General features: G+C 71.1%; 32 protein-coding genes. 25 read left to right on the plus strand and 7 right to left on the minus strand.

What is annotated here, in order from left to right; translation table 11 throughout:
• Positions 1-140 precede the first annotated feature (140 nt).
• The 13 genes from AB0L56_RS22595 (at position 141) to AB0L56_RS22655 (ending at position 14,184) form a co-directional block, all read left to right on the plus strand.
• Entirely contained in the window at positions 141-1,661 is a 1,521-nt protein-coding gene (locus AB0L56_RS22595; RefSeq protein WP_365425710.1) for a UDP-N-acetylmuramoyl-L-alanyl-D-glutamate--2,6-diaminopimelate ligase, read from the plus strand.
• A gap of 4 nt (positions 1,662-1,665) precedes the next feature.
• The gene (gene murF, locus AB0L56_RS22600; protein ID WP_361029873.1) at positions 1,666-3,081 is read left to right on the plus strand and encodes a UDP-N-acetylmuramoyl-tripeptide--D-alanyl-D-alanine ligase; all 1,416 of its coding nucleotides are present in this window, start codon (positions 1,666-1,668) and stop codon (positions 3,079-3,081) included.
• Complete coding sequence (gene mraY / locus AB0L56_RS22605; protein ID WP_361029876.1) at positions 3,078-4,151, plus strand: phospho-N-acetylmuramoyl-pentapeptide-transferase; 1,074 nt, start codon at positions 3,078-3,080, stop codon at positions 4,149-4,151. The genes murF and mraY overlap by 4 nt, the downstream gene beginning before the upstream one ends.
• Positions 4,133-5,551 carry a UDP-N-acetylmuramoyl-L-alanine--D-glutamate ligase gene (murD, locus tag AB0L56_RS22610; protein WP_365425713.1) on the plus strand — a complete coding sequence of 473 codons (1,419 nt, stop codon included), beginning with the start codon at positions 4,133-4,135 and terminating at the stop codon, positions 5,549-5,551. Before mraY ends, murD begins: the two co-directional genes overlap by 19 nt.
• Before the next feature lie 87 nt (positions 5,552-5,638).
• Positions 5,639-6,991: a putative lipid II flippase FtsW gene (gene ftsW, locus AB0L56_RS22615; protein ID WP_365425715.1), complete on the plus strand. Its 1,353-nt coding sequence runs from the start codon at positions 5,639-5,641 to the stop codon at positions 6,989-6,991.
• Between the two features lie 6 nt (positions 6,992-6,997).
• Complete coding sequence (gene murG / locus AB0L56_RS22620) at positions 6,998-8,092, plus strand: undecaprenyldiphospho-muramoylpentapeptide beta-N-acetylglucosaminyltransferase (protein WP_361029885.1); 1,095 nt, start codon at positions 6,998-7,000, stop codon at positions 8,090-8,092.
• 25 nt (positions 8,093-8,117) lie between these two features.
• Positions 8,118-8,912 carry an FtsQ-type POTRA domain-containing protein gene (locus AB0L56_RS22625; protein WP_365425718.1) on the plus strand — a complete coding sequence of 265 codons (795 nt, stop codon included), beginning with the start codon at positions 8,118-8,120 and terminating at the stop codon, positions 8,910-8,912.
• A 287-nt stretch (positions 8,913-9,199) separates the two neighbouring features.
• Positions 9,200-10,396: a cell division protein FtsZ gene (ftsZ, locus tag AB0L56_RS22630; protein ID WP_365425720.1), complete on the plus strand. Its 1,197-nt coding sequence runs from the start codon at positions 9,200-9,202 to the stop codon at positions 10,394-10,396.
• The gene (gene pgeF, locus AB0L56_RS22635) at positions 10,393-11,121 is read left to right on the plus strand and encodes a peptidoglycan editing factor PgeF (RefSeq protein WP_365425722.1); all 729 of its coding nucleotides are present in this window, start codon (positions 10,393-10,395) and stop codon (positions 11,119-11,121) included. Before ftsZ ends, pgeF begins: the two co-directional genes overlap by 4 nt.
• A gap of 6 nt (positions 11,122-11,127) precedes the next feature.
• A complete protein-coding gene (locus AB0L56_RS22640; protein WP_365425724.1) occupies positions 11,128-11,847 on the plus strand; it encodes a YggS family pyridoxal phosphate-dependent enzyme in 720 nt (239 codons plus the stop codon).
• A gap of 129 nt (positions 11,848-11,976) precedes the next feature.
• Positions 11,977-12,618: a cell division protein SepF gene (gene sepF / locus AB0L56_RS22645; protein ID WP_361029900.1), complete on the plus strand. Its 642-nt coding sequence runs from the start codon at positions 11,977-11,979 to the stop codon at positions 12,616-12,618.
• 50 nt (positions 12,619-12,668) lie between these two features.
• Positions 12,669-12,959 (plus strand): YggT family protein, encoded by a 291-nt coding sequence (locus tag AB0L56_RS22650; protein ID WP_004932337.1) that lies wholly within the window; start codon positions 12,669-12,671, stop codon positions 12,957-12,959.
• A 52-nt stretch (positions 12,960-13,011) separates the two neighbouring features.
• On the plus strand, positions 13,012-14,184 hold the full coding sequence (locus AB0L56_RS22655) for a DivIVA domain-containing protein (RefSeq protein WP_361029904.1): 1,173 nt from the start codon (positions 13,012-13,014) through the stop codon (positions 14,182-14,184).
• Between the two features lie 222 nt (positions 14,185-14,406).
• Here the strand turns inward: AB0L56_RS22655 and ileS are convergent, their stop codons facing one another.
• Entirely contained in the window at positions 14,407-17,550 is a 3,144-nt protein-coding gene (ileS, locus tag AB0L56_RS22660; protein ID WP_365425727.1) for an isoleucine--tRNA ligase, read from the minus strand.
• A 1,142-nt stretch (positions 17,551-18,692) separates the two neighbouring features.
• On the opposite strand from ileS, the gene AB0L56_RS22665 reads away from it, so the two are divergent.
• The 6 genes from AB0L56_RS22665 to AB0L56_RS22690 all read left to right on the plus strand — a co-directional run bounded on the left by AB0L56_RS22665 (position 18,693) and on the right by AB0L56_RS22690 (position 24,605).
• Complete coding sequence (locus AB0L56_RS22665) at positions 18,693-19,994, plus strand: TraR/DksA family transcriptional regulator (RefSeq protein WP_365425729.1); 1,302 nt, start codon at positions 18,693-18,695, stop codon at positions 19,992-19,994.
• 65 nt (positions 19,995-20,059) lie between these two features.
• On the plus strand, positions 20,060-20,671 hold the full coding sequence (gene lspA, locus AB0L56_RS22670) for a signal peptidase II (RefSeq protein ID WP_361029913.1): 612 nt from the start codon (positions 20,060-20,062) through the stop codon (positions 20,669-20,671).
• Positions 20,672-20,714: 43 nt separating this feature from the next.
• Complete coding sequence (locus AB0L56_RS22675) at positions 20,715-21,659, plus strand: RluA family pseudouridine synthase (protein WP_365425731.1); 945 nt, start codon at positions 20,715-20,717, stop codon at positions 21,657-21,659.
• 14 nt (positions 21,660-21,673) lie between these two features.
• Positions 21,674-22,141: a GNAT family N-acetyltransferase gene (locus tag AB0L56_RS22680; RefSeq protein ID WP_365425761.1), complete on the plus strand. Its 468-nt coding sequence runs from the start codon at positions 21,674-21,676 to the stop codon at positions 22,139-22,141.
• A gap of 81 nt (positions 22,142-22,222) precedes the next feature.
• Positions 22,223-23,815 (plus strand): Na+/H+ antiporter, encoded by a 1,593-nt coding sequence (locus AB0L56_RS22685; RefSeq protein ID WP_365425763.1) that lies wholly within the window; start codon positions 22,223-22,225, stop codon positions 23,813-23,815.
• 49 nt (positions 23,816-23,864) lie between these two features.
• On the plus strand, positions 23,865-24,605 hold the full coding sequence (locus tag AB0L56_RS22690; protein ID WP_365425733.1) for an SDR family oxidoreductase: 741 nt from the start codon (positions 23,865-23,867) through the stop codon (positions 24,603-24,605).
• Here AB0L56_RS22690 and AB0L56_RS22695 read toward each other — a convergent pair.
• Positions 24,599-25,726: a mechanosensitive ion channel domain-containing protein gene (locus tag AB0L56_RS22695; protein WP_365425735.1), complete on the minus strand. Its 1,128-nt coding sequence runs from the start codon at positions 25,724-25,726 to the stop codon at positions 24,599-24,601. The two genes, AB0L56_RS22690 and AB0L56_RS22695, sit on opposite strands and share 7 nt — an antisense overlap.
• 108 nt (positions 25,727-25,834) lie before the next feature.
• Here AB0L56_RS22695 and AB0L56_RS22700 point away from each other — a divergent pair, with 108 nt between their 5' ends.
• Positions 25,835-26,410, plus strand: coding sequence for a dienelactone hydrolase family protein (locus AB0L56_RS22700; RefSeq protein ID WP_365425737.1), 576 nt, complete (start codon positions 25,835-25,837; stop codon positions 26,408-26,410).
• 10 nt (positions 26,411-26,420) lie between these two features.
• On the opposite strand, the gene AB0L56_RS22705 is transcribed toward AB0L56_RS22700, so the two are convergent.
• The 4 genes from AB0L56_RS22705 to AB0L56_RS22720 all read right to left on the minus strand — a co-directional run bounded on the left by AB0L56_RS22705 (position 26,421) and on the right by AB0L56_RS22720 (position 31,214).
• Positions 26,421-28,103, minus strand: a complete 1,683-nt coding sequence (locus AB0L56_RS22705; protein ID WP_365425739.1) for an alkaline phosphatase D family protein — start codon at positions 28,101-28,103, stop codon at positions 26,421-26,423.
• A gap of 90 nt (positions 28,104-28,193) precedes the next feature.
• Positions 28,194-29,006 carry a DsbA family protein gene (locus AB0L56_RS22710; RefSeq protein WP_365425741.1) on the minus strand — a complete coding sequence of 271 codons (813 nt, stop codon included), beginning with the start codon at positions 29,004-29,006 and terminating at the stop codon, positions 28,194-28,196.
• A gap of 88 nt (positions 29,007-29,094) precedes the next feature.
• Positions 29,095-29,811: a hypothetical protein gene (locus AB0L56_RS22715; protein ID WP_365425743.1), complete on the minus strand. Its 717-nt coding sequence runs from the start codon at positions 29,809-29,811 to the stop codon at positions 29,095-29,097.
• A gap of 77 nt (positions 29,812-29,888) precedes the next feature.
• On the minus strand, positions 29,889-31,214 hold the full coding sequence (locus tag AB0L56_RS22720) for a DUF2252 domain-containing protein (RefSeq protein ID WP_365425745.1): 1,326 nt from the start codon (positions 31,212-31,214) through the stop codon (positions 29,889-29,891).
• A gap of 204 nt (positions 31,215-31,418) precedes the next feature.
• On the opposite strand from AB0L56_RS22720, the gene dnaE reads away from it, so the two are divergent.
• Positions 31,419-34,958: a DNA polymerase III subunit alpha gene (gene dnaE, locus AB0L56_RS22725; protein WP_365425747.1), complete on the plus strand. Its 3,540-nt coding sequence runs from the start codon at positions 31,419-31,421 to the stop codon at positions 34,956-34,958.
• Between the two features lie 109 nt (positions 34,959-35,067).
• Here dnaE and AB0L56_RS22730 read toward each other — a convergent pair whose 3' ends face one another.
• On the minus strand, positions 35,068-35,235 hold the full coding sequence (locus tag AB0L56_RS22730; RefSeq protein ID WP_361029943.1) for a hypothetical protein: 168 nt from the start codon (positions 35,233-35,235) through the stop codon (positions 35,068-35,070).
• Positions 35,236-35,455: 220 nt separating this feature from the next.
• Here AB0L56_RS22730 and AB0L56_RS22735 point away from each other — a divergent pair, with 220 nt between their 5' ends.
• The 4 genes from AB0L56_RS22735 to AB0L56_RS22750 all read left to right on the plus strand — a co-directional run bounded on the left by AB0L56_RS22735 (position 35,456) and on the right by AB0L56_RS22750 (position 40,178).
• Positions 35,456-36,661, plus strand: a complete 1,206-nt coding sequence (locus AB0L56_RS22735) for an NYN domain-containing protein (RefSeq protein ID WP_365425749.1) — start codon at positions 35,456-35,458, stop codon at positions 36,659-36,661.
• Positions 36,662-37,550: 889 nt separating this feature from the next.
• Positions 37,551-38,525 (plus strand): ABC transporter ATP-binding protein, encoded by a 975-nt coding sequence (locus AB0L56_RS22740; RefSeq protein WP_365425765.1) that lies wholly within the window; start codon positions 37,551-37,553, stop codon positions 38,523-38,525.
• An 86-nt stretch (positions 38,526-38,611) separates the two neighbouring features.
• Positions 38,612-39,433, plus strand: coding sequence for an ABC transporter permease (locus AB0L56_RS22745; protein WP_365425751.1), 822 nt, complete (start codon positions 38,612-38,614; stop codon positions 39,431-39,433).
• Between the two features lie 34 nt (positions 39,434-39,467).
• Positions 39,468-40,178 carry an AAA family ATPase gene (locus AB0L56_RS22750; RefSeq protein WP_365425753.1) on the plus strand — a complete coding sequence of 237 codons (711 nt, stop codon included), beginning with the start codon at positions 39,468-39,470 and terminating at the stop codon, positions 40,176-40,178.
• Positions 40,179-40,538: the final 360 nt, after the last annotated feature.

A 40,538-nucleotide genomic window follows, 5' to 3' on the forward strand; every position in this document is an offset into this window, starting at 1 on the left:
ACCTCGTGACAACGATCACCCCCGATCCCGGGAACCACAGCTCCTCCGGCACCTCGCTTGGCTCACCCGCCGGTGAGCCCGGTACGCTCACCGCCGTGCCACACGCTGATCAGTCCCAATCCACCCAGAAGGGCCACCCCGTGACATATCCGGGACCGCCCCGGCCGGTTCAGGTCTCCGCCACACCCCTGGCGGAACTCGCCGGTCAGCTGGGCACCCCCGCGCCGGACCGGACCGCCGAGGTCACGGGCATCACCCATGACTCGCGCGCCGTCCGCCCCGGAGACCTGTACGCGGCTCTGCCCGGCGCCCGCGCCCACGGTGCCGACTTCGTCACTCAGGCCGCCGGCCTCGGCGCGGTCGCCGTGCTGACCGACCCGTCCGGCGTCGAGCGCGTCGCCCGGACCGGACTGCCGGCGCTGGTGGTGGACGACCCCCGCGCGCGCATGGGCGAGCTGGCCGCCACCATCTACGGCCACCCGGGCCGCGATCTGCTCCAGATCGGCATCACCGGCACCTCCGGCAAGACCACCACCGCCTATCTGGTCGAGGGCGGCCTGAGAACCGTCCGGAGCACCGGTCTGATCGGCACCGTGGAGATGCGCATCGGCGACGAGCGCATCAAATCCGAGCGCACCACGCCCGAGGCCACCGACCTTCAGGCGCTGTTCGCCGTCATGCGCGAGCGCGGCACCGACGCGGTCGCCATGGAGGTCTCCAGCCACGCCCTGGTCCTTGGGCGGGTCGACGGCTGTGTCTTCGACATCGCCGTCTTCACCAACCTCAGCCCGGAGCACATGGAGTTCCACTCCGGGATGGAGGACTACTTCCAGGCCAAGGCGCAGCTGTTCACACCCGCCCGCAGCAGGCTCGGTGTGGTCAACGTGGACGACGAGTACGGCCGCCGCCTCGCCAAGGAGGCCGGCGTCCCGGTCGTCACCTACTCCGCCGAGGGCCACCCCGACGCCGACTGGCGGGCCGAGGACGTCGAGGTCGGCCCCATGGACTCGACGTTCACCGTGGTCGGTCCCAAGGAGGAGCGGATCACCGCCCGCTCGCCGCTGCCGGGCCCCTTCAACGTCGCCAACACCCTCGCCGCGATCGTCGCCCTCGCCGTCGCCGGCCTCGACCCGCAGAACGCCGCCGACGGCGTCGCCGCCGTACCCGGCGTGCCGGGCCGGCTGGAGCGCGTGGACGCCGGACAGCCCTATCTCGCGGTCGTCGACTACGCCCACAAGACCGACGCGGTGGAATCGGTGCTGCGCGCCCTGCGCAAGGTCACCGAGGGCCGGGTGCACGTCGTGCTCGGCTGCGGTGGCGACCGCGACACGACCAAGCGGGAGCCCATGGGTGCCGCCGTCGCGCGGCTCGCCGACACCGCCGTACTGACCTCCGACAACCCCCGCTCCGAGGACCCGCTGGCGATCCTCGCCACCATGCTCCAGGGCGCGGCCTCCGTGCCCGCCCACGAGCGCGGCGAGGTGCAGGTCTTCGAGGACCGGGCCGCCGCGATCGCCGCCGCCGTCGCCCGGGCCGAGCCCGGCGACACCGTGCTGGTCGCGGGCAAGGGCCACGAGCAGGGGCAGGACATCGCCGGGGTGGTGCGTCCCTTCGACGACCGCCAGGTGCTTCGCGAAGCCATCAAGAAGACCCAGGGATGAACTTGTGATCGCCCTCTCCCTCGCCGAGATCGCAGAAGTCGTCGGCGGGCAGACGCACGACATACCGGACCCGTCCGTGCGGGTCACCGGGCCAGTGGTCCGGGACTCGCGGGAGGCGGGTCCCGGCAGCCTGTTCGTCGCCTTCGTCGGCGAGCGCGTGGACGGACACGACTACGCGGCCGCGGTCGTCGAGGCGGGAGCGGCCGCCGTGCTGGCCTCCCGCCCCGTCGGCGTGCCCGCGATCGTCGTCGACGACGTCCAGGCCGCCCTCGGGGCCCTCGCCCGGCATGTCGTCGGCCGGCTCGGAGCCACCCTCGTCGCGCTGACCGGATCGGCCGGCAAGACCAGTACCAAGGACCTCATCGCCCAGGTGCTGGGGAGCAAGGCGCCGACCGTCTTCACCCCCGGCTCCCTCAACAACGAGATCGGGCTGCCGCTCACCGCGCTGACCGCCACGGAGGAGACGAAGTTCCTCGTGCTGGAGATGGGAGCGCGCGGAATCGGCCATATCCGGTACCTCACCGGTCTGACCCCGCCCAGGGTCGGCCTGGTTCTGAACGTCGGCTCCGCCCACATCGGGGAGTTCGGTGGCCGTGAGCAGATCGCCGAGGCCAAGGGCGAACTGGTCGAGGCCCTGCCCCGGGCCGAGGAGGGGGGCACCGCGATCCTCAACGCGGACGACCCTCTCGTCAGGGCCATGGCCGCCCGTACGAAGGCGAAGGTGATCCTTTTCGGAGAGTCCGACGAAGCGGACGTTCGGGCGGAGAACGTGCGACTCACGGACACCGGACAGCCCTCCTTCAGACTTCACACACCCTCCGGTGCATCCGATGTGACCATGCGCCTGTACGGTGAGCATCACGTGTCGAACGCGCTCGCCGCGGCCGCCGTCGCCCACGAGTTGGGCATGTCCGCAGACGAGATCGCCCGTGCGCTCTCCGAGGCGGGCTCCCTCTCCCGCTGGCGGATGGAGGTCACCGAGCGCCCGGACGGCGTGACGGTCGTCAACGACGCCTACAACGCGAACCCCGAGTCCATGAAGGCAGCGCTCCGCGCGCTGGCGGCCATGGGCAAAGGGCGGCGTACGTGGGCGGTGCTCGGCAAGATGGCCGAGCTCGGGGACGAGGCGCTCGCCGAGCACGACGCGGTCGGACGGCTCGCCGTCCGGCTCAACGTCAGCAAGCTCGTCGCGGTCGGGGGCAGGGAAGCCGCCTGGCTGCAACTGGGCGCATATAACGAGGGTTCGTGGGGTGAGGAGTCGGTGCACGTGTCCGACGCACAGGCGGCGGTCGACCTGTTGCGCAGCCAATTGCGCCCAGGAGACGTCGTTCTCGTGAAGGCGTCCCGTTCGGTCGGGCTCGAGAGCGTGGCGCAGGCGCTGCTCGAGACCGGTGCCGAGGGTGAGGTCGCAGCCCGATGATGAAGCAGATCCTGTTCGCAGGAGTCATTGGCCTCTTCCTGACGCTGGTCGGCACCCCGCTGCTGATCAAGCTGCTCGCGCGCAAGGGGTACGGGCAGTACATCCGTGACGACGGCCCGCGCGAGCACGCCAGCAAGCGCGGTACGCCGACGATGGGCGGTATCGCCTTCATCCTGGCGACGGTCGCCGCCTACTTCCTGTCGAAGCTGATCACCGGCAAGCCGCCGACCTACTCCGGTGTGCTGGTGCTCGGCCTGATGGTCGGCATGGGTCTGGTCGGCTTCCTCGACGACTACATCAAGATCGTCAAGCGGCGTTCGCTGGGTCTGCGGGCCAAGGCGAAGATGGCCGGACAGCTTCTCGGCGGTATCGCGTTCGCGGTGCTCTCGCTGCAGTTCGCGGACGCCCGCGGCAACACCCCGGCCTCCACCAAGCTGTCGTTCATCACGGACTTCGGCTGGACCATCGGCCCCGTGCTGTTCGTGGTCTGGGCGCTGTTCATGATCCTCGCGATGTCGAACGGCGTGAACCTCACCGACGGTCTCGACGGCCTCGCCACCGGTGCCTCCGTCCTGGTCTTCGGCGCCTATACGTTCATCGGCGTCTGGCAGTACCAGGAGTCCTGCGCCAACGCGCAGACCCTGACCAACCCGGGTGCCTGCTACGAGGTCCGCGACCCGCTCGACCTGGCGGTGGTCTCCGCGGCGCTGATGGGTGCCTGCCTGGGCTTCCTGTGGTGGAACACCTCCCCGGCCAAGATCTTCATGGGCGACACCGGTTCGCTGGCGCTCGGCGGTGTGCTCGCGGGTCTCGCGATCTGCTCCCGCACCGAGCTGCTGCTGGCGATCCTGGGCGGTCTGTTCGTCCTCATCACCATGTCGGTGGTCATCCAGGTCGGTTCGTTCCGGCTCACCGGGAAGCGGGTCTTCCGGATGGCGCCGCTCCAGCACCACTTCGAACTCAAGGGCTGGTCCGAAGTCCTTGTGGTGGTCCGCTTCTGGATCATCCAGGGCATCTGTGTGATCGTCGGACTGGGCCTCTTCTATGCGGGATGGGCAGCGGACAAGTGACCGACTGGCAGGGCAAGAACGTCACCGTCGCCGGACTCGGCGTCTCCGGCGTCCCGGCGGCCAAGGTGCTGCACGGGCTCGGCGCGAAGGTCACCGTCGTCAACGACGGCGACGACGCACGCGCGCGGGAGCAGGCGGCGGAACTGGAGGCGCTCGGTGTGACCGTGCGCCTCGGTGACGGCGCCACCCTGCCCGACGGCACCGAACTGATCGTCACCGCCCCGGGATGGAAGCCGGACAAGCCGCTCTTCGCGGCGGCGGACGCGGCCGGGGTGCCGGTGTGGGGCGACGTCGAACTCGCCTGGCGGCTCAGGAAGCCCGGCGCGGCGCCCTGGCTCGCGGTCACCGGCACCAACGGCAAGACCACCACCGTCCAGATGCTCGCCTCCATCCTGAGCGCGGCCGGCCTGCGCACCGCGGCCGTCGGCAACATCGGCGTCTCCCTCCTCGACGCCGTGCTCGGCGAGGAGGAGTACGACGTGCTCGCCGTGGAGCTGTCCAGCTACCAGCTCCACTGGGCGCCGTCCCTGCGCGCCCACTCCGCGGCCGTGCTCAACCTCGCGCCCGACCATCTGGACTGGCACGGCTCCATGGAGGCGTACGCCAAGGACAAGGGCCGCGTCTACGAGGGCAATCGGGTCGCCTGCGTCTACAACGTGGCCGACAAGGCCACCGAGGACCTGGTCCGTGAGGCCGATGTCGAGGAGGGCTGCCGCGCCGTCGGCTTCACCCTGGGCACCCCCGGCCCCTCCCAACTCGGAGTCGTGGAGAACCTTCTGGTCGACCGGGCCTTCGTCGAGAACCGGCACAAGAACGCCCAGGAGCTCGCCGAGGTCTCCGACGTCAGGCCGCCGGCCCCGCACAACATCGCCAACGCCCTTGCGGCCGCCGCTCTGGCGCGCGCGTACGGGGTGCCCGCGAGCGCCGTACGGGAAGGGCTGCGGGCCTTCACCCCGGACGCCCACCGCATCGCGCACGTCGCCGACCTGGACGGCGTCGCCTATGTCGACGACTCCAAGGCGACCAACACACACGCCGCCGGGGCCTCGTTGGCCGCGTACGAGTCGATCGTGTGGATCGCCGGCGGCCTTGCCAAGGGCGCCAGCTTCGACGAGCTGGTCGCGGACTCGGCCAAGCGGCTGCGCGGTGCCGTGCTGATCGGCAGGGACCGGGCCCTGATCCGCGAAGCCCTGGCGCGACACGCCCCGGAAGTACCCGTCGTCGACCTCGACCGGACCGACACTGGGGCGATGCTCCAGGCTGTCCAGGAGGCGAAGCGGCTCGCACGGCCCGGCGACACGGTACTGCTGGCCCCCGCCTGCGCCTCGATGGACATGTTCGCCAACTACAACAAGCGCGGTGACGCGTTCGCACAGGCGGTGCGCGAGCTCGGCGCCTGACCCCCGGCCCGCCTGGCGCCGGGCGATCTTGGGAGGGACGCGTGGGACCGTCCAGAGCCTGTAGTCCAGCGATGGGCGGAGGACCGGATGCCCGGTAGCCGTACCGGCCGCCCGCCCGTACAGCGGGCCGCCCGGGCGCCCGCCGTCCCAGGCCCGCCGCCCGACAACCCCCTGCGTACCCTGGTCACCAGGGCGCGCAGGGCCTGGGACCGTCCGCTGACCGCCTACTACGTGATCCTCGGCGGCAGCCTGCTGATCACCGTGCTGGGTCTGGTGATGGTCTACTCGGCCTCCCAGATCACGGCGCTGCAGATGTCGCTGCCGGGCTCGTACTTCTTCCGCAAGCAGCTCGTGGCGGCCGGAATCGGCGCCGTACTGCTGCTGGTGGCCTCCCGGATGCCGGTGAAGCTGCACCGTGCGCTGGCCTACCCCATCCTCGCGGGCGCCGTCTTCCTGATGGCCCTGGTGCAGGTGCCGGGGATAGGAGTCGCGGTCAACGGCAACCGGAACTGGATCGCCCTCGGCAGCTCCTTCCAGCTGCAGCCCAGTGAGTTCGGCAAGCTCGCGCTGGTGCTGTGGGGCGCCGATCTGCTGGCCCGCAAGCAGGACAAGCGGCTGCTGATCCAGTGGAAGCACATGCTGGTGCCGCTGGTGCCGGCCGCCTTCATGCTGCTCGGGCTGATCATGCTGGGCGGCGACATGGGGACGGCGATCATCCTCACCGCGGTCCTGTTCGGCCTGCTCTGGCTGGCGGGAGCACCCACCCGGCTGTTCGTCGGCGTGCTGTCCGTCGCCGCGCTGCTCGGCGCGATCCTCATCCGCACCAGCCCCAACCGCATGGCCCGGCTCGCCTGTCTCGGCGCCACCGAGCCGCAGTCGGGTCCGGTGGACTGCTGGCAGGCCGTGCACGGGATCTACGCCCTCGCCTCCGGCGGCATCTTCGGTTCCGGACTCGGTGCGAGCGTGGAGAAATGGGGCCAACTGCCCGAAGCGCACACGGACTTCATCTTCGCCATCACCGGTGAGGAACTGGGCCTGGCGGGGACGCTGTCGGTACTCGCCCTGTTCGCGGCTCTAGGCTATGCGGGTATCCGCGTGGCCGGACGCACGGAGGACCCCTTCGTGAGGTATGCCGCGGGAGGCGTGACCACCTGGATCATGGCCCAGGCCGTGATCAACATCGGTGCGGTGCTCGGTCTGCTGCCGATCGCCGGTGTCCCGCTCCCGCTGTTCTCCTACGGAGGGTCGGCCCTGCTGCCGACCATGTTCGCCATCGGGCTGCTGATCGCCTTCGCGCGTGAGGACCCCGCTGCGCGGATGGCGCTTGCGATGCGGCAACCCCGCTTTGGTAGAAAGCGGATCGGGGGTTCTCAGCGGCCCCGGAGATGGAACACGATGCGACGGCGCGCCCCGAGGGCGCGTTCGTCCGGAGAGCGGTGAATTTCGGTGCATGTCGTACTCGCCGGCGGAGGAACCGCGGGCCACATCGAGCCCGCGCTCGCCCTCGCGGACGCCCTGCGCAGGCAGGATCCGACCGTGGGCATCACGGCCCTGGGCACGGAGCGCGGCCTCGAGACCCGTCTCGTACCCGAGCGCGGGTACGAGCTGGCGCTGATCCCCGCCGTACCGCTGCCACGCAAGCCCACCCCCGAGCTGATCACCGTCCCGGGCCGGCTGCGCGGCACCATCAAGGCGACCGAGCAGATCCTGGAGCGCACCAAGGCGGACGCCGTGGTCGGCTTCGGCGGCTATGTGGCCCTGCCCGGCTATCTCGCGGCCAAGCGCCTCGGTGTGCCGATCGTCGTCCACGAGGCCAACGCCCGCCCCGGCCTGGCCAACAAGATCGGCTCCCGGTACGCCGCCCAGGTCGCCGTCTCCACGCCCGACAGCAAGCTGCGCAACGCCCGCTACATCGGCATCCCGCTGCGCCGCTCCGTCGCCACCCTGGACCGGGCGGCCGTGCGCCCCGAGGCCCGCGCGGCGTTCGGGCTCGACCCCAACCTCCCGACGCTGCTGGTCTCCGGCGGCTCGCAGGGCGCCCGCCGGCTCAACGAGGTGGTGCAGCAGGTCGCTCCGTGGCTTCAGCAGGCCGGAATCCAGATCCTGCACGCGGTCGGCCCGAAGAACGAACTGCCGCAGGTCCAGCAGATGCCCGGGATGCCCCCGTATATCCCGGTAAGTTACCTGGACCGGATGGATCTCGCGTACGCCGCTGCCGACCTGATGCTCTGCCGCGCGGGCGCGATGACCGTCGCCGAACTCTCCGCCGTCGGGCTCCCGGCCGCCTATGTGCCGCTGCCCATCGGCAACGGCGAACAGCGGCTCAACGCCCAGCCGGTGGTCAAGGCCGGCGGCGGACTGCTGGTCGACGACGCGGAACTGACGCCGGAGTGGGTGCAGCAGAACGTGCTGCCGGTGCTCGCCGACCCGCACCGGCTGTACGAGATGTCCCGCGCCGCCGCCGAGTTCGGCCGCCGGGACGCCGACGACCTGCTCGTCGGCATGGTGTACGAGGCGATCGCCGCCCGTGCACACCGTTAGACGCGTACGACGGAAGGCAGGGAGCGTGGCCGGATCGACCACCGCGGAGCGCGGTGAACGCGAGCGGGAGTCGTCCGGCCCGCCGCCCGTCAGGCGGTTCGGGCGACGGCGCCTTCGTCTGATCATCGCATCGGCCGTTGTCCTGATGTTCGTCGGCAGCGGGGCGTTCTGGCTGCTCTACGGGTCCGACCTGGTCCGTGTGGAGCGGGTCTCCGTGTCCGGCACCGGGGTTCTGACACCGGCCCAGGTGCGCGAAGCCGCCGACGTTCCCCTCGGGGAACAGCTGATCTCCGTCGACACCGAGGCGATCGAGGCCCGGCTCGCAAAGGCATTGCCCCGGATTGACACGGTGGACGTGATCCGTTCCTGGCCGCACGAAATCACGCTGAAAGTAACCGAACGTACCCCCGTTCTTCTCATCCACCAAGCGGGGAAGTTCATCGAAGTGGACGACGAAGGCGTCCGGTTCGCCACGGTTTCCAAGGCTCCCGAAGGCGTGGCCCGGCTGAAGTTGGAGGCGTCCGCCAGCGGTTCCACGGCGGCGAGTCTGCGCCGCTTCGGCGAGGGCCGGCTGACGCGGGAGGCGGTGCGGGTGGCCGGCGCCCTTCCGGACTCCGTGGCACGGGCGACGCGGAGCGTCAAGGTCCGTTCCTACGACGACATCTCGCTGGAACTGGCGGACGGCCGTACGGTCGACTGGGGAAGCAGTGAGAAGAACGCCGAGAAGGGCCGTACTCTCACCGCGCTGATGAAAGCGGAGCCCCGCGCGCGGCACTTCGACGTCAGCGTTCCCACCGCTCCGGCGTCATCAGGGAGTTGACGGGTATCAGTGCAGGCCAGCACCCTGGTTGGGCAGCGCTACGGCTGATCACATAGGGTGAAAAGAAAAACGGGAGGTTCGGCGTGTTCGTTGAACGCGCGCCACTTGTCGACTTAGTGTCCTGTTCAGAAGACTCCAGGGAACAGACACACTGGTAACCCTAAACTTCAACGTTAGGGTTCGGGTCGGCGATACGGACCGTCCCATTCGGCATCAGTCGTCGGACCGCGGCGCAGCAGTGCTGCGGCGATCCGGCGACACGTAACTCGAGGCGAGAGGCCTTCGACGTGGCAGCACCGCAGAACTACCTCGCAGTCATCAAAGTCATCGGTGTCGGCGGCGGTGGTGTCAATGCCATCAACCGGATGATCGAGGTCGGTCTCAAGGGCGTCGAGTTCATCGCCATCAACACCGACGCGCAAGCTCTGTTGATGAGCGACGCCGACGTCAAGCTGGACGTCGGCCGTGAACTCACCCGCGGACTCGGCGCCGGAGCCAACCCGGCCGTCGGACGCAAGGCCGCCGAGGACCACCGCGAGGAGATCGAGGAGGTCCTCAAGGGAGCCGACATGGTCTTCGTGACGGCCGGTGAGGGCGGCGGCACCGGCACCGGCGGCGCGCCCGTCGTGGCCAACATCGCCCGCTCGCTCGGCGCCCTGACCATCGGCGTGGTCACGCGCCCGTTCACCTTCGAGGGGCGGCGCCGCGCCAACCAGGCCGAGGACGGGATCGCCGAGCTGCGCGAAGAGGTCGACACCCTCATCGTGATCCCGAACGACCGGCTGCTGTCCATCTCCGACCGTCAGGTGTCGGTTCTCGACGCCTTCAAGTCGGCGGACCAGGTACTGCTCTCCGGTGTTCAGGGCATCACCGACCTCATCACCACCCCTGGCCTCATCAACCTCGACTTCGCCGACGTCAAGTCGGTCATGTCCGAGGCCGGTTCCGCCCTGATGGGCATCGGCTCGGCCCGGGGTGACGACCGCGCGGTGGCCGCCGCCGAGATGGCCATCTCCTCGCCGCTGCTGGAAGCCTCCATCGACGGCGCCCGCGGCGTGCTGCTCTCCATCTCGGGCGGCAGCGACCTCGGTCTCTTCGAGATCAACGAGGCCGCCCAGCTGGTCAGCGAGGCCGCCCACCCCGAAGCCAACATCATCTTCGGTGCGGTGATCGACGACGCGCTCGGCGACGAGGTCCGGGTCACCGTGATCGCGGCCGGATTCGACGGCGGCCAGCCGCCCGCCAAGCGGGACAACGTGCTCGGTTCGTCCTCGGCCAAGCGCGAGGAGCCGGCCCCGGCCCGGCAGCAGCCCGAGAGCCGTCCGTCCTTCGGCTCGCTCGGCAGCGTCACGCCGAAGGAGGACCCGGAGCCGGTGGCACCGGAGCCGGTGCACGACATCCCGGTCGCCCAGCCCCCGGTCCCGCCGTCGCGGAGCTACGACAGCGCGGCCGAGGAACTGGACGTGCCGGACTTCCTGAAGTGATAGGACGGCGCGAGAGCGTGAGCGGCGCGCACTTCGCCTTCACCGACCGGTGGGGCGGGGTGAGCGCCGCTCCGTATGAGGAGCTCAATCTCGGCGGAGCCGTCGGCGACGACCCCGGCGCCGTGCGCACCAACCGTGAACTGACCGCCAAGTCCCTCGGCGTGGACCCGGCCCGCGTGGTCTGGATGAACCAGGTGCACGGGGCCGACGCCGTCGTCGTCGACGAACCCTGGGGGGACCGCCCGGTCCCGGAGGTCGACGCGATCGTCACCGCGCGGCGCGGGCTCGCCCTCGCGGTGCTGACTGCCGACTGCGTGCCGGTGCTGCTCGCCGACCCTGCGGCCGGAGTGGTGGCCGCCGCCCATGCGGGCCGGCCCGGGCTGGTCGCCGGGGTGGTTCCCGTGGCGGTACGGGCCATGACCGGACTCGGCGCCGACCCGGCTCGGATCGTCGTCCGCACCGGACCCGCCGTGTGCGGCCGGTGCTACGAGGTTCCCGGGGCGATGCGTGCCGAGGTGGCCGCCGTCGAACCGGCGGCGCACGCCGAAACGAGCTGGGGTACGCCGGCGGTCGACGTGGCCGCGGGTGTGCACGCCCAGCTCGAACGGCTGGGGGTGCGCGACCGGGAGCAGTCGCCGGTGTGCACGCTGGAGTCGGCGGACCACTTCTCGTACCGCCGCGACCGCACCACGGGGCGGCTCGCGGGTTATGTATGGCTGGACTGATGGGACATGACGGACCGTAAGGGCGAACTCGCCTCGAACCTGGCGAGAGTGGAGGAGCGGATCACCGCAGCGTGCGCCGCCGCCGGACGGGCGCGCGACGAGGTGACCCTCATCGTGGTCACCAAGACGTATCCCGCCGCGGATGTGCGGATCCTGTCGGAACTCGGTGTGCGTCATGTGGCCGAGAACCGCGACCAGGAAGCCGCCCCCAAGGCGGCGGAATGTGCGAATCTCCCCCTTACCTGGCACTTCGTCGGTCAGCTTCAGACCAACAAGGTGCGTTCGGTGCTCGGTTATGCCGATGTGGTGCAGTCCGTCGACCGTTCCCGGCTGGTGACGGCCCTCTCCAAGGAGGCTGTGCGGGCCGGCCGCGAGATCGGCTGTCTGATCCAGGTGGCGTTCGACGCCGGGGTGAACGGGCGGGGCGAGCGCGGAGGCGTCGCGCCCGGCGGAGTCGAGGAGTTGGCCGGACTGATCGCCGGGGCAGATGGGCTGCGGCTGGACGGGCTCATGACCGTCGCCCCGCTCACCGGGGAGTACGCAGGACGGGAACGGGCGGCGTTCGAGCGGTTGATGGATTTGTCGACCGACCTGCGCCGGACCCATCCGGCTGCGAACATGGTCTCGGCAGGAATGAGTGCGGATCTCGAACAGGCCGTGGCCGCCGGGGCGACACATGTGCGCGTCGGCAGTGCGGTACTCGGAGTCCGCCCCAGGCTCGGGTAACGTCGCCAAGAAGTCGGACCACAGCAGAAAATATGGTCAGTTCCGCCGAACAGCGGGCGTAAAGACCTAGTGGATCGCGGGCACTTGGCGGTCGTCAGCGGATCCACCACAGAGCGGAGGACTCGGAGCATGGCCGGCGCGATGCGCAAGATGGCGGTCTACCTCGGCCTCGTGGAGGACGATGGGTACGACGGCCGCGGATTCGACCCAGACGACGACTTTGAACCCGAACTCGACCCCGAGCCCGAGCGGGACCACCGGCGGCACGAGCCGCCGCACCAGTCACATGGCTCACATCAGCCCCAAAGGGACGAAGAGGTGCGAGTCGTACATCCTCCCGTCCCGCGCGAACCGGTCGCCCGAGCCGCTTCGCTCGCCGCGGAATCGCCACGCCCGGCGCGGATCGCGCCCGTGGCATCCATCACACAAGAACGCGCCAGCCTGGAGAAGAACGCACCGGTGATCATGCCCAAGGTCGTGTCGGAACGAGAGCCTTACCGGATCACCACCCTTCACCCCCGGACCTACAACGAGGCCCGTACCATCGGGGAACACTTCCGTGAAGGCACTCCGGTGATCATGAATCTGACTGAGATGGATGACACAGACGCGAAGCGACTTGTCGACTTTGCGGCCGGTTTGGTGTTTGGTCTTCACGGCAGCATCGAGCGGGTGACGCAGAAGGTGTTCCTGTTGTCGCCTGCTAACGTCGATGTCACGGCGGAGGACAAGGCTCGCATCGCAGAGGGCGGGTTCTTCAACCAGAGCTGAGACACAAGGACCGGACCGAACAGTGCACAGGGGAGAGGGAAAAACAGACCATGAGCGTGTTCGCGCAGGTGATCTACATCGCGCTGATGGTGTTCCTCATCGTGCTGATCTTCCGTTTGGTCATGGACTACGTGTTCCAGTTCGCCCGCTCATGGCAACCCGGCAAGGCGATGGTGGTCGTCCTGGAGGCCACCTACACTGTCACCGATCCACCGCTGAAGCTTCTGCGGCGGTTCATCCCGCCGCTGCGTCTCGGGGGCGTGGCGCTAGACCTGTCCTTCTTCGTCCTGATGATCATCGTCTACATCCTGATCTCGATCGTGGGCAATCTCGCGAGGTGACTGTGGACGATACGGTCTTGCCGACTGCCGATGACTACGTTGAGGTGAAGAGATGCCGTTGACCCCCGAGGACGTGCGGAACAAGCAGTTCACGACCGTCCGCCTCCGAGAAGGCTATGACGAGGACGAGGTCGATGCCTTCCTCGATGAGGTCGAAGCCGAACTGACGCGCCTGCTCCGCGAGAACGAGGACCTGCGCGCCAAGCTGGCCGCGGCCACGCGCGCTGCGGCCCAGAACCAGCAGAACATGCGCAAGCCTCCCGAGCCACAGGACCAGCAGCAACAGCAGGGGCCGCCACCGGGCATGCCCCAGCAGGGGATGCCCCAGCAGGGCATGCGAGGTCCCGGCGCTCCTGTGCCCGCCGGTATATCGGGCCCGCCGCAGCAGCAGATGGGTGGCCCCATGGGTGGTCCGCCCCAGCTGCCGAGCGGTGCTCCTCAGCTGCCCGCCGGCCCCGGCGGACAGGGCGGCCCGCAGGGTCCCGGCCCCATGGGCCAGGGTCCCGGGCCGATGGGCCAGGGCGGCCCGATGCAGGGGCAGATGGGCCCTGGTGGCCCGATGGGCGGTCCCATGGGCGGCCCCGGTCTTCCCGGTCAGGGTGGCCCCGGCGGCGACAGCGCCGCGCGGGTGCTGTCGCTGGCCCAGCAGACCGCCGACCAGGCGATCGCGGAGGCCCGTTCCGAGGCCAACAAGATCGTGGGCGAGGCGCGTTCGCGTGCCGAGGGTCTCGAGCGGGACGCCCGTGCCAAGGCCGATGCCCTGGAGCGGGACGCGCAGGAGAAGCACCGTGTCGCGATGGGCTCCCTGGAGTCCGCCCGCGCCACGCTGGAGCGCAAGGTCGAGGACCTGCGCGGCTTCGAGCGCGAGTACCGCACGCGGCTGAAGTCCTACCTGGAGTCGCAGCTGCGTCAGCTGGAGACCCAGGCGGACGACTCGCTCGCCCCGCCGCGCCAGCCCGCCAGTGCCGCGCCGTCGCTGCCGCCGTCCCCGGCGCCCTCGATGGCTCCGGCCGGTGCCGGTGCGCCGTCCTACGGCGGCAACCAGCCGATGGGCGGCGGCCCCGGTGGCCCGGGCGGTCCGTCCGGTCCGTCGTACGGCGGTCAGCAGCAGATGCAGCCGGCCATGACGCAGCCCATGGCGCCGGTGCGTCCGCAGGGCCCGTCGCCGATGGGTCAGGCGCCCTCGCCGATGCGCGGCTTCCTGATCGACGAGGACGACAACTGACGGCCCCTGTGGCCATGAGTACGGCGTAGCAGTCGGCAGCGTTCAGGGCGGGGCCCCGGGTACACCAACCCGGGGCCCCGCCCTTTCGCTACGCGTGTTCACGGGGTTTGCGCCGTTTGTTCGGACCTGGGTGCGGTGTCCGACGCACGCAATGCCGAAGGCCCGGGCCCACCAAGATTTTTCTCGGTGGGCCCGGGCCTTCGGGCAGGCGCTCCCCGGGTGTTACGCCTTGCGCAGGCGGAACGTCAGGGACAGCCCCTCGTCGGTGAACGGCGTGCCGTATGTGTCGTCCGCCTCACCACGGTCGAAGTCCGTGGCGAGCACCTCGTCGGCGATCAGCTCCGCGTGCTCCGTCAGCGCGGAGACCGTCGCGGGGTCGGTGGCCGTCCAGCGCAGGGCGATCCGGTCGGCCACGTCGAAGCCGCTGTTCTTGCGGGCCTCCTGGATCAGCCGGATCGCGTCACGGGCGAGGCCCGCCCGGCGCAGCTCCTCGGTGATCTCCAGGTCGAGGGCGACCGTGGCACCGGCGTCGGACGCCACCGACCAGCCCTCGCGCGGGGTCTCCGTGATGATCACCTCGTCCGGGGCGAGGGTGATCGTCTCCCCGTCGACCTCGACCGAGGCCGTGCCCTCGCGCAGCGCCAGCGACAGGGCGGCGGCGTCCGCGTTCGCGACCGCCTTCGCCACGTCCTGGACGCGCTTGCCGAACCGCTTGCCCAGCGCACGGAAGTTGGCCTTCGCCGTGGTGTCGACCAGCGAACCGCCCACCTCGGACAGCGACGCCAGCGACTCGACGTTCAGCTCCTCGGTGATCTGGGCGTGCAGCTCCGGGTCGAGAGCGGTGAAGCCGCCCGCCGCGATCAGCGCGCGCTTCAGCGGCTGGCGGGTCTTCACACCCGACTCGGCGCGGGTGGCCCGCCCCAGCTCCACCAGCCGGCGCACCAGCACCATCTGCTTCGACAGCTCCGGGTCGATCGCGGACGGGTCCGCCTCCGGCCAGGACGCCAGGTGCACCGACTCCGGGGCGCCGGGGGTGACCGGGACGACCAGGTCCTGCCAGACCCGCTCGGTGATGAACGGGGTCAGCGGGGCCATCAGTTTGGTGACCGTCTCCACGACCTCGTGCAGGGTGCGCAGCGCGGCCTTGTCGCCCTGCCAGAAGCGGCGGCGCGAACGGCGCACGTACCAGTTGGACAGGTCGTCGACGAACGCGGACAGCAGCTTGCCGGCCCGCTGGGTGTCGTAGCCGTCCAGCGCCTGGGTCACCTGCTCGGTGAGCGCGTGCAGTTCGGAAAGCAGCCAGCGGTCGAGCACGGGACGGTCGGCCGGGGCCGGGTCGGCCTCGCTGGGCGCCCACTCGGACGTACGGGCGTACAGGGCCTGGAAGGCGACCGTGTTCCAGTACGTCAGCAGGGTCTTGCGGACGACCTCCTGGATGGTGCCGTGGCCCACCCTGCGGGCCGCCCACGGGGAACCGCCGGCCGCCATGAACCAGCGGACCGCGTCCGCGCCGTGCTGGTCCATGAGCGGGATCGGCTGCAGGATGTTGCCCAGGTGCTTGGACATCTTGCGGCCGTCCTCGGCGAGGATGTGACCCAGGCAGACGACGTTCTCGTACGACGACTTGTCGAAGACCAGCGTGCCGACCGCCATCAGCGTGTAGAACCAGCCGCGGGTCTGGTCGATGGCCTCGCAGATGAACTGAGCCGGGTAGCGGGCCTCGAACAGTTCCTTGTTCTTGTACGGGTAGCCCCACTGCGCGAACGGCATCGAGCCCGAGTCGTACCAGGCGTCGATGACCTCGGGCACGCGGGTGGCCGTCTTCCCGCAGCCGTCGTGGCGGCAGGCGAAGGTGACCTCGTCGATGTACGGGCGGTGCGGGTCGAGGGCGGACTGGTCGGTGCCGGTCAGCTCGGTGAGCTCCGTCAGGGAGCCGACGACCGTGAGGTGGTCGTCCTCGCAGCGCCAGATCGGCAGCGGGGTGCCCCAGTAGCGGTTGCGGGACAGCGCCCAGTCGATGTTGTTGTTCAGCCAGTCGCCGTACCGGCCGTGCTTGACCGTGTCCGGGAACCAGTTGGTGTTCTCGTTCTCCTCGAGCAGCCGGTCCTTGATGGCGGTGGTGCGGATGTACCACGACGGCTGCGCGTAGTAGAGCAGCGCGGTGTGGCAGCGCCAGCAGTGCGGGTAGCTGTGCTCGTACGGGAGGTGCCTGAGGAGCAGACCGCGCTGCTCGAGATCGTCGGTGAGCTTCTCGTCGGCCTTCTTGAAGAAGACGCCGCCGACCAGGGGGACGTCCTCCTCGAACGTACCGTCGGGGCGGACGGGGTTCACGACGGGCAGGCCGTAGGAGCGGCAGACCTTGAGGTCGTCCTCACCGAAGGCGGGGGACTGGTGGACCAGACCGGTGCCGTCCTCGGTGGTGACGTAGTCGGCGTTGACGACGTAGTGCGCCTCGGCGGGGAAGTCGACGAGCTCGAAGGGCCGCCGGTAGGACCAGCGCTCCATCTCGGCGCCGGTGAACGACTGGCCGGTGGTCTCCCAGCCCTCGCCGAGCGCCTTGGCGAGCAGCGGCTCGGCGACGACCAGCTTCTCCTCGCCGTTCGTCGCGACGACGTAGGTGACCTCGGGGTGCGCGGCGACTGCCGTGTTGGAGACCAGGGTCCAGGGCGTGGTCGTCCACACCACGAGCGCGGCCTCGCCGGCCAGCGGGCCGGAGGTGAGCGGGAAGCGGACGTAGACGGACGGGTCGACGACCGTCTCGTAGCCCTGCGCCAGCTCGTGGTCGGACAGGCCGGTGCCGCAGCGGGGGCACCAGGGGGCCACGCGGTGGTCCTGGACCAGCAGGCCCTTGTTGAAGATCTCCTTCAGCGACCACCAGACCGACTCGATGTACTCGGGGTCCATCGTGCGGTACGGGTCCTGGAGGTCCGTCCAGTAGCCCATGCGGGTCGTGAGCTCTTCGAAGGCGTCGGTGTGGCGGGTCACGGACTCGCGGCACTTGGCGTTGAACTCGGCGATGCCGTACGCCTCGATGTCCTGCTTGCCGGAGAAGCCGAGCTCCTTCTCCACGGCGAGCTCCACGGGGAGGCCGTGGCAGTCCCAGCCGGCCTTGCGCGCCACGTGGAAGCCGCGCATGGTGCGGAAGCGGGGGAAGACGTCCTTGAAGACGCGGGCCTCGATGTGGTGGGCGCCGGGCATGCCGTTGGCGGTGGGCGGGCCCTCGTAGAACACCCACTCGGGGCGGCCCTCGGACTGCTCCAGGCTCTTGGCGAAGATCTTCTGCTCGCGCCAGAAGTCGAGCACCGCGTGCTCGAGCGCGGGCAGGTCGACCTGGGCTGGTACCTGGCGGTACGTCGGCGATGTCATCAGCGGGCTTCCTCCGGCGGACTTGCTGCCTTCCGTCCGGAGGGACGAGAGCTGTTTCGATCTCTACGCCGCCGTCGGCGCGCTCCCGCGGTACCACCCTCCTTGGCCCCCCGGCGCTTCGTCAGCTCCGGTGAGCCCCCTCATTGGGGTCGCGATGCCGGTTCTACTCCCCCCTGCGGGGGTTTCTTCCGGCGGCTCCGGGGTGATCTTCACGTCGCGCTCGCCCCCGGGCTCACACCGTCCCCGGGTCGCTCTGGGCTGCGTTGGCCGCTACTCGTCCCCATCCACGCTTTTCGCTCCGCCCAGTGTACGGCGCGGCGTGGACAGCGGGCGACGGTTTTCCTGTGGGCATATGCCCCGGCATGCCCCGAATGGCGAGGTGCGCGTGTTCGGATCCTCGGACGTGCGCCGGGTGGGCATACCCGGCGGGGAGCTGGGCACAACGGATGCAGGCTCGCCGCGCGGCGACCGCGGGGCGGGGGAAAATGGGCGGTGCGCCCCGTTGCCGCAGGACTCGAGTCGATTTATCGTCCCAGCGACGATTCGCGCGCATGATCACAATATATGAAGGGGCCGCGGCCATGGTGGCGAAGAGGACCGCTGTACAGCAGTCGGCGCCGTCCGGCGGGCCCGACCCGACTCCGGGCGACGGCGCCCCCAAACACACGGGCGGGAAGCCGCCTGCTCCGCACTCCGCGGCGCGTAAGCGGCCCGCGGGTGCGTCGGCGCAGGCGGTGCCGGGGGCGGGTCCCGCGGAGGGTGTGCTGCCTGGGGAGGCTGCCGGGAAGGAGGCGCCTGCTCGGCAGTCTGCGGCGCGTAAGCGGCCCGCGGGTGCGTCGGCGCAGGCGGTGCCCGTGGAGGAGACGGGGCCGGGGGCGGGTCCCGCGGAGGGTGTGCTGCCTGGGGAGGCCGCGGCGAAAGAGGCGCCTGGGAGGCACTCTTCGGCGGGCAAGCGGCCCGCAGGTGGGTCGGCGCAGGCGGCGCCGGGGGCGGGTCCCGCGGAGGGTGTGCTGCCTGGGGAGGCCGCGGCGAAGGAGGCGCCTGGGAGGCAGTCTGCGGCGGGCAAGCGGCCCGCAGGTGGGTCGGCGCAGGCGGCGCCGGGGGCGGGTCCCGCGGAGGGTGTGCTGCCCGGGGAGGCCGGCGTGAAGGAGGCGCCTGGGAGGCAGTCTGCGGCGCGTAAGCGGCCCGCGGGTGCGTCGGCGCAGGCGGTGCCCGTGGAGGAGACGGGGCCGGAGGTGGGCCCTGCGGAGGGGCCGCCGCCCAGGAAGGCCAAGGCCAGAAAAGTCGACGCCGGGAAGAAGGCGGCCAAGAAGGCACCGGTCAAGAAGGTGGCCGCCAAGAAGGCGGTTGCCAAGAAAGCCGCCTCAAAGAAGGCGCCCGCGGATGCCTCGGCGCAGGTGGCGCCTGCCGACGGGGCAGCATCACAGGCGGCTCCTGTGAAGAAGAAAGGGGAGTCCGGCAGGAAGGCTGCGGGGGAGCCGTCCGGCAAGAGGGTCGCGGCAAGGGAGCCGTCCGGCAGGAACGCGGCGGTCAGGAAGGCGGCGGGGAAGGCCACCGCGAAGGAGGCGTCGGCTAGGAAGGCTGCCACCAAGAAGGCCGCCTCCGAGAAGGCCGCCCCGAAGAAGGCCGCGGCGAGGAAGGCTCCCGCGACGGAGCCGTCGGCCAAGAAGGCCGCCCCGAAGAAGGTCGCCTCCAAGAAGGCCCCGGCGAAGAAGGCCCCCGGCCGGTCGACCGCCGGCGCTTCCGAAGTCGTGGCGTCCGGGCGGGACGAGGTGCACGAGGCGGCGTCCGCGCGGGCGGTGTCGGCGGAGGGGGCTGCCGCTGGGCGCGGTGGGGTGCGGGAGGGCGCTGCCGGGACCGGTGGGTCCACTCAGGATGTGGCCGGGCACAGCGCGGCCGACGACGCGGGCGCGGCCGAGGCCGCGGCGCAGACGGGAGTGACGACAGTGGGTGCGAAGAAGACCCCTGGCCCGGCGGCCACGGCGGCCACGGCGGCCACGGCGGCGATGACCGCCGTACCCAAGGCCCGGATCGGCGCGGCGGACCCGGGCGACCTCGCGGTGCGTCCGGGCGAGGAGCCCTGGACTCCGGACGAGGTCGAGGATGCCCGGGCCGAGCTGATGTCCGAGGTGCTACGGCTGCGCGAGGAGATCACCTCCTCCGAACAGTCACTGGTCGGCCTGATGCGGGACTCCGGCGACGGCGCGGGCGACGACGACGCCGACACCGGCACCAAGAACATCACGCGCGAGCACGAACTCGCGCTGGCCGCGAACGCGCGCGAGATGCTCAGCCAGTTCGAGCGAGCCCTCCAGCGCCTGGACGCCGGCACCTACGGGCTGTGCGAGAGCTGCGGCAACCCCATCGGAAAGGCCCGTACGCAGGCCTTCCCCCGGGCCACCCTGTGCGTCGAGTGCAAGCAGAAACAGGAGCGCCGGTACTGATCGGCGGCCGCGCAGGCCGTGCCGTACCCTCGTCCTCAGTCAGGTACCTAGGCTGAGGGACTCACGTGGCAGAGGCGGAGCGCATCATCGGTACGCCGGACACCCCGGATGCTGACCGGGACGAGCAGGACCGGGACGGGCAGGAGCGGGCCGGCACCGACGGGACGGCGGCGGAGACCGAGCGGCCCCGCGGCAAGCGGCGGATCGCCGTGCTGTTCGCCGTCGCCGTCTTCGCCTATGCCCTCGATCTGATCAGCAAGATGATCGTGGTCGCCAAGCTGGAGCACCATGAGCCCATCGAGATCGTCGGGGACTGGCTGAGGTTCGAGGCGATCCGCAACGCGGGCGCGGCCTTCGGCTTCGGCGAGGCCTTCACCGTGATCTTCACGGTGATCGCGGCAGCCGTGATCGTGGTGATCATCCGCCTCGCTCGCAAGCTCTACAGCCTGCCCTGGGCGATCGCGCTGGGCCTGCTCCTGGGCGGTGCCCTTGGCAACCTCACCGACCGGATCTTCCGCTCCCCGGGCGTCTTCGAGGGCGCGGTGGTCGACTTCATCGCGCCCAAGCACTTCGCCGTCTTCAACCTGGCGGACTCGGCGATCGTGTGCGGCGGCATCCTGATCGTGCTGCTGTCGTTCCGGGGCCTGGACCCGGACGGCACCGTCCACAAGGACTGAACGCGCCTACGGGGTTGTCGGACCCGTCCGGCATACTCGACGGGTGAGCACGATTCCCGAGATCCGTACCCTGCCCGTGCCCGAAGGCCTGGAGGGCGAGCGCGTCGACGCCGCCATCTCCCGGATGTTCGGCTTCTCCCGCACCAAGGCCGCCGAGCTCGCCGCGGCGGGGAAGGTCACGGTCGACGGATCGGTGGTCGGCAAGTCCGAGCGGGTCAGCGGGGGTGCCTGGCTAGAGGTGGAGATGCCGCAGGCGCCCGCGCCGGTGCAGGTCGTCGCCGAGCCGGTCGAGGGCATGGAGATCGTGCACGACGACGAGGACGTGGTCGTGATCGTCAAGCCGGTCGGGGTGGCCGCGCACCCCTCACCCGGCTGGACCGGCCCCACGGTGATCGGCGGTCTCGCCGCCGCCGGGTACCGCATCTCGACGTCCGGTGCCGCCGAGCGCCAGGGCATCGTGCACCGCCTCGACGTCGGCACCTCGGGCCTGATGGTGGTCGCCAAGTCGGAGCGGGCGTACACCTCGCTGAAGCGCCAGTTCAAGGAGCGCACGGTCGACAAGCGCTACCACACGCTCGTCCAGGGGCACCCGGATCCCACCAGCGGCACCATCGACGCCCCCATCGGCCGCCACCCGCAGCACGACTACAAGTGGGCGGTCACCGCGGAGGGCAAGTCGTCGGTCACGCACTACGACCTGATCGAGGCCTTCCGCGCCGCCTCCCTCCTCGACGTCAAGCTGGAGACCGGCCGCACCCACCAGATCCGCGTCCACATGGCCGCCCACCGGCACCCCTGCGTCGGCGACCTCACCTACGGCGCCGACCCCACGCTCGCCAAGCGGCTGCGCCTGACCCGCCAGTGGCTGCACGCGGTGCGGCTCGGCTTCGAGCACCCCGGGCACGGCGAGTGGGTGGAGTTCGGCTGCGACTACCCCGAGGACCTGCAGAAGGCCCTGGACCAGGTCCGCGAGGAGACCTACGCATGACCCGCACGACCGGCATGACCGCCCCGTACGTCGTCCGTGTGGCGCAGGGGCCCGCGGACCGGGAGGCGTGCTTCGCCGTGCGCAAGGACGTCTTCGTCGCCGAACAGGGCGTCCCCGAGGACATCGAGTACGACGCCCACGACGCCGGCGCCGTGCATGTTCTGGCCGTCCGGGAGGACGGCACACCGCTCGGCACCGGACGGCTGCTGCACGGCCCGGCCGCCGCGGCGAAGAACGGCGGGGACCCGGCGGTCGGCTCCCTGGGCCGGCTCGCGGTGACGCGCGCGGCGCGGGGCCTCGGCGTCGGCGCGGCACTGGTGCGGGCCATCGAGGAGGCCGCTCGCGACCACGGGCTCACGGCCGTCGACCTGCACGCGCAGACCCACGCCCTCGGGTTCTACGAGCGGCTCGGCTACGAGGCCTACGGCCCCGAGTTCCCGGACGCGGGGATGCCGCACCGGGCGATGCGGCGCGGGCTGTAGTACCGATCGCGTGAACGTCCTGGTGGGGCGGCGGCGTGGCAGGCTGAAAGTCCGCTGACCGATCGTCGACCTCCGGGAGCGCTGACCGTGGATCAGTTGGCCCTGCTCTTCGCCCTGTTGCTCGGGGCCGTGGTGAGCGTCCCCGTCGGGGAGCGGCTCCGACTGCCGCCGCCGGTGCTGATGACGGTCCTCGGAATCGTGCTGGCGCTGCTGGAGTTCGTCCCGAACGTCGACGTCCCGCCGGAATTCATCCTGCCGCTGGTGCTGCCGCCCCTGCTCTACGCCGCCGTGCGCCGGACGTCCTGGCGCCAGTTGGCGGCGAACGTCAGGCCGATCCTCCTGCTGGCCGTGGCGCTGGTCTTCGTCACCACGGTCTGTGTGGCCGTCGTCGCCCACGCGATCGTGCCGGGGCTGCCGCTGGCCGCCGCCGTCGCCCTCGGCGCCCTGGTCGCGCCGCCCGACCCGGTCGCGGCGACCGCCGTCGCCGGGAAGCTGGGGCTGCCGCGCCGGTTGGTGTCGATCCTGGAGGGCGAAGGACTGTTCAACGACGTCACGGCCATCGTCCTCTACCACGTGGCGATCGACGCCGCCGTGAGCGGCACCTTCTCGCCCTGGGAGGCCGGTCTCGACCTGGTGCTGTCGACCGTCGTGGCGGTCGTGGTCGGGCTCGCGCTCGGCTGGGGCACCGACAAGCTGATGACCCTGCTCGGGGACCCGACCCTGCAGGTCGCCCTGACCCTCCTCGTCCCGTTCGCCTCCTACGTCCTGGTCGAGGAACTGCACGGCTCCGGGGTGCTCGGGGTGCTCGTCACCGCGCTGTACCTCGTGGAGTACGCCCACGACGCCGACGACGTCATGGCCCGGCTCGCCGGGCACACCTTCTGGGACATCGTGGACACCCTCGTCACCGGCGTGGCGTTCGGACTGGTCGGCCTCGAACTGCACAACGCGGTCGACACCGCGAAGGGCCACTGGGGTGAGCTGCTCACCTGGGCGGCGGCGGTCGTGGGCGTGGTCGTCATGGTCCGGCTGGCGTGGCTGCTCCCGGCGACCTGGCTGACGAGGCGGCTGCACACCGCGCGGGACGTCGGCGAGGACATCCCGTTGAGCTGGCGCGAGACCGTGGTGATGTGGTGGTCGGGCATGCGCGGGGTGGCCTCCGTCGCGCTGGTCCTCGCCCTTCCCCTGGAGACGGAGAGCGGTGCCGAGTTCCCCGCACGGGGCGAGATGATCTTCATCGCGTTCGGCGTGGTGCTGACCACGCTGCTGGTGCAGGGGCTGACCCTGCCGTGGCTGGTGAACCGGCTCGGCGTGCGGGGCGACACCGGGCGCGAGAAGGAGTTCGAGCGGCAGCTGGCGATCCGGGCGACGAAGGCGGCGAGGCGGAAGCTGCGGGAGATCGAGGACGTCGAGGACCTGCCGGAGGAGCTGTCCGAGCAGATGCTGCGCAGGTCCTACGACATCGGGCTGCGGATCAGCCCGGACCTGGCGGAGGACGAGCGGCGGGAGGCGACCCGGGAGCGGGCGCGGTGGCTGAGGCGGGTGCGGCGGATCGAGGGCGAGATGCTGAGCGCCGCCCGGCACGAGGTGCTGACCGCCCGCAGCGAACAGGGCGCCGACCCCGAGGTGGTGGACCGGGTGCTGCGCCATCTGGACGTGCGGAGTCTGCGGTGAGCGCGCGGAGTCACCGGCGCCGGCGGCGGTCGGTTTGTAGGGTCTGGGCATGACTCGGAACGTTGTGATCAGCGGAGGCGGTACCGGCATCGGACTGGCCACCGCGCGGGTGTTCGCCGCGGACGGCGACCAGGTGCTGCTGCTCGGCCGGCGCAAGCACGTCCTGGAACGGGCTCAGGTGCCGGGCGCCCTGACCTACGCCGCCGACCTGGCCGATCCGGAGGCCGTCCGGGGCGTGGCCGGCTTCGTGGGCCGCGAGTTCGGGGCCGTGGACGTACTGGTCCACAGTGCCGGGGGCAACGGGCTGCTGGAACCCCCGGTCGGCGGCGACGACCCGCTCGACGCGGTCGCCCGCGAGTGGACGATCAACTTCCGGCTGAATGTGCTGACCGCCGTGCTCCTCACCGAGGCCCTGAAGGAGCGGCTCGCCGAACCCGGCGGCCGGGTGCTGTTCCTCAGCTCCATCGCCGCCTACCGCGGCTCCGGACGGGCGTCCTACGCGGCGGCCAAGGCGTCACTGCACCCCTACGCCCACCACCTCGCCCGCAGTCTCGGCCCGCACGGCATCACCGTGAACGTGGTCGCCCCCGGCTACATCGAGGACACGGAGTTCTTCGGCGACGGCCTGGACGAGGAGCGGCGGGCCCGGCTGATCGCCGAGACGCTGGACAAGCGGCCGGGGACGCCCGGGGACGTCGCGGCGACCCTGCACTGGCTCGCCTCCCCGGGCGCCGCGCACATCACCTCGCAGATCATCCAGGTCAACGGCGGCGCCGAACGCGGTCACTGAGGGCCGCTGCGCTCCCTCGGATGCCGGTGCGCCCGGCGGGCCGCCGGCACGGTGTCGGAGGAGCGCCGGCCGTTGGGCGCGGGCGGCGGCACCGCGTCGGCCGTGTTGACCCGGGGCAGCGCGTAGGGGTGCTCGGCGGTCAGCCAGCGGATCATCTGCTCCCGGATCGTGACCCGTACCGTCCAGATGTCGTCCGCGTCCTTGGCCGTCGCCAGGGCCCGCACCTCCATGGTGCTGGGGGTGCTGTCCGTCACGGTCAGGTTGTAGGCGCGGCCGTCCCAGGCCGGGCACTCCCGGAGGATGTCGCGGAGCTTGTCGCGCATCGCGTCCAGCGGGGCCGAGTGGTCGAGATGCCAGAAGACGGTGCCGGTCATCTGCGGGGTGCCGCGCGACCAGTTCTCGAACGGCTTGGACGTGAAGTACGACACCGGCATGGTGATCCGGCGCTCGTCCCAGGTGCGGACGGTCAGGAAGGTGAGGGTGATCTCCTCCACCGTGCCCCACTCGCCGTCCACGATCACCGTGTCCCCGATGCGGACCATGTCGCCGAAGGCGATCTGCAGCCCGGCGAACATGTTGCCCAGCGTGGACTGGGCGGCCACACCGGCCACGATGCCGAGGATGCCGGCCGAGGCCAGCAGCGAGGCCCCGGCCGCGCGCATCGCGGGGAAGGTCAGCAGCATCGCGGCCACCGCCACCACGCCGACGACCGCGGTCACCACGCGCTGGATCAGCGTCACCTGGGTGCGGACCCGGCGCACCCGGGCGGGGTTCCGCTCGCGATGGGTGCTGGCGTACCGCGCGTACGAGGTCTCGACGACCGCGGCCGCGATACGGATCGCCAGCCAGGCGGCCGCACCGATCAGCACCAGCGTCAGGATCCTGCCGATGGCGACCTCGTGGTCCGGCAGCAGCCGCGCCTCGTCGTAGGACCCTCTGAGCAGGGCCACGCAGAGGACCAGCTGGTAGGGGACACGGCCACGGCGCAGCAGGCCCCACAGCGGCGTCTCGGGGTGGCGTTCGTCGGCCTTGCGCAGCAGCAGATCGGTGGCCCAGCCGAGCAGCAGCGTGAGCACGACCGATCCGCCGACCACGATCAGTGGGCGGAGCACGTCATCCATGCCCCCGAACCTAACCGGCTCCGCGCGGGCATGAACATGTGACTTCCGCCCGATCCTGGGTACTGCCGCGATCCGGGATCCTCACACCCGGCTGGCACCATGGGCTGCATGAACATCATGCTCTTTCACTCGACCTACGGTCCGAGGCCCGCGGTGGCCCGGGCCGCCGACCGGCTGCGCGCGGCGGGACACGAGGTGTGGACGCCCGACCTCTTCGAGGGCCGCACGTTCGACTCGGTCGAGGAGGGCATGGCGTACCAGGAGGAGACCGGCAAGGACGAGCTGCTGAAGCGGGCGGTGCTGGCCGCCGCGCCCTACTCGGAGCGCGGACTGGTGTACGCGGGATTTTCCTTCGGTGCCTCCGTCGCACAGACGCTCGCACTCGGCGACGACAAGGCACGGGGACTGCTGCTCCTGCACGGCACGTCCGACCTCGCGGAGAACACCACGGTCGACGAGCTGCCGGTGCAGCTGCATGTCGCCGAGCCCGACCCGTTCGAGACCGACGACTGGCTCACCGCCTGGTATCTGCGGATGGGCCGGGCCGGTGCCGATGTCGAGGTGTACCGGTACGCGGGCGCGGGCCACCTCTACACCGACCCCGACCTGCCGGACTACGACGAGGAGGCCGCCGAGGCCACCTGGCGGGTGGCTCTCGGCTTCCTCGAGTCGCTGGAGAGCTGAACCGGGTGGATCAGACCGGGTCGTAGGTGCGCTCGGCCTTCTGCGTGCCGCTGCGGGTGCGGTAGGAGCGGGCCCACGCCGCCGTGGCGTCCGCCTGCGTGCGGCCGGCCAGCACGTAGTAGTCCATCTGCGCCCGCTCGGCGGTGATGTCCAGCACGCCGTAGCCGTGGCGGTCGGTGTCCACCCAGTGGACGTGCCGGTTGGCGGCCCGGATCAGCGGGGAGGCGACCGCGGTGACGGTGCCCTCGGAAACCCCGACGATGTCGTCGAGGTTGTCGGAGGTGACCGAGGTCACGACGAACTCCGTGGCGGCGGAGGCCGACAGCGGATAGGTCCCGGCGTTCACCGGCACGTCGTTGGCCCACGCCATGTGGATGTCGCCGGTGAGGAAGACCGTGTTGCGGATGGCGTTCGCCCGCAGATGGGCGAGGAGTTCACGGCGGTCGTCGGTGTAGCCGTCCCACTGGTCGGTGTTGATCGCGAGCCCTTCCTGCGGCAGACCCAGCAGCTTCGCCAGCGGCTTCAGCAGGCTCGCGGGGAGGGAACCCACCGCGAACGGCGAGATCATCACCGAGGTGCCGACCAGCCGCCAGGTGGTGTCGGAGGCCGCCAGACCCGCCTTCAGCCAGTCCAGCTGGGCACGTCCGGTGAGCGTGCGGTCCGGGTCGTCGACGTCGCCGTCGCCGATGGAGACCTGCTGGGAGCGGAACGAGCGCAGATCCAGCAGGGACAGGTCGGCGAGCCTGCCGAAGCGCAGCCGGCGGTAGGTGGTGCCGGCCAGCGCGGGACGTACCGGCATCCACTCGAAGTAGGCCTGCTTGGCGGCGGCCTGGCGGGCGGCCCAGCTGCCCTCCGCGCCCTCCGTGTGGTTCCCGGCACCGCCCGACCAGGTGTCGTTGGCGATCTCGTGGTCGTCCCAGATGGCGACGACCGGCGCCTTGGCGTGCAGTGCCTGGAGGTCGGGGTCGGTCTTGTACTTGGCGTGCCGGACGCGGTAGTCGGCGAGGGTGACGATCTCGTGGGCGGGCGCGTGCGGACGGACGACGGAGCCGCGTGTGCCGTACTCGCCGCTGGCGTACTCGTAGATGTAGTCGCCCAGGTGCAGCCAGGCGTCCAGATCGCTCCGGGCGGCGAGATGGCGGTAGGCGGCGAAGTGCCCGGCCTCCCAGTTGGAGCAGGAGACCACACCGAAGCGCAGACCGGGTACGGCGGCGTCGGCGGCCGGGGCGGTGCGGGTGCGGGCGGCGGGCGAGTCGGTGCCGCCGGCGGAGAAGCGGTACCAGTAGTCGGTGGCCGGCTGGAGGCCGCGGATGTCCGCCTTGACGGTGTGGTCGGAGGCGGCGGTGGCGAGGGTCGAGCCCTGCGCGACGACGTCGGTGAACGCCTTGTCCCGGGCGACGGTCCAGCTCACCTCGGTGTCGGGCCCGAGCCCCGAGCCGGGTATCGCCTCCGGCACCGGGGTCACCCGGGTCCACAGCAGGACGCCGTCCGGCAGCGGATCGCCGGAGGCGACCCCGTGCAGGAAGGCGGGAGCCTGCCGGGCCGCCCGGGCGGACGGTGCGGCGGCGAGCGGTCCGGCCAGCGCCGCGGTGGCGGCGGCTGCCTTGACGACCGTACGGCGGCGCGGGGACAGGGAGTCCGCGGCCGCGGTGGCGGAGACTGCGCTCTCGGATGATCTGTGTGGACTGGTCACAGCCGAACAGGCTACTGACACGTACACGCCAGAGCGGGCGAACTCCCAAAAGTCCGCCCGCTCTTCACCACACCGTCGGCCGGCCCGGTGTCAGCCCTTGAGCGCCTTGTCGATCGCCGTGTTGAACTCGGCCACCGTCATCGGCGCGTTCTTGCCGTCGGAACCGGTGAGCTTCTCGCCGTCCATCTTCAGCGTCGGGGTGCCGTTGACGTCGCTGTTGTCGAACGTGTCGGACATCTCCAGCGCCCACCTGTCGTAGGTGCCGTCGTTCACGGCCGCGTGGAACTCCTTGTTGCCCTTCAGGGCGTCGACGGTGTTCGCGACCTTGATCAGGTACCCGTCGTCCTTGAACTTGTCATCCGTCTCCTCGGGGTGGTAATCGGCCGAGTAGAGCGCGCTCTTGTAGGCCAGGAACGCCTCGGGGCTGACGTTCAGCGCCGCGCCCAGGGCGCTCAGCGCGTTCTTGGAGCCCTCACCGGCCAGGTTGCGGTCGAGGAACGAGGCGCCTATGAAGCGGATCTTGTACTTGCCGTCCTCGACGTCCTTGCCGATGGTCTCGCCGACCGTCTGCTCGAACGTGGCGCAGATGGGGCAGCGCGGGTCCTCGTACAGCTCGAGGGTCTTCTTCGCGTCGGACTTGCCGATGACGACGGTCGTGCCGTTCTTGCCGCTGGTGTTCGCCGGCTTGACGAGCTTGGCGTTCTTCGCGGCCTCCCAGGCGCTGGGCTTGTTGGCCTGGACGACCGCGTAGCCGATGCCGCCGGCCGCGGCCAGGACGCCCACGACCGACAGGGCTACCACGATCTGCCGCTTGGCCTTCGCCTTCTTCGCCTGGCGCTCACGCTCCTGGCGCAGTCGCTCTCGGGCCGCTGTCTTCGCCGCCTGGCTGTTCCGCTTGCTCATGGTGATGTCTCCACGGGGGACGCACACGGTCGTGTGCGGGATACGTAAGGGGGACTGCTGGTGCTCGGGTCGGGCCGCCGGACAGGCCTCAGCCGTGGGCGGCGACGGAGCACGGCGGTCCGCGCCGTCCCAGGGAGTGTGCGAGCAGCAGGGTCCGGGCGGCGGCGGCGCGGCGGACCGGGCGGCGGCCCGGAGGCAGCGCCTCGGGGGCCCGGCGCACGGTCACCGCCGCGACCGCCAGCAGCAGCGGACGGACCGCGGTCGACGCTGTCGCGGCGACCGCGCTGAGCAGCTGGGCCAGCGCCCGCTCGCCGCGGCGCAGCCAGGCGGCGGCCAGCAGGCCGACCCCGATGTGCGCGCCGAGCAGCATCCAGGCGGTGGCCGGGTCGGCCTGGGCGAGCAGTGCCGCCAGCCGGTCGCCGCTCTCGGCGGCGGGGCCGGTGACCCGGGCGAGCGGCGCGCCCACGCTGGTGCCGTCGCCGCACAGCACATCGAAGCCGACGGAGCGCAGCGGGCCCGCGACGGGCCCGCCCATGCGGCCGTAGCAGACATGCTGGCCGGTGGTGAAGACCGTGTCGGCGGCCAGCTCCAGCGGGATCAGCAGGGCGGCGATCCGCCCGAAGGAACGCTCCCGCCCCGCCAGGGCGTACGCCAGGAGGAACACGGCGGCGGCGACCGCGGCCACCGTGTTCACCGGCAGCGGAGCCCCGGACAGCAGCACGTGCGACGCGCTGCTGAGTGTCACGACGACTGCCGTGAACAGCGCCGCGCGGACGGCTCTGAGCTGGGTTCCGGATATGTCCATGGCGGGAACGAGTGTGTCACGTGCTCCGGTAAGGGATCCCTAAAGGGTTCCTGTGGATCCTGTGGATGCCCCGATGGTTACAGTCCCGGAATCCTGCCGTTGCGGAACAGGTCCAGGAAGATCTGGTGGTCGGAGCGTGCGCGGGCGCCGTAGTCGTGGGCGAAGTCCACCAGCAGCGGGATCAGGGAGGCCTCGTCGGCGGCGATCGCCGCGTCGATGGCGCGCTCGGTGGAGAACGGCACCAGGGACTCGCCGGAGGTGTCGTCCGCCGCCGCGTGCATCGCGGCCGTGGCACGGCCGAGGTCGGCGACGACCAGGGCGATCTCCTCCGGCTCGTCGATGTCGCTCCAGTCCAGGTCCACCGCGTACGGCGAGACCTCGGCGACCAGCTGGCCCGAGCCGTCCAGCTCCGTCCATCCCAGCCACGGGTCGGCGTTCGCCTGGAGGGCGCGCTGGGAGATCACCGTGCGGTGCCCCTCGTGCTGGAAGTAGTCCCGGATCGCCGGGTCGGTGAGGTGCCGGGAGACCGCGGGCGTCTGGGCCTGCTTGATGTAGATCACGACGTCGTTCTCCAGGGCGTCGCTGTGCCCCTCCAGCAGGATGTTGTACGACGGCAGCCCGGCCGAGCCGATGCCGATGCCGCGGCGGCCCACGACATCCTTCACGCGGTAGGAGTCCGGGCGGGCCAGCGAGGCGTCCGGCAGAGTCTCCAGATAGCCGTCGAAGGCAGCGAGCACCTTGTAGCGCGTGGCGGCGTCCAGCTCGACGGCGCCGCCGCCGGGGGCGAAGCGGCGCTCGAAGTCGCGGATCTCGGTCATGGAGTCCAGCAGCCCGAAACGGGTCAGCGAACGGGCGTCGCGCAGCGCGTCGAGCAGCGGGCCCCGGGCGGTGTCCAGGGTGAAGGGCGGCACCTCGTCGCTCTTCGCGCCCGTGGCCAGCGCGTGGATGCGCTCCCGGTAGGCGGCCGCGTAGAGCGTGACCAGCTCGCCGATCTGCTCGTCGCTGAGCGCCTTGGCGTAGCCGATCAGCGCCATGGAGGCCGCGAAGCGCTTGAGGTCCCAGGTGAACGGGCCGACATAGGCCTCGTCGAAGTCGTTGACGTTGAAGACCAGACGGCCGTTGGAGTCCATGTACGTGCCGAAGTTCTCCGCGTGGAGATCGCCGTGGATCCACACGCGTGAGGTGCGGTCGTCCAGGTAGGGCCCGCCGCGCCGCTCGGGGTCCAGATCGTGGTAGAAGAGGCACGCCGTCCCGCGGTAGAAGGCGAACGGCGAGGCCGCCATCTTCCGGAACTTCACCCGGAATGCGGCCGGGTCGGCGGCCAGGAGCTCGCCGAAGGCGGTGTCGAGGACGGCGAGGATCTCCTCACCGCGGTGCTCGTCGTTGAGCTGCGGGACCGACATCGCTGTGTGCCTCCTGGTGCGGAATTCTCGGGACGGCTGGTCCGTCCCCTGCCTAACGCGCGACGCGTCACGGGAGTGCCCGCGCCACCGCCCGAAGGTACGTCGGGACGGGCGTGTCGTGTCAGTCCCGGGGCATAGACTTCGACGCTGACCCCCGGACCGTCCGTCCGCCCGTCACCGCCTGTTCTCCCAGGAGGCCGCACCGTGTCAAAGCCGCCGTTCACGCACCTGCACGTCCACACCCAGTACTCGCTGCTGGACGGTGCCGCGCGGCTGAAGGACATGTTCAACGCCTGCAATGAGATGGGCATGACGCACATCGCCATGTCCGACCACGGCAACCTGCACGGGGCGTACGACTTCTTCCATTCCGCCCAGAAGGCCGGAGTCACCCCGATCATCGGGATCGAGGCGTATGTCGCCCCCGAGTCCCGGCGCAACAAGCGCAAGATCCAGTGGGGCCAGCCGCACCAGAAGCGGGACGACGTCTCCGGTTCCGGTGGTTACACCCACAAGACGATGTGGGCGGTGAACAGCACCGGGCTGCACAACCTCTTCCGGCTCTCCTCCGACGCGTACGCCGAGGGCTGGCTGCAGAAGTGGCCCCGGATGGACAAGGAGACCATCGCGCAGTGGTCCGAGGGCATCGTCGCCTCCACCGGCTGCCCCTCCGGCGAGGTGCAGACCCGGCTGCGGCTCGGCCACTTCGACGAGGCCCTCAAGGCGGCCGCCGACTACCAGGACATCTTCGGCAAGGACCGCTACTTCCTGGAGTTGATGGACCACGGCATCGAGATCGAGCACCGGGTCCGCGACGGTCTGCTGGAGATCGGCAGGAAGCTCGGCATCCCCCCGCTGGTCACCAACGACTCGCACTACACGTACGCGCACGAGGCGGGCGCCCACGACGCGCTGCTGTGCATCCAGACCGGCAAGAACCTCTCCGACCCCGACCGCTTCAAGTTCGACGGCACCGGCTACTACCTCAAGTCCACCGACGAGATGTACGCCATCGACTCCTCGGACGCCTGGCAGCAGGGCTGCGCCAACACCCGGCTGATCGCCGAGATGGTCGACACCACGGGCATGTTCGAAAAGCGTGACCTGATGCCGAAGTTCGACATCCCGGAGGGCTACACGGAGGTCAGCTGGTTCCGCGAGGAGACCATGCGGGGCATGCACCGCCGGTTCCCCGACGGCATCCCGGACGACCGCATGAAGCAGGTCGAGTACGAGATGGACACCATCATCTCGATGGGCTTCCCGGGCTACTTCCTCGTGGTCGCCGACTTCATCATGTGGGCGAAGAAGCAGGGCATCGCGGTGGGCCCCGGCCGTGGCTCCGCGGCCGGCTCGATCGTCGCCTACGCCCTCGGCATCACCGACCTCGACCCGATCCCGCACGGCCTGATCTTCGAGCGATTCCTCAACCCCGAGCGCATCTCCATGCCCGACGTCGACATCGACTTCGACGAGCGCCGGCGCGTCGAGGTGATCCGGTATGTGACGGAGAAGTACGGCGCCGACAAGGTCGCCATGATCGGCACCTATGGCACCATCAAGGCCAAGAACGCCATCAAGGACTCCGCGCGCGTGCTGGGCTACCCGTACGCGATGGGCGACCGGCTGACCAAGGCGATGCCCGCCGACGTCCTCGGCAAGGGCATCCCGCTGTCCGGCATCACGGACCCGGACCACCCCCGGTACTCGGAGGCGGGCGAGATCCGCGGGATGTACGAGAACGAGCCCGACGTGAAAAAGGTCATCGACACCGCGCGCGGTGTGGAGGGCCTGGTCCGGCAGATGGGCGTGCACGCCGCCGGCGTGATCATGTCCAGCGAGACCATCACCGACCACGTTCCGGTCTGGGTGCGGCACACCGACGGCGTGACCATCACGCAGTGGGACTACCCGAGCTGCGAGTCGCTCGGCCTGCTGAAGATGGACTTCCTGGGCCTGCGCAACCTGACCATCATGGACGACGCCGTCAAGATGGTGAAGGCCAACAAGGGCGTAGACATCGACCTGCTGTCGCTGCCCCTGGACGACCCCACGACCTTCGAACTCCTCCAGCGCGGCGACACCCTCGGCGTGTTCCAGTTCGACGGCGGACCGATGCGCTCCCTGCTCCGGCTGATGAAGCCGGACAACTTCGAGGACATCTCCGCCGTGTCGGCCCTGTACCGGCCGGGCCCGATGGGCATGAACTCGCACACCAACTACGCCCTGCGCAAGAACGGCCAGCAGGAGATCACACCGATCCACCCCGAGCTGGAGGCGCCGCTCAAGGAGGTCCTGGACGTCACCTACGGCCTGATCGTGTATCAGGAGCAGGTGCAGAAGGCCGCCCAGATCATCGCCGGCTACTCGCTCGGCGAGGCCGACATCCTCCGCCGCGTGATGGGCAAGAAGAAGCCCGAGGAACTGGCGGAGAACTTCACCATCTTCCAGGCCGGCGCCCGCAAGAACGGCTACAGCGACGAGGCCATCCAGGCCCTGTGGGACGTGCTGGTGCCCTTCGCCGGCTACGCGTTCAACAAGGCGCACTCGGCCGCGTACGGACTGGTGTCGTACTGGACCGCCTATCTGAAGGCGAACCACCCCGCCGAGTACATGGCCGCGCTGCTCACCTCGGTGAAGGACGACAAGGACAAGTCGGCGGTCTACCTCAACGAGTGCCGCCGCATGGGCATCAAGGTGCTCCCGCCGAACGTCAACGAGTCCGAGTCCAACTTCGCCGCGCAGGGCGACGACGTGATCCTCTTCGGCCTGTCGGCGGTGCGCAACGTCGGCACCAACGTCGTGGAGTCGATCATCAAGTGCCGCAAGGCCAAGGGGAAGTACACCTCGTTCCCCGACTACCTCGACAAGGTCGACGCGGTCGTCTGCAACAAGCGGACCACGGAGTCGCTGATCAAGGCCGGCGCCTTCGACTCGATGGGGCACACCCGCAAGGGCCTCACCGCGCACTACGAACCGATGATCGACAACGTGGTCGCGGTGAAACGCAAGGAGGCCGAGGGACAGTTCGACCTCTTCGGCGGCATGGGCGAGCAGGAGACCAGCGAGCCCGGCTTCGGTCTCGACGTCACCTTCACCGACGACGAGTGGGACAAGACGTACCTGCTCGCGCAGGAGCGCGAGATGCTCGGCCTGTACGTCTCCGACCACCCGCTGTTCGGTCTGGAGCACGTGCTGTCCGACAAGGCCGACGCGGGCATCTCCCAGCTCACCGGCGGTGACTTCGGCGACGGAGCGGTGGTCACCATCGGCGGGATCATCTCGGGCCTCCAGCGCAAGATGACCAAGCAGGGCAACGCCTGGGCGATCGCCACGGTGGAGGACCTCGCGGGCTCCATCGAGTGCATGTTCTTCCCGGCCACGTACCAGCTCGTCTCGACGCAACTCGTCGAGGACGCCGTGGTCTTCGTCAAGGGGCGGCTCGACAAGCGGGAGGACGTGCCGCGGCTGGTCGCGATGGAGCTGATGGTCCCCGACCTGTCCAACGCGGGCACCAACGCACCCGTGGTGCTGACCATCCCGGCGACGCGCGTGACGCCGCCGATGGTCAGCCGGCTCGGCGAGATCCTCACGCACCACAAGGGTGACAGCGAGGTCAGGATCAAGCTCCAGGGGCCGACGAAGACGACGGTGCTGCGCCTCGACCGGCACCGCGTGAAGCCGGACCCGGCGCTCTTCGGTGACCTGAAGGTCCTCCTCGGCCCGTCCTGTCTCGCGGGCTAGCTGTATTGACCGGCGGACGCGCGTGAGGGGCGCACCCCGTGGTGGGTGCGCCCCTCTTTCCTGTGCCACTTTCCTGTTGCCCGGGCCGCAACGGCCCGCCACGCAGATGTCAGTTGTGGCCGAAACGCTTCTGCCGGCCCTTGCCTCGGCCTACCTCGCCCGGCATGACCTGCGTGGTGCGCTGCTCGTCCGGCGTCTCCATCGCGGACGGCTGCGATGTGCGCGGAGTGCGCTCGGCCTGGGGCTGCTTACGGTCACGGTTCTTGTTCTTGGCCATGGTGATGCCTCCTGTGGGGGACTAGGGGCCAGGGCCGGAATCAGATTCACACAGCCCGATAACCCACGCATGTCGGAGAATTACCGTGCGTGACCGGGCAGGTCGGGGAGGAAGTGTGGAAACGCCACGCCGAAGATCGAGTTCGGGCCGTTAACCCCCGTGTGGTCGGGCAGACTCGAAGCAAGCCCGAAGCAAACCTCCCGGAAAGAGGGTGGATCGCGTGGACCGCTGCATCGTCCTGGTGGACGCCGGGTATCTGCTGGGGGCCGCCGCCAGTCTCCTTGCCGGGGAGCCTTCGCGGTCCCGCATCACCGTGGACCACACGGCGCTCATCCAGGGGTTGCGCGACCGCGCCGAGAACGACACGCGGCAGCCGCTGCTGCGCATCTACTGGTTCGACGGCGCCCCCGACCGCGTCCCGCAGCCCGAGCACCGCAGGCTGCGCGTCATGCCCCGGGTCACCGTCCGGCTGGGGGCGTTGACCCGCAGCGACGGCCGCTGGGCGCAGAAGGGCGTCGACGCCGCGATGCACGCCGAGCTGACCGAACTGGCCCGCAACCGCGCCTGCTCCGACATCGTGCTGGTCACCGGGGACGGTGATCTGCTGCCCGGGATGATGGCGGCGAAGGAGCACGGCGTCGCCGTCCACCTGTGGGCCGTGCAGGCCGCCGACGGCGACTACAACCAGTCCGAGGACCTGGTGGCCGAGGCCGACGAACGCCGGGTGCTGGACCGGGCATGGATCACCCAGGCGGTACGGGCCAAGGAGTTCACCGGGGTGTGCGCGCCGCCGCCCGCGGCCCGTCCCGAGATCGCCGCGATCCTCTCCGCGCCGCTGCCGGATTCCGCGCTCGCCGCGGCGGCCGACCGGACGGCGCAGGAACCGCAGCATCCGGGCGCCGCGCCCAACGGCACCGCCGACCGGGCGCCCGCCGCGAAGGGGGTGCCCACCCCGAAGGACCTGGCGGCGCTGCGCAGCCCCGGCCCGCACCAGCCCCAGCAGCCCGCCTCCGCCACGCTGCGCTGGTCCTCCGACAGGGGCTGGGTGGACCGGCCCGTCGCCGAGCCCCCCGACGCCGCGTCCATGCCGACGCTCGCCCAGCTGACCACCGCGGAGCAGCGGTGGGCCGACCGCGAGGAGGACATCACCACCGTCGGCGGTGACCCCTTCGAGGTGGGGCAGGTCTTCGCCCGGCGCTGGGTGGAGCGGCTCGGTGACCAGAGCCACATCCAGAAACTGTCCGCGATGTACCCGCGCATCCCGCACCGAGTCGACGGCGAGCTGCTGCGCTACGCGGCCCGCTTCGGCCTGCTCGCCCACAAGGACGACCAGATCGACGAACGCGACCGCTACGCCATCCGAGCGGGCTTCTGGCGCGAACTGGACCAGCGCACGGGGACGGAGCGGGCTCCCGTCGGGGAGTGACGGGCGGGGGCGCGCCCGGGACCCCGGGTACGGGAGCTCCGCCCCCGCGCCCCGCAAGGGGGCTCCCGCCCCCTGAACCCACCCCCGGGGCCTGTGCCTGCCCGCGACGCGGCTGGGTGGGCGCGGGCCGGGGCGCCCCGTGGTCCGGGTTGGGGAGGCTCCGCGCCCGCGCCCTGCCAGGGGGCTTCGGGCCCCTGATGCCGCCCTCGGCCTGTGTGCGCCCGCGATGCGGCTGGGTGGGCATGGGCCGGGGCGCCCCGTGGTCCGGGTTGGGGAGGCTCCGCGCCCGCGCCCTGCCAGGGGGCTTCGGGCCCCTGATGCCGCCCTCGGCCTGTGCCTGCCCACACGCGGCTGGGTGGGCTCGGGCCGAGGCGCGCCGCGGGGTCCGCGTTCGGGAGGCTCCGGCCTTGCACCTCGCCGGGGGCTCGCGGCGCCTGAACCCGCCCTCGGCCTGTGCCCGCCCACACGCGGCTGGGTGGGTATGGGCCGGGGCGCGCCGCGGGGTCCGGGTTCGGGAGGCTCCGCGCCCGCGCCCCGGCAGGGGGCTCGTGGCGCCTGAACCCGCCCTCGGCCTGTGCCCGCCCCCACGCGGCTGGGTGGGCATGGGGAGGGGCGCGCCCCGGGGGCCTGGTTCGGGAGGCTGCGCCCCTGCGCTCCGCCGGGGGGCTCCGGGCCCCTGAACCCCCGGCCTGTGCCCGCCCGCCGCGCGGTTCGGTGGGCTGGACGAGCCCGGCGTGGGCCTGTGTGGTGTGGGGTGTGGGGGTTCGGAGGTGTATGGCGGGAATGTGGGGCAAGCGTGCCCCGAGAGCCTGGCCGGGCCGCCGACCCCGTAGGCTCATCCCTTGTGAGTACGCGCGCGGCACAGGGCTTCCGGCAGGCTGGTGATGTCGTGTGTGCGGTGCGAGGGCTGACCAAGACCTACCCGGCGGTGCGCGGCCGGCGCGGGGTTCCCGCGACGCCCGAGGTCAGGGCCACCGACGACGTGGCACTCGACATCCGGCGCGGTGAGATCTTCGGACTGCTCGGACCGAACGGCGCCGGTAAGTCCACCCTCGTACGCCAGCTGACCGGCCTGATGCGGCCCGACAGCGGCAGCGTGGAGATCCTCGGCCACGACATCGTGCGCCACCCCGAGCGGGCCTCCCGCATCCTCGCCTACCTCGGCCAGGAATCCAGCGCGCTCGACGAGCTGACCGTGTCCCTCGCCGCCGAGACCACCGGCCGGCTGCGCGGGCTCGACGTGCGCCGGGCGCGGGCCGAGCGGGACGACGTACTCGACGAACTGGGGCTCGCACCGCTCGCCGGGCGCCCGCTGCGGAAGCTCTCCGGGGGGCAGCGCCGGCTCGCCTGCTTCGCCGCCGCGCTGGTGGGGGAGCGCCCCCTGCTGGTGCTCGACGAGCCCACCACCGGCATGGACCCGGTGGCCCGGCGCGCGGTGTGGTCCGCCGTCGACCGGCGCCGCGCCGAGCACGGCTCGACCGTCCTGCTGGTCACCCACAACGTCATCGAGGCCGAGACCGTGCTCGACCGGGTCGCGGTCCTCGACCGCGGACGGGTCATCGCCTGCGACACCCCGTCCGGGCTCAAGGAGCAGGTCGCCGGCGAGGTCCGGGTCGATCTGGTGTGGCGCGAGGCCGCCCCCCTGCACGTGCCCGAGGTCGCCGCGCTGCGCGACCGGGTCGTCGAGTCCGGCCGCCGCTGGACCCTGCGGCTGGCGCCCGAGGAGGCCCGCGCGGTCGTCGCCACCGTCACCGGCGGGGCCGCCTTCGCCGCCCTGGACGACTTCACGCTGGCCACACCCAGCCTGGAGGACGTGTACCTGGCACTGGGCGGCGCCGTACGGCAGGGACTGGTGAAGGCGTGAGCACACGGGCCGTGTCATCCGTACGGAACCGGGCGACCGCCGGAGCGGATCCGAGCGAACCTCCGACCGAAGGGGAGCAGCACGACGTGAGTGTCGTACCCGCCGAAGTCCTGCCGGGCGGCGCCCTGGCCGCGGAGGACGCCGCACCGGCGGCGGCCGAGCTCGGCCCCCGGGCACGGCTGTGGCCGTCGCTGGCCGCCGTGTACCGGGCGCAGCTGTCCCGGGCCCGGGTCGCGCGGATCCCGCTGCTCTTCGTGGCGACGTTCCAGTCGATCGGCATCATGATCCTGATGCGCGGGGTCGTGGACGGCGGCGGCGAGGCGCAGGCCGTGGTCGCCGGGTCGGCGGTGCTGGTCGTCGCGTTCGTCGCGCTGAACCTCCTCGCCCAGTACTTCGGCCAGCTGCGGGCCAGCGGCGGGCTCGACCACTACGCGACCCTGCCCGTGCCGCCGGCGGCCGTGGTGCTGGGCGCGGCGGGCGCGTACGCCTCGTTCACCGTGCCGGGGACCGTGGTGACCGCCGTCTTCGGCTGCGCGCTGTTCGGGCTGCCGCTGGCGCACCTGTGGATCCTGATCGCGGTGATTCCGCTCGCGGGTGCCGCACTGGCCGGTCTCGGAGCGGCCCTCGGTCTGCTCGCTCCCCGGCCGGAGCTGGCCACCCTGCTCGGCCAGCTCGGGATGTCCGCGGCACTGCTGCTGGGCGTGCTGCCGCCGGAGCGGATGCCGGAGGTGGTGCGCCTCGCCCGTGACCTGCTGCCGTCGACGTACGGCGTCGAGGCCTTCGCGCGGACCTTCGGGCCGCACCCCGACTGGGCCCATGTCCTCGGTGACCTCGCCGTCTGCGGGGTGGTCGGCGTGATCTCGCTGGCCGTGGCGACGTGGGCCTACCGCAGGGCAGCCGTCCGGTGACGCGCCGCACCGCCGGGCCTGGCACGATGGCAGGGTGAGCGCTCCTCTGACACCACCACCGCCCCCGCACGAGCATTCCGCGCAGGACGCGTGGGAGCCGCCCTCCGCCGGGCCCGCTGCCGCATCGGCCCGGCATGCCGGCGCCGCCGGGTACGGCGGGCACCCCGGGGAACCCGGGGAACTTCGGCACGGCTGGTGGCATGACCAGGACGGCCCCGGGATGAAGCAGGAACTGCGGGAGGCCGCTGTGACCGCGGTCGCGGTGGCGCTCGGCGGGGTGCTGCTCGGGGTGCTGTGGTGGTGGCTGGCGCCGCGCGTGCCGCTGGTGGGTGATGTTGCCGGCGGCAACTGGGCCGTCTACCTCAAGGACTCCGAGGGCGAGCAGAGCATCGGGGTGGACGGAACGTTCACGCTGCTCGCGCTGGCGTTCGGTGCGGTGAGTGCGCTGGTCGTGTTTCTGGTGCGGCGGCGCGGCGGTGTGCCGTTGGTGGTGGCGCTGGCGGTGGGAGGACTGCTGGGGTCCGTGCTGGCGTGGCGGCTGGGGGTGTGGCTCGGGCCTGCGGAGGACGTGATCGCGCAGGCGAAGAGCGTGGGCAAGGGGGTGACCTTTGACGCGCCGCTGAAGCTGAGTGCGAAGGGGACGCTGTTGGCGTGGCCGTTTGCGGGGCTGGTGCTGCATCTGGGGTTGACGGGGTTGTTCGGGCCGCGGGACCCGGAGCACTTCGCTCCGCGGGCGGAGGCGTAGTTCTCTGGGTTGCCCTGTGTTGTCGCTGGGCGGGGGAGGTTGCGCAGCGCGGCGTGTGCGGGGTGCCGTCGCGCCCACCCGTGCCGCCCTGCGGCACGATTGCCCGCGGAGCGCGCGGCGCGGCTGGGCGGGGGGTGGTTGCGCGGCGCGGCGTGGGTGGGGTGCCGTCGCGCCCACCCGTGCCGCCCTGCGGCACGATTGCCCGCGGAGCGCGCGGCGCGGCTGGGCGGGGGGTGGTTGCGCGGCGCGGCTGGGCGGGGGGTGGTTGCGCGCACCTTGCACACCGTCAGGGGCGCCCCCCACGCTGCCATGTGGAACGCCGACCAGGAGGCGTACGAGGAGACCCTGCGACGCTTCCTC

This window comes from Streptomyces sp. NPDC052079, assembly GCF_040680275.1.
Classification (GTDB): domain Bacteria; phylum Actinomycetota; class Actinomycetes; order Streptomycetales; family Streptomycetaceae; genus Streptomyces.

Excerpts from the sequence above, each read along its gene's own strand:
- mraY (WP_361029876.1), top strand. The coding sequence starts at position 3,078 with ATGATGAAGCAGATCCTGTTCGCAGGAGTCATTGGCCTCTTCCTGACG.
- murD (WP_365425713.1), top strand. The coding sequence starts at position 4,133 with ATGGGCAGCGGACAAGTGACCGACTGGCAGGGCAAGAACGTCACCGTC.
- ftsW (WP_365425715.1), top strand. The coding sequence starts at position 5,639 with ATGCCCGGTAGCCGTACCGGCCGCCCGCCCGTACAGCGGGCCGCCCGG.
- AB0L56_RS22640 (WP_365425724.1), top strand. The coding sequence starts at position 11,128 with ATGACGGACCGTAAGGGCGAACTCGCCTCGAACCTGGCGAGAGTGGAG.
- sepF (WP_361029900.1), top strand. The coding sequence starts at position 11,977 with ATGGCCGGCGCGATGCGCAAGATGGCGGTCTACCTCGGCCTCGTGGAG.
- AB0L56_RS22650 (WP_004932337.1), top strand. The coding sequence starts at position 12,669 with ATGAGCGTGTTCGCGCAGGTGATCTACATCGCGCTGATGGTGTTCCTC.
- AB0L56_RS22655 (WP_361029904.1), top strand. The coding sequence starts at position 13,012 with ATGCCGTTGACCCCCGAGGACGTGCGGAACAAGCAGTTCACGACCGTC.
- ileS (WP_365425727.1), bottom strand. The coding sequence starts at position 17,550 with ATGACATCGCCGACGTACCGCCAGGTACCAGCCCAGGTCGACCTGCCC.
- AB0L56_RS22680 (WP_365425761.1), top strand. The coding sequence starts at position 21,674 with ATGACCGCCCCGTACGTCGTCCGTGTGGCGCAGGGGCCCGCGGACCGG.
- AB0L56_RS22690 (WP_365425733.1), top strand. The coding sequence starts at position 23,865 with ATGACTCGGAACGTTGTGATCAGCGGAGGCGGTACCGGCATCGGACTG.
- AB0L56_RS22695 (WP_365425735.1), bottom strand. The coding sequence starts at position 25,726 with ATGGATGACGTGCTCCGCCCACTGATCGTGGTCGGCGGATCGGTCGTG.
- AB0L56_RS22700 (WP_365425737.1), top strand. The coding sequence starts at position 25,835 with ATGAACATCATGCTCTTTCACTCGACCTACGGTCCGAGGCCCGCGGTG.
- AB0L56_RS22710 (WP_365425741.1), bottom strand. The coding sequence starts at position 29,006 with ATGAGCAAGCGGAACAGCCAGGCGGCGAAGACAGCGGCCCGAGAGCGA.
- AB0L56_RS22715 (WP_365425743.1), bottom strand. The coding sequence starts at position 29,811 with ATGGACATATCCGGAACCCAGCTCAGAGCCGTCCGCGCGGCGCTGTTC.
- AB0L56_RS22720 (WP_365425745.1), bottom strand. The coding sequence starts at position 31,214 with ATGTCGGTCCCGCAGCTCAACGACGAGCACCGCGGTGAGGAGATCCTC.
- AB0L56_RS22730 (WP_361029943.1), bottom strand. The coding sequence starts at position 35,235 with ATGGCCAAGAACAAGAACCGTGACCGTAAGCAGCCCCAGGCCGAGCGC.